55 protein-coding genes (2 of these 55 running past the window's edge) are annotated in these 56,432 nt (G+C 69.7%); 31 read left to right on the top strand and 24 right to left on the bottom strand.

Features of this window, described 5'->3' with window-relative positions:
* The 4 genes in view from AB0L64_RS08565 to AB0L64_RS08550 are tightly spaced (at most 46 nt apart) and all read left to right on the top strand, a layout consistent with a single transcriptional unit that may run on beyond the window.
* Positions 1-492, top strand: partial view of an extracellular solute-binding protein gene (locus AB0L64_RS08565; protein ID WP_363709174.1) — the 3' end only. 1,173 nt of this gene lie to the left of the window's left edge; 492 of the gene's 1,665 nt are visible here — the last part of the coding sequence; its start codon lies beyond the left edge, outside the window; its stop codon occupies positions 490-492.
* Positions 493-538: 46 nt separating this feature from the next.
* Entirely contained in the window at positions 539-1,447 is a 909-nt protein-coding gene (locus AB0L64_RS08560; protein ID WP_363709172.1) for an ABC transporter permease subunit, read from the top strand.
* Entirely contained in the window at positions 1,444-2,349 is a 906-nt protein-coding gene (locus AB0L64_RS08555) for a carbohydrate ABC transporter permease (protein WP_359923331.1), read from the top strand. Before AB0L64_RS08560 ends, AB0L64_RS08555 begins: the two co-directional genes overlap by 4 nt.
* 4 nt (positions 2,350-2,353) lie before the next feature.
* Positions 2,354-4,288, top strand: coding sequence for a beta-galactosidase (locus AB0L64_RS08550; RefSeq protein WP_363709170.1), 1,935 nt, complete (start codon positions 2,354-2,356; stop codon positions 4,286-4,288).
* Here the strand turns inward: AB0L64_RS08550 and AB0L64_RS08545 are convergent.
* Together AB0L64_RS08545 and AB0L64_RS08540 are read right to left on the bottom strand one after the other, a co-directional pair.
* Positions 4,264-5,283, bottom strand: a complete 1,020-nt coding sequence (locus tag AB0L64_RS08545) for a LacI family DNA-binding transcriptional regulator (RefSeq protein ID WP_363709168.1) — start codon at positions 5,281-5,283, stop codon at positions 4,264-4,266. The two genes, AB0L64_RS08550 and AB0L64_RS08545, sit on opposite strands and share 25 nt — an antisense overlap.
* On the bottom strand, positions 5,192-6,193 hold the full coding sequence (locus tag AB0L64_RS08540) for an EamA family transporter (protein ID WP_363709166.1): 1,002 nt from the start codon (positions 6,191-6,193) through the stop codon (positions 5,192-5,194). Before AB0L64_RS08540 ends, AB0L64_RS08545 begins: the two co-directional genes overlap by 92 nt.
* 40 nt (positions 6,194-6,233) lie before the next feature.
* Here AB0L64_RS08540 and AB0L64_RS08535 point away from each other — a divergent pair, with 40 nt between their 5' ends.
* Complete coding sequence (locus AB0L64_RS08535; protein ID WP_363709164.1) at positions 6,234-6,728, top strand: MarR family transcriptional regulator; 495 nt, start codon at positions 6,234-6,236, stop codon at positions 6,726-6,728.
* Between the two features lie 81 nt (positions 6,729-6,809).
* Entirely contained in the window at positions 6,810-8,255 is a 1,446-nt protein-coding gene (locus AB0L64_RS08530; protein ID WP_363709802.1) for a glycosyltransferase 87 family protein, read from the top strand.
* On the opposite strand, the gene AB0L64_RS08525 is transcribed toward AB0L64_RS08530, so the two are convergent.
* Entirely contained in the window at positions 8,252-9,181 is a 930-nt protein-coding gene (locus AB0L64_RS08525) for a threonine/serine dehydratase (protein WP_363709162.1), read from the bottom strand. The genes AB0L64_RS08530 and AB0L64_RS08525 overlap by 4 nt on opposite strands.
* 84 nt (positions 9,182-9,265) lie before the next feature.
* Here AB0L64_RS08525 and AB0L64_RS08520 point away from each other — a divergent pair, with 84 nt between their 5' ends.
* Positions 9,266-9,526, top strand: a complete 261-nt coding sequence (locus AB0L64_RS08520; protein ID WP_329000709.1) for a WhiB family transcriptional regulator — start codon at positions 9,266-9,268, stop codon at positions 9,524-9,526.
* Here the strand turns inward: AB0L64_RS08520 and AB0L64_RS08515 are convergent.
* The 4 genes from AB0L64_RS08515 to AB0L64_RS08500 all read right to left on the bottom strand — a co-directional run bounded on the left by AB0L64_RS08515 (position 9,523) and on the right by AB0L64_RS08500 (position 14,501).
* Positions 9,523-10,371 (bottom strand): hypothetical protein, encoded by an 849-nt coding sequence (locus tag AB0L64_RS08515; RefSeq protein ID WP_363709160.1) that lies wholly within the window; start codon positions 10,369-10,371, stop codon positions 9,523-9,525. The two genes, AB0L64_RS08520 and AB0L64_RS08515, sit on opposite strands and share 4 nt — an antisense overlap.
* On the bottom strand, positions 10,328-11,602 hold the full coding sequence (locus AB0L64_RS08510; protein WP_363709158.1) for a glycosyltransferase 87 family protein: 1,275 nt from the start codon (positions 11,600-11,602) through the stop codon (positions 10,328-10,330). Before AB0L64_RS08510 ends, AB0L64_RS08515 begins: the two co-directional genes overlap by 44 nt.
* 1,001 nt (positions 11,603-12,603) lie before the next feature.
* Complete coding sequence (locus AB0L64_RS08505; protein WP_363709156.1) at positions 12,604-13,854, bottom strand: DUF2064 domain-containing protein; 1,251 nt, start codon at positions 13,852-13,854, stop codon at positions 12,604-12,606.
* Positions 13,851-14,501, bottom strand: a complete 651-nt coding sequence (locus AB0L64_RS08500) for a glycosyltransferase family 2 protein (protein WP_363709154.1) — start codon at positions 14,499-14,501, stop codon at positions 13,851-13,853. Before AB0L64_RS08500 ends, AB0L64_RS08505 begins: the two co-directional genes overlap by 4 nt.
* Before the next feature lie 122 nt (positions 14,502-14,623).
* On the opposite strand from AB0L64_RS08500, the gene AB0L64_RS08495 reads away from it, so the two are divergent.
* Together AB0L64_RS08495 and AB0L64_RS08490 are read left to right on the top strand one after the other, a co-directional pair.
* Positions 14,624-15,322, top strand: a complete 699-nt coding sequence (locus AB0L64_RS08495) for a response regulator transcription factor (protein ID WP_359923355.1) — start codon at positions 14,624-14,626, stop codon at positions 15,320-15,322.
* A gap of 8 nt (positions 15,323-15,330) precedes the next feature.
* A complete protein-coding gene (locus tag AB0L64_RS08490; RefSeq protein WP_363709152.1) occupies positions 15,331-16,485 on the top strand; it encodes a HAMP domain-containing sensor histidine kinase in 1,155 nt (384 codons plus the stop codon).
* Here AB0L64_RS08490 and AB0L64_RS08485 read toward each other — a convergent pair.
* Positions 16,465-17,478 (bottom strand): NAD-dependent epimerase/dehydratase family protein, encoded by a 1,014-nt coding sequence (locus tag AB0L64_RS08485; protein ID WP_363709150.1) that lies wholly within the window; start codon positions 17,476-17,478, stop codon positions 16,465-16,467. The two genes, AB0L64_RS08490 and AB0L64_RS08485, sit on opposite strands and share 21 nt — an antisense overlap.
* On the bottom strand, positions 17,478-18,239 hold the full coding sequence (locus AB0L64_RS08480) for an S-methyl-5'-thioadenosine phosphorylase (protein ID WP_363709148.1): 762 nt from the start codon (positions 18,237-18,239) through the stop codon (positions 17,478-17,480). Before AB0L64_RS08480 ends, AB0L64_RS08485 begins: the two co-directional genes overlap by 1 nt.
* A gap of 116 nt (positions 18,240-18,355) precedes the next feature.
* On the opposite strand from AB0L64_RS08480, the gene AB0L64_RS08475 reads away from it, so the two are divergent.
* The 3 genes from AB0L64_RS08475 to AB0L64_RS08465 are packed head-to-tail and all read left to right on the top strand — an operon-like array spanning position 18,356 to position 20,243.
* Positions 18,356-18,850 (top strand): hypothetical protein, encoded by a 495-nt coding sequence (locus AB0L64_RS08475; protein ID WP_363709146.1) that lies wholly within the window; start codon positions 18,356-18,358, stop codon positions 18,848-18,850.
* On the top strand, positions 18,847-19,773 hold the full coding sequence (locus tag AB0L64_RS08470) for an RNA polymerase subunit sigma-70 (RefSeq protein WP_363709144.1): 927 nt from the start codon (positions 18,847-18,849) through the stop codon (positions 19,771-19,773). Before AB0L64_RS08475 ends, AB0L64_RS08470 begins: the two co-directional genes overlap by 4 nt.
* Positions 19,770-20,243, top strand: a complete 474-nt coding sequence (locus AB0L64_RS08465) for a DUF4265 domain-containing protein (RefSeq protein WP_363709142.1) — start codon at positions 19,770-19,772, stop codon at positions 20,241-20,243. Before AB0L64_RS08470 ends, AB0L64_RS08465 begins: the two co-directional genes overlap by 4 nt.
* On the opposite strand, the gene AB0L64_RS08460 is transcribed toward AB0L64_RS08465, so the two are convergent.
* Positions 20,244-21,899: a bifunctional 3'-5' exonuclease/DNA polymerase gene (locus AB0L64_RS08460; protein WP_363709140.1), complete on the bottom strand. Its 1,656-nt coding sequence runs from the start codon at positions 21,897-21,899 to the stop codon at positions 20,244-20,246.
* 135 nt (positions 21,900-22,034) lie between these two features.
* Here AB0L64_RS08460 and AB0L64_RS08455 point away from each other — a divergent pair, with 135 nt between their 5' ends.
* From AB0L64_RS08455 to AB0L64_RS08435, 5 genes are all read left to right on the top strand, one after another.
* Positions 22,035-23,387, top strand: a complete 1,353-nt coding sequence (locus AB0L64_RS08455; protein ID WP_363709138.1) for a PLP-dependent aminotransferase family protein — start codon at positions 22,035-22,037, stop codon at positions 23,385-23,387.
* Between the two features lie 73 nt (positions 23,388-23,460).
* On the top strand, positions 23,461-24,351 hold the full coding sequence (gene pdxS, locus AB0L64_RS08450; protein ID WP_355691513.1) for a pyridoxal 5'-phosphate synthase lyase subunit PdxS: 891 nt from the start codon (positions 23,461-23,463) through the stop codon (positions 24,349-24,351).
* Positions 24,348-24,929 (top strand): hypothetical protein, encoded by a 582-nt coding sequence (locus AB0L64_RS08445; protein WP_359923383.1) that lies wholly within the window; start codon positions 24,348-24,350, stop codon positions 24,927-24,929. Before pdxS ends, AB0L64_RS08445 begins: the two co-directional genes overlap by 4 nt.
* The gene (gene pdxT, locus AB0L64_RS08440) at positions 24,926-25,519 is read left to right on the top strand and encodes a pyridoxal 5'-phosphate synthase glutaminase subunit PdxT (protein ID WP_363709136.1); all 594 of its coding nucleotides are present in this window, start codon (positions 24,926-24,928) and stop codon (positions 25,517-25,519) included. Before AB0L64_RS08445 ends, pdxT begins: the two co-directional genes overlap by 4 nt.
* A 43-nt stretch (positions 25,520-25,562) precedes the next feature.
* Entirely contained in the window at positions 25,563-26,324 is a 762-nt protein-coding gene (locus tag AB0L64_RS08435; protein ID WP_363709134.1) for a YebC/PmpR family DNA-binding transcriptional regulator, read from the top strand.
* Positions 26,325-26,334: 10 nt separating this feature from the next.
* Here the strand turns inward: AB0L64_RS08435 and AB0L64_RS08430 are convergent, their stop codons facing one another.
* From AB0L64_RS08430 to AB0L64_RS08375, 12 genes are all read right to left on the bottom strand, one after another.
* A complete protein-coding gene (locus tag AB0L64_RS08430; RefSeq protein WP_363709132.1) occupies positions 26,335-27,165 on the bottom strand; it encodes a hypothetical protein in 831 nt (276 codons plus the stop codon).
* 69 nt (positions 27,166-27,234) lie between these two features.
* Positions 27,235-28,230, bottom strand: a complete 996-nt coding sequence (locus AB0L64_RS08425; RefSeq protein WP_363709130.1) for a rhamnogalacturonan acetylesterase — start codon at positions 28,228-28,230, stop codon at positions 27,235-27,237.
* Between the two features lie 13 nt (positions 28,231-28,243).
* On the bottom strand, positions 28,244-30,904 hold the full coding sequence (locus AB0L64_RS08420; protein ID WP_363709128.1) for a Tat pathway signal sequence domain protein: 2,661 nt from the start codon (positions 30,902-30,904) through the stop codon (positions 28,244-28,246).
* A 5-nt stretch (positions 30,905-30,909) separates the two neighbouring features.
* Positions 30,910-33,492 (bottom strand): Tat pathway signal sequence domain protein, encoded by a 2,583-nt coding sequence (locus tag AB0L64_RS08415; RefSeq protein ID WP_363709126.1) that lies wholly within the window; start codon positions 33,490-33,492, stop codon positions 30,910-30,912.
* On the bottom strand, positions 33,489-34,388 hold the full coding sequence (locus AB0L64_RS08410; RefSeq protein ID WP_363709124.1) for a carbohydrate ABC transporter permease: 900 nt from the start codon (positions 34,386-34,388) through the stop codon (positions 33,489-33,491). The genes AB0L64_RS08415 and AB0L64_RS08410 overlap by 4 nt, the downstream gene beginning before the upstream one ends.
* A gap of 13 nt (positions 34,389-34,401) precedes the next feature.
* On the bottom strand, positions 34,402-35,394 hold the full coding sequence (locus AB0L64_RS08405) for an ABC transporter permease subunit (RefSeq protein WP_359923400.1): 993 nt from the start codon (positions 35,392-35,394) through the stop codon (positions 34,402-34,404).
* Positions 35,395-35,397: 3 nt separating this feature from the next.
* Positions 35,398-36,945 carry an extracellular solute-binding protein gene (locus AB0L64_RS08400; protein WP_363709121.1) on the bottom strand — a complete coding sequence of 516 codons (1,548 nt, stop codon included), beginning with the start codon at positions 36,943-36,945 and terminating at the stop codon, positions 35,398-35,400.
* A gap of 10 nt (positions 36,946-36,955) precedes the next feature.
* Positions 36,956-37,573, bottom strand: a complete 618-nt coding sequence (locus AB0L64_RS08395; protein WP_363709119.1) for a DUF624 domain-containing protein — start codon at positions 37,571-37,573, stop codon at positions 36,956-36,958.
* 128 nt (positions 37,574-37,701) lie between these two features.
* Positions 37,702-38,337, bottom strand: coding sequence for a DUF1961 family protein (locus AB0L64_RS08390; RefSeq protein ID WP_363709117.1), 636 nt, complete (start codon positions 38,335-38,337; stop codon positions 37,702-37,704).
* A complete protein-coding gene (locus tag AB0L64_RS08385) occupies positions 38,337-39,353 on the bottom strand; it encodes a LacI family DNA-binding transcriptional regulator (protein WP_363709800.1) in 1,017 nt (338 codons plus the stop codon). Before AB0L64_RS08385 ends, AB0L64_RS08390 begins: the two co-directional genes overlap by 1 nt.
* A gap of 79 nt (positions 39,354-39,432) precedes the next feature.
* The gene (locus AB0L64_RS08380; protein WP_363709115.1) at positions 39,433-40,332 is read right to left on the bottom strand and encodes an alpha/beta hydrolase; all 900 of its coding nucleotides are present in this window, start codon (positions 40,330-40,332) and stop codon (positions 39,433-39,435) included.
* A 175-nt stretch (positions 40,333-40,507) separates the two neighbouring features.
* Positions 40,508-40,894: a VOC family protein gene (locus tag AB0L64_RS08375; RefSeq protein ID WP_363709113.1), complete on the bottom strand. Its 387-nt coding sequence runs from the start codon at positions 40,892-40,894 to the stop codon at positions 40,508-40,510.
* A gap of 140 nt (positions 40,895-41,034) precedes the next feature.
* On the opposite strand from AB0L64_RS08375, the gene AB0L64_RS08370 reads away from it, so the two are divergent.
* From AB0L64_RS08370 to AB0L64_RS08315, 12 genes are all read left to right on the top strand, one after another.
* The gene (locus AB0L64_RS08370; RefSeq protein ID WP_363709111.1) at positions 41,035-41,499 is read left to right on the top strand and encodes a hotdog fold domain-containing protein; all 465 of its coding nucleotides are present in this window, start codon (positions 41,035-41,037) and stop codon (positions 41,497-41,499) included.
* Between the two features lie 9 nt (positions 41,500-41,508).
* A complete protein-coding gene (locus tag AB0L64_RS08365; protein ID WP_363709109.1) occupies positions 41,509-42,669 on the top strand; it encodes a GNAT family N-acetyltransferase in 1,161 nt (386 codons plus the stop codon).
* A 73-nt stretch (positions 42,670-42,742) separates the two neighbouring features.
* Entirely contained in the window at positions 42,743-43,339 is a 597-nt protein-coding gene (gene ruvC, locus AB0L64_RS08360) for a crossover junction endodeoxyribonuclease RuvC (RefSeq protein ID WP_355478490.1), read from the top strand.
* Between the two features lie 41 nt (positions 43,340-43,380).
* Positions 43,381-43,983, top strand: a complete 603-nt coding sequence (ruvA, locus tag AB0L64_RS08355) for a Holliday junction branch migration protein RuvA (RefSeq protein ID WP_363709106.1) — start codon at positions 43,381-43,383, stop codon at positions 43,981-43,983.
* Positions 43,984-43,986: 3 nt separating this feature from the next.
* The gene (ruvB, locus tag AB0L64_RS08350; RefSeq protein WP_363709104.1) at positions 43,987-45,039 is read left to right on the top strand and encodes a Holliday junction branch migration DNA helicase RuvB; all 1,053 of its coding nucleotides are present in this window, start codon (positions 43,987-43,989) and stop codon (positions 45,037-45,039) included.
* Between the two features lie 237 nt (positions 45,040-45,276).
* Positions 45,277-45,759, top strand: a complete 483-nt coding sequence (gene yajC / locus AB0L64_RS08345) for a preprotein translocase subunit YajC (protein ID WP_363709103.1) — start codon at positions 45,277-45,279, stop codon at positions 45,757-45,759.
* A gap of 87 nt (positions 45,760-45,846) precedes the next feature.
* Positions 45,847-47,589 (top strand): protein translocase subunit SecD, encoded by a 1,743-nt coding sequence (gene secD / locus AB0L64_RS08340; protein ID WP_363709101.1) that lies wholly within the window; start codon positions 45,847-45,849, stop codon positions 47,587-47,589.
* A complete protein-coding gene (secF, locus tag AB0L64_RS08335) occupies positions 47,589-48,764 on the top strand; it encodes a protein translocase subunit SecF (RefSeq protein ID WP_363709099.1) in 1,176 nt (391 codons plus the stop codon). The genes secD and secF overlap by 1 nt, the downstream gene beginning before the upstream one ends.
* On the top strand, positions 48,764-49,303 hold the full coding sequence (locus AB0L64_RS08330) for an adenine phosphoribosyltransferase (RefSeq protein ID WP_363709097.1): 540 nt from the start codon (positions 48,764-48,766) through the stop codon (positions 49,301-49,303). Before secF ends, AB0L64_RS08330 begins: the two co-directional genes overlap by 1 nt.
* A 305-nt stretch (positions 49,304-49,608) precedes the next feature.
* Entirely contained in the window at positions 49,609-51,798 is a 2,190-nt protein-coding gene (locus AB0L64_RS08325; RefSeq protein WP_359925111.1) for a bifunctional (p)ppGpp synthetase/guanosine-3',5'-bis(diphosphate) 3'-pyrophosphohydrolase, read from the top strand.
* 3 nt (positions 51,799-51,801) lie between these two features.
* On the top strand, positions 51,802-52,275 hold the full coding sequence (locus AB0L64_RS08320; RefSeq protein ID WP_363709095.1) for a hypothetical protein: 474 nt from the start codon (positions 51,802-51,804) through the stop codon (positions 52,273-52,275).
* A gap of 19 nt (positions 52,276-52,294) precedes the next feature.
* Entirely contained in the window at positions 52,295-53,254 is a 960-nt protein-coding gene (locus tag AB0L64_RS08315; RefSeq protein WP_363709093.1) for a hypothetical protein, read from the top strand.
* Positions 53,255-53,333: 79 nt separating this feature from the next.
* Here the strand turns inward: AB0L64_RS08315 and AB0L64_RS08310 are convergent, their stop codons facing one another.
* Positions 53,334-54,233, bottom strand: coding sequence for a hypothetical protein (locus AB0L64_RS08310; protein WP_363709091.1), 900 nt, complete (start codon positions 54,231-54,233; stop codon positions 53,334-53,336).
* Positions 54,234-54,418: 185 nt separating this feature from the next.
* On the opposite strand from AB0L64_RS08310, the gene AB0L64_RS08305 reads away from it, so the two are divergent.
* Together AB0L64_RS08305 and AB0L64_RS08300 are read left to right on the top strand one after the other, a co-directional pair.
* Positions 54,419-55,000: a papain-like cysteine protease family protein gene (locus AB0L64_RS08305; RefSeq protein ID WP_355691573.1), complete on the top strand. Its 582-nt coding sequence runs from the start codon at positions 54,419-54,421 to the stop codon at positions 54,998-55,000.
* Position 55,001: 1 nt separating this feature from the next.
* On the top strand, positions 55,002-55,760 hold the full coding sequence (locus AB0L64_RS08300) for a hypothetical protein (RefSeq protein ID WP_363709089.1): 759 nt from the start codon (positions 55,002-55,004) through the stop codon (positions 55,758-55,760).
* A 136-nt stretch (positions 55,761-55,896) separates the two neighbouring features.
* On the opposite strand, the gene AB0L64_RS08295 is transcribed toward AB0L64_RS08300, so the two are convergent.
* Positions 55,897-56,432: the final stretch of a hypothetical protein gene (locus AB0L64_RS08295; protein WP_363709087.1), read on the bottom strand. The gene runs 625 nt beyond the window's last position; 536 of the gene's 1,161 nt are visible here — the last part of the coding sequence; its start codon lies off the right edge, out of view; its stop codon occupies positions 55,897-55,899.

Raw genomic sequence — 56,432 nt, 5'->3', positions numbered from 1 at the left:
AAGAAGGGCGTCGGCGAGGAGCGGGTGAAGGAACTGCTGGGCGTGCTGAACTACACCTCCGCGCCGTTCGGGACCGAGGAGTACCAGCTGTACACCTACGGGGTCGAGGGCAAGCACTACACCAAGCAACCGTCCGGCGCGCCGAAGCTGACCCCGCTCGGACAGAAGGAGGTCTCGCAGACGTACGTCTTCCTCGGCGGGCGGCCGACGGCCATCACCCAGAGCGAGTATCCGGGCTACGTCCAGTCGATGAGCGCCTGGCAGAACGCGGCGGCCAAGGTCCGGGAGAAGAACCTGTTCGACGGGATCCGGGTCGAGCAGCCGGCCAAGATGGCGGCCCTCGCGCAGCCGTTCGACGACGCGTTGCAGGACATCTTCCGCGGCCGCCGGCCGGTCAGCGAGCTGAAGACCGCCGTCAAGCAGTGGCAGGACAACGGCGGCAACGAAGGCCGCGACTTCTACGCCAAGGTCCTCAGTGACAACGGTCGGTAGGGTCCGCGTCCGGGGCGCCAGGGTGCGGGCGGTTCCGGCGCGGGGGATGGGGTTCCGGCATCGGTTGCGACGGGACTGGCCGTTGCTGGTGATGGTGCTGCCGGTTGTCGTGCTGCTGGGAGTGTTCCACTACTTCCCGACGCTCGGGAACGTGATCGCCTTCCAGGACTACTCGCCGTACGCCGGGATCCGCGGCAGCGACTTCGTCGGGTTCGCGAACTTCGGGCGGATGTTCTCCGAGCCCGCGTTCTGGAAGGCGGTCGCGAACACGCTGTCGATCACCGCGGTCCAGCTCGCGTTCTTCTTCCCGATCCCGATCGCCCTGGCCTTGCTGCTCAACAGCGTCCTGTCGGCGAAGCTCCGCAACGTCATCCAGGGCATCGTCTACCTGCCGCACTTCTTCTCCTGGGTGCTCGTCGTCTCGCTGTTCCAGCAGATGATCGGCGGCGCCGGCCTGCTCGCCCAGACGCTGCGCGACAACGGCCACCAGGCGATCGACCTGATGACGAAACCGGACACGTTCATCCTCCTCGTCACCGCGCAGGCGGTCTGGAAGGACGCCGGCTGGGGCATGATCGTGTTCCTCGCCGCACTGTCGACCATCAACCCCGCGCTCTACGAGGCCGCCGCCGCCGACGGCGCGAACCGCTGGCGCCGGCTCTGGCACATCACGCTGCCGGGGCTGCGTCCGGTGATCGTCCTGCTGCTGATCCTGCGCCTCGGCGACGCGCTGACGGTCGGGTTCGAGCAGTTCATCCTGCAGCGCAGCGCCGTCGGCGGGGGCGCCGCCGAGGTGCTCGACACCTACGTCTACTACCAGGGCCTGCTCGTCGGCGACTTCGGCTACGGCGCCGCCGCCGGCCTGTTCAAGGGTGTGGTCGGCCTGGTCCTCGTCCTGGTGGCCAACCGCTTCGCGCACATGGTGGGCGAACAGGGGGTGTACTCCCGATCATGAGTGAAAGAGCTGTCTGGGAAGAAGAACCGACACTCCTCGACCGGTTGGGCAAGCCGCTCGTGCTGGTCCTGATCGCGCTGGCGGTCGCGTTCCCGCTGTACGTCGTGGTGGTGACCAGTCTGTCCTCGACCGAGGCCGTGACGCGGGCCGGTGGACTGGTCGTCGTACCACGGGAGCTGACCGTGGCGGCGTACGTGCAGCTGCTGTCGGGTGGCGTCGTCACGCGTGCGCTGCTGATCAGTGTGGTGATCACCGCGATCGGTACGGCGTTCAGCCTCGGGATCACCGTGCTCGCGGCGTACGGGCTGTCGCGTCCGGGGTCGTTGTTCCATCGGCCGCTGCTGTTCGTCGTGCTGCTGACGTTCCTGTTCGGCCCCGGGATCATCCCGAGCTACCTCGTGGTGAACGCGCTCGGGCTCATCGACCACTACGCGTCGCTGATCCTCCCGGCCGCGATCTCCGCTTTCAACCTGATCGTGATGCGGTCGTTCTTCATGGGGATCCCGAGCGAGCTGATCGACAGCGCCCGGATCGACGGCGCGGGCGAGTTCGCGATCCTCCGCCGGATCGTGCTGCCGCTGTCGAAGGCCGTGGTCGCGGTCGTCGGCCTGTTCTACGCCGTGGGCTACTGGAACGCGTTCTTCAATGCCCTGCTCTACATCAACGACAACACGAAGTGGCCGCTGCAGATGGTGCTGCGGACGTACATCGTCCAGCAGCAGCCGCTCCCGACCGGTGCCGGCGGAGTGGCGACCGGGGTCGGCCTGGGACTGCAGCCCGCGCCGGGGCTTGCGATCAAGATGGCGATCGTGGTGATCGCGATCGTGCCGGTCCTGCTGGTCTACCCGTTCATCCAGCGGCACTTCCAGAAGGGCGTCATCATCGGCGCGGTGAAAGGCTAGGCCCATGAGTCTTTGGTACGGCGGCGACTACAACCCAGAGCAGTGGGACCCCGCGGTCTGGAAAGAGGACGTCGACCTGATGCGTCAGGCCGGTGTGAACCTGGTGACCGTGGGTGTCTTCTCGTGGTCGAGCCTGGAGCCCGCGCCCGGCGAGTACGACTTCGCGTGGCTCGATCAGGTGCTGGACCTTCTCCACGACGGCGGGGTGAAGGTCGACCTGGCCACGCCGACCGCCTCACCCCCGCCGTGGTTCAGCCGGCTGCACCCCGAGGCGTTGCCGGTGACGGCTGACGGCGTACGGCTGACGCACGGCAGCCGCGACACGTACTGCGTCTGCGCACCCGCGTACCGTGACGCGGCCCGCGGGATCGCTCGGGCGCTGGCCGAGAGGTACGACGATCATCCGGCGCTCGCGATGTGGCATGTGCACAACGAGTACGGGACCACCTGCTACTGCACGTTCGCGGCGGAGCGGTTCCGCGGGTGGCTGCGGGAGCGGTACGGATCGCTCGATCGGCTGAACGAGGCGTGGACGACCGCGTTCTGGAGCCAGCGGTACGCCGAGTGGGCGGACATCGAGCCGCCGCGCGCGACGCAGTACCTCGTGAATCCGACGCAGTACCTGGACTACCGCCGGTTCTGGTCCGACGAGTTGCTGGCCGCGTACCTGGACCAGAAGGCGGTGCTTCGCGAACACTCGGCGGCACCGATCACGACCAACTTCGTCTTCGGCGGCTGGGTTCCGGTGAACCATGCGCGGTGGGCGGCCGAGGTCGATGTCGTTGCCATCGACCACTATCCGGACCACGCCGGCATCGGCGCGGAGGAGCAGACCGCGTTCGGCGCGGACCTGGCCAGGGCCTGGGCCGGCGGGAAACCGTGGCTGTTGATGGAGCAGGCGGCAGGCGGCCTGAACACCGGTGAGCGGTGGCATACGAAGGAGCCCGGCCGGATGGCGCGGCACAGTCTGTCGCATGTCGCCCGCGGGTCGCGCGGTGCGCTGTTCTTCCAGTGGCGGGCGTCCCGGGGCGGTGCGGAGATGTACCACTCGGCGATGGTTCCGCATGCGGGTGCGGACAGCGCGAGGTTCCGGGAGGTCGCGCAGCTCGGATCCGTGCTGCCGCGGCTGGCCGAGGTGGCCGGGAGCACCGTGGTCGCGGAGGTCGCGATCCTGTGGGACGCCGAGTGCTGGTGGGCGATGCAGGGCACGCATCTGCCGTCGTCGTCGCTGGACTACCTCGCCGCCGTACGATCCGCGCATCGGCATTTCTGGCATGCGGACGTGACGGTGGACTTCGCGGCTCCGGACGCCGACCTGTCGTCGTACCGCGTCGTGGTGGTGCCGTCGTTGTATCTCGTCTCCGACGAGACGGCCGAGAACCTCGCCGCGTATGTCGAGAGCGGCGGGCAACTGGTGGTCGGGTACTTCAGCGGGATCGTGGATCCGGATGTCCGGGTGCGGTTGGGTGGGTATCCCGGCGCGTTCGCGGAGCTGCTCGGGGTGCGGGTCGAGGAGTTCCATCCCCTGTCGGGCGAGGTTGCGTTGGCCTCTGGTGGTCGCGGGCGGGTGTGGAGCGAGGACGTCGAGGCGGTCTCGGCCGAGGTCGTCGACCGGTACGCCGGGGGAGTGCTGGACGGGAAGCCCGCCGTCACCCGCCGCCAGGTCGGCACCGGGACAGCGTGGTACGTCTCGACAGAACTCGACGACGACACCGCCGCCGATCTCGTTAGCCGCTTGGCGGGCGCGGGGCGGTCTGCGGGCGGGTTGGTGGAGACCGTGCGGCGGCGGGACGGTGGGGTGACCTGGGTGTTCTTCATCAACCACGGCGACGCCGACGCCGTCGTACCGGCCGTGGGCACCGAGTTGGTCGCCGGGGCGGCTGTGAACGGTGAGTTGGTGGTGCCCGCCGGCGGCTACGCGGTGGTGCGCGAGGCGTGAGGTCCGCTGCTGCCGCGCGCCGTGAGGGTGGGCGGCAGCAGCGTCAGCTCCGGAACGCTGCCGCCTTCGAGTTTGGCGATCAGGGCTTCGACGGCCTGTTCGCCGATCTGTTCGGCCGGGATGGTGACCGAGGACAGCTGCGGGACCTGCCGTTCGGCGACGTCGTCCGCGCAGATCGCGACGAGCGACATGTCCTCGGGCACCCGGCGGCCGAGCCGGCGCAGGACGTCGAGGAGCGGGCCGATGATCGGCTCGTTCTGCACGACCAGTCCGGTGATGTCCGGGTGCTCGGCCAGCAGTTGCTCGACCGTGTGCAGGATCGCGTCGAACGTGTGCTCACACGGCGTTTCGACACCGAGCACCCCACGGCGCCCGGCAGCCTCGGCGAACCCGGTCAGCGTGTGTTGCGCGAACCCGGTCTGCCGCTCGTACACGGCCGACGGCGTACCGAGCAGGGCGAGCGAGCGGTGGCCGAGGTCAGCCAGGTGATCCACACATCGAGCGCCCGCCGCAACGAAGTCGAGGTCGATACAGGTCAGTCCGGCGGCGTCCTCCGGGTACCCGATCAGGACCGACGGCATCGGCAACTCACGCAGCATCGGGACCCGCTCGTCGTGCAGCTCCACGTCCATCACCACCAGCGCGTCGACCAGCGAGCTCTGTGCGACCCGCTCGAGTCCCTCCGGACCCTCGTCCGCGGTCAGCAACAGGACGTCGTGGTCGAACCGGCGGGCCGTGGTCACGACCGCGGTCGCGAATTGCATCATCACCGGGACGTGCATGCCGGTGCGCAGCGGGATCACCAGCGCCAGCACGTTGGACCGCTGGCTGGCCAGCGCCCGCGCGCTCGCGTTCGGCCGGTAGCCGAGAGCGCGGACGCTGCGCTGCACCCGCTCGCGGGTGTCAAGCGAGATCGTCCGCTTGCCGCTGAGCACATAGGACACCGTGCTGGTCGCCACCCCGGCATGCCGGGCGACGTCCGCGATCGTGACCATGGTGCTTCCCCTCTTCCGTCGGCACCCCAGTTCTACCCCAGTCGAAGCGCTTCGACACGCCAATTGATCGTACTTGGCTCAGCGTGATGCCGGCGAACACCAGCGCCAGGCCGAGGAGCTGCCGCGCGGTCAGGACATCGCCGGACCACAGCACGCCGAGGAGTACGCCGGTGACCGGGTTCAGCAGCCCGATGAGGCCGACGGTCGCGGCGGGCAGCCGGCGCAGCCCAGCGAACCAGGCCGTGAACGCGAGCGCGGTCGCGACGAGTCCGACGTACACGAAGCCGGCGACCGCGGGTCCGTCGAGGTGTGGCGGACTGCCTTCGACGACGACCGCGAACGGCACCAGGACGATGCCGCCCGCGACCAGTTGCCATGCGGTCGTGGCGAGCGGCCCCTCGTCGGCGCGGCCCCACTTCTTGGCCAGGACGTAGCCGCACGACGACATCGTCAGCGCGGCGGCCGACGCCGCGACGCCACGGAGATCGACGGCGGCCGATCCCGCGCCGAGGAGCAGGACGACGCCCGCGAGCCCGGCGGTCGCGCCGGTGAGGACCTGGACGGTCGGCCGTTCCGCGAGCAGGCCCCAGGCGAAGAGCGCCATTGTGAACGGCGCCGCGGACATGATCGTCGAGGCCAGGCTGACGGGGAGCAGCTGGGACGCGAGGTAGATCAGCGCGAAGAAGGCGCCCATGTTGCAGATCCCCAGCACCACCGATCGCCACCACCAGGCGCCACGGGGGAGGCGGCGGGCCAGGGCGAGCAGGAGGAGCCCCGCGGGCAGTGCGCGCAGAACCGCGCCGTACAAGGGATGCCCGGCCGGCAGGTACTCGTGGGTGACGAAGTAGTTCGTGCCCCACGCGATCGGCGCGACCGCGGTCACCAGGGTCCAGCGGAAAGTGTCTTCCATGGAAAATATTATATCTTCCCGGGAAGATATAGTGGAAGCCGTGGACCACGTGGCAAGGATCCAGGCGGAGTGGCGGACCGAGCGGCCGGACGTCGACACCGCTCCGCAAGGGGTGATCGGTCGGCTGCACCGGATCGCGAACCAGCTGACCGGTGAGTTGACGTTGCTCTACGCGCAGTACGGGCTGACCGAGGGGGAGTTCGACGTCCTCGCGGCCCTGCGGCGCGCAGGAGCGCCGTACGAGCGCGCGCCGGGGGAGATCGCGCTGCACACGATGGTCACCACGGGCGCGGTCACCAAGCGGGTCGACCGCCTGGAGGAGGCCGGGCTGGTCGATCGCCGCCGCAGCGACGAGGACGGGCGCGGCCGGGTGGTCCGCCTGACGCCGGCCGGGCAGCGGCTGATCGACAAGGCCTTCACCGCCCACATGGCGAATGAGAAACGTCTCCTCGAGGCCCTCACGCCGGTCGAGGCCAAGCAGCTCGAGAAGCTTCTCACCACGTGGCTCGCGCGCCTCGAGCACCCGACCGGATAGCGGCGCGCGGGAACCACCTGCGCCCCGCGTAAGGCACAGGTGGGTAACCTCTCCTGGTCGCCGGGTGGCCGATAGGAGATGATGCCGACCGTGACCGGACCACAGCGCGAGCTAGCGCAGACGCCGTCGGAGGCTGATCCGGCGCTCGCCGGCCTGACTGTCGGGCTCGGTGGGCCGTCGGGGCGGTTCGCCCGGCTCAGCTCGTCGTGGTGGACGCCGCTGCGGATCGCGCTCGCGGTCTGCACGATCACCTTCGGGCTCGGCGTGCTGCAGAAGGCGCCCTGTATGGAGGCCGGCTGGGACCGGCAGAGCTGGCGGCCGTTCAAGGCGCTCTGCTACTCCGACATCGGGTTCCTGTACCAGGAGCGCGGTTTCGCGGAGGGCAACCGGCCGTTCCTCGACACCGGCAACTACCCGGTGCTGGAGTACCCGGTGTTGACCGGCGGTTTCATGGAGGTCGCGGCGCAGATCACCTGGCTGATCACCGGCGACCCGAAGAAGGACCTGACCGTCGAGCAGAAGCGCGACACCGCCGGTGTGTTCTTCCTGGTGAACACCGTGCTGCTGTTCCTCTGCGCACTGCTGATCGTCGGCCTGACGGTAGCGACCGCTCGGGGCGTCGAGTCCAGACCCGGCGCGGCCCGCGGGCAGCCGCTGGACGCCCTGTACGTCGCCGCGGCGCCGGTGCTCGCGCTGACGTCCACGATCAACTGGGACCTGTTCGCGGTGGCGCTGACGGCCGGGGCGATGTTCGCGTGGTCACGCGGGAAACCCATCTGGTTCGGCGTCCTGCTGGGGCTGGGAACGGCGGCGAAGTTCTACCCGTTCCTGCTGCTCGGCCCGCTGCTGATCGTCTGTATCCGCGGGCGGAAGCTGTGGCCGTGGGTCCAGGCGACGCTGGCGGCCGCGATCGCGTGGGGACTCGTGAACGCGCCGATCTACCTGCTCGCGAAGAACGAGTGGTTGTCGTTCTGGCAGTTCAACGACGAGCGAGAGAGCGACTACGGCTCGATCTGGTACGTCCTGAAGCTCGCCAAGCACGAGGTCGCGGACGTCAACCAGCTGAACATCGTGATCTTCGCCGGGCTGTGCCTGTCGATCGCGATCCTCGGGCTGATGGCGCCACGACCGCCGCGGTTCGCACAGCTCGCGTTCTTGGTGGTGGCCGCGTTCCTGCTGATCAACAAGGTCTACTCACCGCAGTACGTGCTGTGGCTGCTGCCGCTGGTGGCGCTGGCCCGTCCGCGGCTGCGCGACTGGCTGATCTGGCAGGCCTGCGAATGCTTCTACTGGATGCTGGTCTGGATGCATCTGGCGCAGTTCCTGGCGCCTGGTGATCCGCAGATCCCGGACCGGATCTACTGGTTGTCGGTGATCCTGCGGATGGCGGGCACGCTGTGGCTGATGCTGGTGGTCGCGCGCGACATCCTGCTCCCGGAGAACGATCCCGTCCGCCGGGGCGACGCGGTGGACGACCCGTCCGACGGCGTCCGCTCCCGCGCGCAGGGACGGCTCGCGACCGCCTAGAGCGCCAGCTTCGACACGTCGAGGTTGCCGCCGCTCACCACAGCGGCGGTGACGCCGGTGAGTTGCACGCTGCCTTCGAGCAGCGCGGCGAACGGAGCGGCCGCCGCGGGCTCGAGGGCGAGCTTCGTGCGCGACATGACCAGACGCGTCGCCTCCAGCAGGGCTTCCTCGCCGACCCGGACGACCTCGTCGACGTACAGCTGGATCAGCGGGAGGTTGCGGGTGCCGCAGACGGGCGCGGCGAGACCGTCCGCGATCGAGCGTGCGGTGAGGAGCCGCTGCGGCTCGCCCGCTGCCAGGCTGCGACTGACCACATCGGCGTGCTCCGGCTCGATCCCGATCACGCGGATGTCCGGCTTCAGGAGCTTGACCGCGGCGGCGACCCCCGAGATCAGCCCGCCGCCGCCCACCGGAACCAGCACCGCGGCGAGATCGGGGCGATCCGCCAGCAGTTCGAGGCCGAGGCTGCCGTGGCCGGTGATCACGTCCTCGTCGTCGAACGGGTGCACCCCGGTCAGTCCGCGCTCGTCCCGAATCCGCTCGTAGGCGGCCATCAGGTCGCCCTCGACGAGCTCGACGGTGGCGCCGTATCCGCGGGCCGCGGCGACCTTCGCCGGGACGGCGGTCGTCGTCATCACCACGGTCGCCGGGACGCCGGCGTCCCGCGCGGCCCAGGCGAGCGCTCCGGCGGCGTTCCCGGCCGAGACGGTGACCACCCCGCGCTCCCGCTCGGCGGCACTCAGCCGGAGCAGCTTGGTCAGCAGGCCGCGGACCTTGAAGCTGCCGGTCTTCTGGAACAGCTCCGCCTTGAGCACCAAATCGGCGGCGAAGTGGTCGTTCAGTGCGGACGAGGTCAGCATCGGTGTGCGGTGGATGCGTCCGTCGAGGTCGCGGGCGGCCTGGCGGATGGCGTCGAGCGTCGGCATACCCCAGACTGTAAAAGTCTAGTAAGTAGGTCATATTGCGAGACAAAGAGTCGGCGACGTCGCCGGGGACTTACCGTCGGAGTCATGAGGCCGACGCTGACCGTGATCGTGGATCCCGCCGACCGCTGGATGAGCCGGGCCGCGTGTATCGGTCAGGCGCCGGCGTACGACGAGAGCGCGTCGCGCTGGGAGCAGCGCAAGGCGCGGGAGCTGTGCCTGACGTCGTGCCCGGTGCTGGCCGAGTGCCGGGAGTGGGCGCGGCGGACGAAGTACACCGGGACGGCCGCCGGCGAGACCCTGCTGTACGGGCGTCGCCGGGGCCACCCGGAGTCGGCTGCGAGTTAGATCCGGCCCGCGACGGCAGCGGCGAGTTTGCCGGCTGCGTCCGGGGACTGCGGGAGGAAGAGGTACGGCTCGATGAGCTCGATCTCCATCAGCAGGAAGCGGTCGTTGACCACGACGCCGTCGACCCGAGCGTACGTCGGCGTCGGGCCGGAGGCGGCCAGCGCGGCGCGGGCGGCATCGAGGACCGCCGCGGGCGGATCGGCCGGCGTCGTCCGGCCGCCGTGCGATTCCTGGACCCGGTAGTCGCCGGTCGCGGGCTGCTTGATCACCGCGTGGCTGAACTCGCCGTCGAAGAACAGTAGCGACCACTCGCCGTCGGACTGGATCTCCGGCACGAACGGCTGCACGAGGTACACCACGTCGGGCAGCTCGTCGAGCGCCTGCTCGAGCTCGGGAGTCCCCGCGACGCCGCGGACGGTGTGCAGGGCATTGCCGCTCACGGTCGGCTTGATCACGATCTGCTCACCGGCCAGCCCGGCGACGACCTCGCGCAGGCACGGGCCCGCCGCGACCTGGGACGGGACGATCGCCACGCCGCGTTCGCGCAGTTCGAGCAGGTACTGCTTGTCGCTGTTCCAGCGGACCTGGTCCGTGGAGTTCAGCACCGGTACGCCGGCCTTGTCGAGCTGGGCGAGCCACTCGGTGAACACGTCGTACAGCCGGAAGTAATCCCAGACCGTGCGCAGCAGGACCGCGTCGTACGCGGACCAGTCGACCGACGGGTCGGTCCAGACCTCGACCACCGGGTCGAGGTCCGCGGCGCGGAGCGCGTCGAGGAGCGGGCGTTCGTGCGGGTGCAACTCAGCGTAGTCGGCCGAGGTCGCGAGGGCGATGCGTTTCGTCACGCCCGCCAGTGTTGGCGGCGAGAGGCGCTGCGGTCAAACCTGATTCCGCAGCGACCCGGCCACGGAGCGTGAATGCGATGACAACGATGACGGCGGCGGCCAGCTGGATCAGGCCCTGCCGGGTGTCGTGCCCGAAGCTGCCGTAGGCGAGGTACGACGCGACCGGTACGGCGATCCACTCGGGGCGGCCGGCCAGCGCGGCGAGGGCGATCAGCGGGAGGCCGTACCACGGGTACGTCGGCGTGGCGACCAGCAGCGCCGCGCCGTACAGCCAGCAGCAGGTCAGCGCGAGCGGGTCGCGGCGTGCACGGTGGAAGGCGAGGATCGCGAGGCCGAGCGCGAGGGCGGCGGCGACGACCTGACGGGCCTCAGGAGGCAGCAGGAGCGCGAGAATCGCCGACCGCGAGCTGCCGTCCTCGAAGCCTTCCTGGTTGAGGTAGCCGGGCAGGAATCCCAGCACCAGGATGCCGACGGCAAGGACATGCGGGACGTAGGTCGCGACGAAGGTGCCCAGGGCAACGTGTGGCTTGCGGCGGCGGAACGCGGGGAGCAGCAGCAGCGGCAGGAGCTTCACGCTGCCGGCCGCGCCGAGGAGGATCGCGGCCAGTCGTGGCCGGCGGGCGGCTGTGACCACGGCGGCCGTGACGAGGAGCGCGGCGAGGACGTCGACGTGGGCGGCGTTGCTTGCTTCGAGGGCGACGATCGGTGACCAACCCCACAAGGCCGCCCACCGTGGATTCTGTACGGCGAGTAGCCAGGTGAGTGCGATCGCGAGCAAAGCGGCTGCCAGTTGCAGGCCGAGCGTGCCGACGGACCACGGCGTGACGAGCGCGACCACGGTGAAGTACGCCTCGGCCACGGGCGGGTAGATGGTCGGCACGCCCGGTCGGTTGATCCGCGTCCGGGCGTCGTCCACCGGCAGACTCGCCGGGTCCTCCGGGATGCTCGTCACGCCCGACCGCTGGTCCGGCAACAACCCCGGGAACAGCACCGGGTCCCGCAGCTGCGCCAACCGATCGTCCAGCGGTACGTAGCCGTACGGCGAATGTCCCGACAACTGCACACGCCCGTCCCACACGTACCGGTAGGCGTCCGTGCTCGTGATCGGTGCGTGCAGCACCCCCGGCACCTGGCACAGCCCCGCCACGACCACCACCGCGCCGACACTCAACCCACGCCCGAACCGCCACACCAGAAGCCCGACCAACCCGCACCCCACCGCCAGCACCACATTCGGCCACCACTGCCGCTCCGCCGCCCACCCGCCCGCCACCCCAACCCCAACCGCCCCCACACCCGCCAACCATCCCCACCCCGCCCACCCCGCCGCCCCCGCCGACCCCGCCCCCGCCGACCTCGGCCCCGCCGACTCCGCCCCCGCCGACCTCGGCCCCGCCGACCCCGGCCCCGCCGACCCCGGCCCCGCCGACCCCGGCCCCGCCGACCCCGGCTCCGCCGACCTCGCTGGCCCCGGCTCAGCCGGCCCCGGCGACTCCGCCGACCTCACCGGCTCCGGCGACTCCGCTGACCTCACCGACTCCGCTGACCTCACCGACTCCGCCGACCTCACCGGCTCCGGCGACTCCGCCGACCTCACCGGCTCCGGCGACTCCGCCGACCTGACCGGCTCCGGCGAATCCGCCGACTCCGCCAGCTCGGCTAGCCCCGCCGAATCCGTCGACTCCGCCAGCTCGGCTAGCCCCGCCGAATCCGTCGACTCCGCCAGCTCGGCTAGCCCCGCCGAATCCGCCGACCCCGCGCGGACGGCCCACCCGCGCGCCCGCCGGGATGCCGCCGGTCCGCCTGCCCGGTCGGATGCCGTTTCAGTGGTTGACCCCGGAGATTGCCGCTTCGCACGTCGCATGAAGGAGGGTGAACCGGCCATCTCAGGGGCTGACCCCTCAGATGGCCCGAGCCCGAGCCCGAGCCCACGCCCGCGCCCGAGCCCACGCCCGCGCCCGAGCCCACGCCCGCGCCCGAGCCCACGCCCGCGCCCGAGCCCACGCCCGCGCCCGAGCCCACGCCCGAGCCCGAGCCCACGCCCGAGCCCGAGCCCACGCCCGAGCCCGAGCCCGCGCCCGAGCCCGCGCCCCAGCGCGAGCCCACGCACGAGCCTGCGCCCGAGGCCGAGCCTGCGCCCGAGCCCGAGCCCGAGCCCATGCACGAGGCCGAGCCCATGCCTGAGCCCGGGCCGGTGGCGGGGGCGGATGGGGTGGTCGGGTGGGGTGGGCATCAGGCGGTCCGGCGGAGGGTGAGGAAGGCTCGGTGGGGGGTGCGCCAGTCCTCGGTGGGGTGCAGGCAGGTGGCGCGGGCGTGCCGGATCAGGGCGCGCGTGCCGATCCTTGCCCAGGGCAACGGGGTGGAACGGCGTCCGGTGGAGCTGCGCAGCACGATCGGCGTGGTGTCGTCGAGCTCGTCGTCCGGGTCGACCTCGACGAGCACGAGACCGTCGGGCCGGACGAGCTCGGCGCAGCGCCGCAGCAGGTCCGCCGGATCACCGCCGATCCCGATGTTGCCGTCCATCAGCACCACGCTGCCCCAGCGTCCTTCGCCGGGCAGCCGGTCCTGCACCGGTCGATGCAGCGCCGCCGCACCGCGCGACGTGGTGAGCGACACCGCACGCGGCGACACGTCGACGCCGAGCGCTGGGATGCCGCGTTCTGCCAGCGCGGTGACGATCCGCCCCGGCCCGCACCCGATGTCCAGCACCGGCCCTTCGCAGCGGCTCAACGCCAGTCGATCCACCTCGTCCGCGGGTGCCGTCCAGCGGTCCAGCTCGGACAGCGACGGCACGGTCCGCCCGTCGGGGCCCGTGGCAACGACCTGCGTCGTACCGCCGAGCGCCTGGTCGAACAGGAGCCCTGGATGCGCTGCGTGCTGCAGCCGCCGATACAGGCGCGATACCCGCAACGACGGATACTCGGCCGCGAGATAGGCCGCGTCCCGTGGCGTGTCCATGTCCCGCAACGTCGGCAGCATTCGCACCCGCAATCCCAGCGAGAGCAGCCGCCGGAGCTGGTCCCGTCCGGTGTGGTCGGTCGACATCGGTACGCCGACCAGCGCGCGCCGATCCGGCTGCCGGAGCCCGAGGCACCAGTACCCGCCGTCCTCGGTCAGCCCGAGCACCGCGTCGTACCTGGACCAGTGGAATCCGAGGACCTCGGGTCGTAGCTGCGGCGTGTCCATCCCGACGAGCAGCATCGGCGTACAGTCGTACGCGTCCTCGAACGCCGCCGCGAGCCGCTCGTCGAGTCCGCCGCCGCGCTGCTCCACGACCTCGAACCCGGGCGGCAGCCACGGCCCCGGATCGCCCTCGAGCACGACCACCCGCCGCGTCGCGGGCGCGGCCTGGACCGCATTCAGTGTGTCGACGAGCGACGCCCGCGCGAGCGCCGCGGCCTCCCGCGGGGTGAACTCGGTCTGCAGCCGCGTCTTCACCCGCCCGGGTACGGGTGCCTTCGCGATCACGATCAGGGTGTTCACCGGGCGAGCACCTTGGACATGTCGCGGACCGCGCGGGCGGCGCCCAGCGGCGTACCGGTGACTTTCGAGCGGCCCGAGCGCGGGAGGTAGTCGACGTCGACCTCCGCGATCCGCCACCCGGCGTCGGCGGCGCGGACGACCGTCTCGAGCGGGTATCCGGAGCGCCGATCCGTCAGCCCGAGACCCAGCAGTGCGGTACGCCGGGCCGCGCGCATCGGGCCGAGGTCGTGCAAGGCCACGCCCGTACGTCGCCGGATCCGCCGGGAGAGCTCCGCGTTGGCCAGCCGGAGGTGCCACGGCCAGACCCGCCGCGACACCGGGCGCCGGCGGCCGACGATCAGGTCCGCGCGGCCGGCGACGACCGGCGCGACGACCCGGACCAGCTGCCGCGGATCGAGTGAGGCGTCCGCGTCCATCACCGCGACGACGTCCGCGTCGGCCGCCTCCAGACCGGCGTGACACGCGGCGCCGTACCCCTTCGGTTCGCACCGTACGACGGTCGCGCCGAACCCGGCGGCGACCGCGGCCGAGTCGTCCGTGGAGCCGTTGTCGACGACGATGGCGCGGACACCGGGTGGGATCCGTTCGAGGACCCAGGGCAGCGCGGCCGCCTCGTTCAGGCACGGCAGGACGAGATCGACCGACATGCTTCGACGGTAAGGACGGATCCGCGCCCGCGGCGGCCGAACACGACTACGGGTCGCTTACGGCGCACTGCGTAGCGGTGCTGGTGCGGCGGCTGGACGAGCGGAGGATCTACGCTCGGAGCGTGGCTACTCGTGTGCTTGTGGTGGACGACGACCCGACCGTGTCGAACGTCGTCTCGGCCTATCTGACGAAGGCCGGGTACGACGCCCGCGTGGTCGCGGACGGCGCGTCCGCGGTCGAGGTCTGGCAGCAGTGGAAGCCGTCCGTCGTCGTCCTGGACGTGATGCTTCCCGGGCTGTCCGGGCTCGAGGTGCTGCGCCGGATGCGCGCGGCCGACGACGGCGCCGCGGTGATCATGCTGTCCGCGCGCGGCGAGGAGGAGGACCGGCTGGTCGGGCTCGAGGTCGGTGCCGACGACTACGTGGTCAAGCCGTTCAGCCCGCGGGAGCTCACGTTGCGGGTGCAGGCGATGGTACGGCGCGAGGAGCGGCTGGCCGGGCTCGATCTGACACCGACGAAGCTGAGCGCGGGGCCGGTGATGGTCGACACCGCGGCCCGGCGGGCGTATCTCGACGGGACCGAGCTGTCGCTGACGCACCGCGAGTTCGACCTGCTGGCCTATCTGGTGTCGCACGCCGGCAAGGCGTACACGAAGGCCGAGTTGCTGCGCCGTGTCTGGGGCTGGGACTTCGGCGACTCGTCCACCGTCACCGTGCACGTCCGGCGGCTCCGGGAGAAGATCGAGACGGACCCGTCCGACCCGAAGCTTGTGCTGACCGTGCCGCGCACCGGCTACCTGTTCGCGGGTGACGCCGAGTGAACAGGGACATGGCGACCATCCTGGCGCTGACCACCTTGTGGACGCTGGTGGTGGCAGCGGTCGGGGCGGTCGTGTTGTGGCGTTTCCGGCGGCGGTCGTTGCGGATCACGATGATCGTGGCGGCCCTGGCCCCGATGGCCGGCGCACTGGCCGCGGTGCTGCAGAGCGTCCGGGCGATGTTCATCTCCGAGCACGACTCGTGGGTGGTGTTGTGGACGCTCGCCTTCGCGGCGCTGCTCGGGCTGGCGATGTCGGTGCTGCTCGGGCACTGGATCAGCGTCGGGTCGCGGGACGTCGGGCGGCGGTTGCGGCATCTCGGCACGTCGTACGAACCGACCGAGGCCGCCGGCGGGGCGGTGCCGGCCGAGCTGGCCGCGTTGACCGACGAGCTGGAGATGACCCGGAAGAAGCTGGCGGCGTCGCATCAGCGGGAGCGGGCGCTGGAGACCAGCCGGCGGGAACTGGTCGCGTTCATGTCCCACGATCTGCGGACGCCGCTGGCCGGGTTGCGGGCGGTGTCCGAAGGTCTCGAGGACGGCGTCATCGACGACGTACCGGGGGCGTTGCGGCAGATGCGGGCGACGGTCGACCGGATGACCGGGCTCGTGGACGACCTGTTCGAGCTGTCCCGGTTGTCGGCCGCTCCGCCGCCGCGCCGGCGCTCCGCGGTCAGCCTGCGGGAGCTGGCCGAGGACGTCGCGGGCGAGAACAACGAGCACGCCCGGGCCGAAGGCGTCCAGCTGGCGGTGTCCACGCCGGACGACGACGATCGGCTCGCCGTACAAGGCGATCCGGACGAGCTGACGCGCGCGGTCACCAACCTGGTCGGCAACGCGATCCGGCACACCGCGCGCGGCGGGATCGTGACACTGGCGGTGGACCGGGAGACCGACGGACGGGTGCGGCTCGCGGTGACCGACGGCTGCGGCGGGATCCCGGACGACGACCTGGACCGGGTCTTCGACGTCGGCTGGCGCGGCGACGAGCAGCGCACGCCCGAGTCCGTCGAGGGCCGGTCGGGCGGCGGCGGTCTGGGACTGGCGATCGCGCGCGGCGTGGTCGAGTCTCACGACGGAAAGATTGCCGTCAGCAACGTCGACGGCGGCTGCGCGTTCCGGATCGACCTGCCGCCGGTGCCGGTGCTAACCGGCCGAGCGGAGTAGGTCCTCCAGACCGGTCTGCAGGTCGTACGCCGGCTTCCAGCCCAGCTCGTCCTTCAGGCGGTCGGACGAGGCGGTGATGTGCCGGACGTCGCCGAGGCGGTACTCGCCGGTGACGATCGGCGCCGGCCCGCCGTACGCGCGGGCCAGTTCGGTGGCGACCTCACCGATGGTGGTGACGGTGCCGCTGCCGACGTTGTACGCCCGGAACGCGGGCTGCTGGGGGAGGGCAGCAGCCGACAGCGTCACCGCGGCCGCGACGTCGCGGACGTGGACGAAGTCGCGGCGCTGACCGCCGTCCTCGAAGACGCGCGGCTTCTCGCCGCGTTCGAGCATCGACCGGAAGATCGCGGCGACCCCGGCGTACGGCGTGTTCCGCGGCATGCCGGGTCCGTACACGTTGTGGAAGCGCAGCGCGGTGACCCGGCCGCAGGTCTCGCGGGCCCAGGCGGCGGCGAGATGCTCGCCGTTGAGCTTGCTGGCCGCATAGGCGTTGCGCGGATCCGGTACCGCGTCCTCGGTGACGAGCCCCGGGCGAAGCGGCGCTCCGCACAGCGGGCAGGGCGGTTCGAAGCGGCCGGCGTCCAGGTCCTCGGTACGCCGCGGGCCCGGGGCGACCTGTCCGTGCTCGTCGCAGTCGTAGCGGCCCTCGCCGTACACGACCATCGAGCTCGCGTAGACGAGGTTGCGGACGGTGCCGAGGGACTTCAGCAGCACCGCCGTACCGAGGCTGTTGGAGGAGACGTAGTCATCGATGTCGTTGAGGTGTACGCCGAGCCCGACCTTGGCGGCCAGGTGGATGACGGTGTCGATGCCCTCGAAGGTGCGCGGGTCGCGGACGTCGCCGACGATCAGGCCGGGCCGTGGCTCCGGACGGTAGGCGTGGACATCCGGACGGAACGAGTCGAGGACGGTGACCTCGTGGCCCTCGGCACGAAGCTGGTCGTGGACGTGGCGGCCGATGAAGCCGGCTCCGCCGGTCAGCAGGACTCTCATCAGGCGTCCAGCGAGTGGCGGCAGCTGCAGTCCGCGTCCGGTTTCGGGAGCTGGCCGATGACGTCCTTCAGCAGCTGTTGCAGCCGCTCGATGCTGCGCTTGAAGGCCTCGAAGACCTCTGCCTGGGTGACGCCCGTGCCGGTCTCCACGCCGGCGTCGTGGTCGGTGACGACGGCGATCGACGTGTAGCAGAGCGCGAGCTCGCGGGCGATCGCTGCCTCCGGCGCACCCGTCATGCCGACGACGGACCAGCCCTGTGCGGCGTGCCACCGCGACTCGGCGCGGGTCGAGAACCGCGGTCCGTTGACGACGACCATCGTGCCGTCCGGTACGACGTTGCCTGCGGCAATCACCGTGGCGCGGCCGACGGGGCAGTACGGGTCGGCGGCCGACGTGTGGACGACCGGCGCCTCGTCGTACACGGTGTGCTCCCGGCCCCACGTCCGGTCGACATACTGGTCGGGCACCACGAACGTGCCGGGCGTCAGCTCGGGTCTGAGCGAGCCGACCGCACACGGGCCGAGGACCTGGCGGACACCGAGCTCGCGCAGCGCCCACAGGTTCGCGCGGTAGTTGACGCGGTGCGGGGGGAACCGGTGATCGGCGCCGTGCCGCGGGATGAACGCGACCTCCCGCCCGTCGAGGTCACCGACCACCGGCGGCTCGCTCGGAGCGCCGTACGGGGTGTCGATCTCGATGGTCTCCGCAGCGGTCAGGAACGAGTAGAACCCGGACCCGCCGATCACGCCGATATCAGCCATGCTGCCGACGCTAGTGCCGCGAAGCGTCGTGACTACCGAGTCCGGACGGACCGTCAGCACTCCGTAATCGGCGGGGTCGTGTGGGGACGGGCGGAGCGGTGAGGTTGGCTTGGGGCGTGGAGATCTCGTGGGTGCTGCTCGCGGTGGGGGTGGTGCTGCTGGTGATCGGCGCCTACGCGAGCTGGACCGCGGGGCGGCTCGACAGGCTGCACCGGCGGGTGGAGCTGGCCCGTGCCGCGCTGGAGACCGAGTTGGCGCGACGGTCCGCCCTGGTCGCGGAGCTGGCCGGCAGCGACATCCTCGACCCGGCCTCCGCGCTGCTCCTCCTCGACGCCGCGCACCGCGCCCGCGCTGCCTCGCTGCAGTCACTCGAGGTCCGCGAACAGGCCGAGTCCGCCCTCACCCGCGCGATCCACGCCACCGGCACCGAGGTCGAACCGTGGGCGGGCGAGCTGGCCCTGGCCGTGCGCCGCGTCCAGCTGGCCCGCCGCTTCCACAACGACGTCGTCGTCTCGACCCGCGAACTGAGGCGGCGGCGCCTGGTCACGTGGTTTCGTCTCGCCGGTCGTGCACCGATGCCGACCACGATCGAGCTGGAGGACGGACGATGAGCAGCTTCGAGGAGGACCTGGAGCGGTACCGGCACGAGTTGCGGGTGCACTGTTACCGGATGCTCGGGTCGTACGACGAAGCCGAGGATCTGGTGCAGGAGACGTTCTTGCGGGCATGGCGGGCGCGCGGGGAGTTCGAGGGGCGGTCGTCGGTGCGGGCGTGGCTGTACCGGATCGCGACGAACGCGTGTATCGACGTACGGCGGCCGCGGCGGGTGTTGCCGTACCAGTTGGAGCCGGCCTCGTTCCCCGCGACGGCGTTGCCGGCGCGGGACGACGTGGCCTGGCTGCAGCCGTTTCCCGACGTACTGCTCGATCGGGCCGAGGAACCGGACGCGGTCGCGATCCGCCGGGAGACGATCGAGCTGGCGTTCCTGATCGCGATCCAGCACCTGCCCGCGCGGCAACGCGCCGTACTGATCTTCCGCGACGTCCTCGGCTGGTCCGCGCGGGAGACCGCGGCCGCCGTGTCGTTGTCCGTGGCTGCGGTCAACTCGGCGCTCCAGCGCGCCCGCCCGGTGCTTCGCGAACACCTGCCGTCGCATCGCTCGGAGTGGTCGGCACGCGACTCGTCCGAGGACGAACGCAAATTGCTGCAGCGCTACCTGACCGCCTGGGACAACGCCGACCCCGCCGCACTCGCCGCGCTCATGCACGAGGACATCCGCATCACGATGCCGCCGTACCCGTTCTGGTTCTCAGGCATCGACGACGCGATCCGCTCCCTGACCCCCAACCTCACCCCGGCCCGCTGGCGCTTCCTCCCCACCACCGTCAACCACCAGCCGACCCTCGCCGCCTACCTCGAACACCGCCTCTTCGCCCTCGACATCTTCCGCGTCGAAGAAGGCCGCATCGCCGAAATCACCGCCTTCGAAACCACCGACCACCGACGCTTCGGCCTTCCGGAGGAACTGCGATGAGATTCATCGTCCACGACGACCCGGTGCTCCGTGCCGACAGCAACTACATCGCGCAGATCGCTCTCGCGCCGTTCGGCTTCGACGACCAGGTCGAGCAGGTCTGGCTCCGCCGAACAGCCGACGGCTCGGCGACGCTGTGCTGCATTCCGTTCCGCGCGTACGGCGTCGCGCTCGGCGACTCAGTGCGCCTCTCGGACGACTCCATCGTCACCAAGGTGCTCGCCCGCTCCGGGCGCCGCGTGCTGCGCGCGCTGCTCGTCGATGAGCCGGACCCGACGAGGGCCGTCACCGAGCTTCAGCAACGCATCACCGACACGGGCCTGCGATCCGAATGGAGCGGCGACCGGCACGTGGCGATCGATGTCCCACCGGGTCTCGAGCCCTCGGCTCTGCTCGACCACCTTGATGTCGGCGAAGCGGACGGCACCCTGCACTGGGAGTGGGCCGACGTGGAGCCGTTTGCCGTGTGACTACTTCGCGTCGGCGTAGTTCTTCACGGTGGCTGCGGTGAAGGCGAAGTTGGTGGGGGTGGGGCCGAAGGTGAGGGTGCCGGCGAGGTTGCCGGCGGTCTGGATGGCGGTCGTGACCTGGTCGGCTTCTTCGGCGGGGCAGTGCACGATGACCTCGTCGTGCTGGAAGAAGACGAGCTCGGCCTTCAGCGGCGCCAAGGACTGACGGAGGGCGGCGAGGAGCAGCAGGGCCCAGTCCGCCGCGCTGCCTTGGACGACGAAGTTCCTGGTGAAGCGACCGCGGGCGCGCGCATGGCGGGGGTCGGTGGCGGGGATGTCGGCGGGCGGTCCTTCCAGCATGGCCTCGTCCAGTGGATGACCGCTCGGCGGGCAGGTGCGCCCCAGGTACGTCCGCACGAGCCGCCCCTCCTCACCCGCGCGCGCCGCGTCGTCGACGTACGCCACCGCCTGCGGGAACCGTTTGCGCAGCATGGCGAGATTCTTGAGCCCGTCGCCCGACGTCTGCCCGTAGATCGCGCCCAGCACGGCGATCTTCGCCTGCGCACGGTCGCCGGAGAACGCCTGGTCCGACACGGCCTTGTAGAGGTCCCCGGGGTCCGCGGCGACCTCCATCAGGGCCCGGTCGCGGGAGATGGCGGCGAGCACCCGCGGCTCGAGCTGGGACGCGTCGGCGACCACGAGCCGCCAGCCGGGGTCGGCGACCACCGCGCGGCGGATCACCTTCGGGATCTGCAGCCCGCCGCCGCCGTTGGTCACCCAGCGACCCGAAACCGTGCCGCCGGGCAGGAACCCGGGCCGGAACCGCCCGTCGTGCACCCAGTCGCTCAGCCAGGTCCACCCGTTCGCCGTGTAGATCCGGTAGAGCTTCTTGTACTCCAGCAGCGGCGCGACCGCGGGATGGTCCAGATGCTCGAGCTCCCACTTCCGCGTCGACTTCACCTGGTATCCAGCCTGCTTGAACGCTTTCAGTACGTCGGCCGGCAGCTCGGGCCGCACGCGGTGCCCGAACGCCGCGGAGATCTCGTCGGCGAGCTCGGTCAGCCGTCGCGGCTCGCCCGAACCGGCGAACCGCTCGCCGAGCAGCTCGCCCAGCACCTCCCGGTGCGCGTCCGCGCTCCACGGCAACCCGGCCAGATCCATCTCGGCGGCGACCAGCATCGCCGACGACTCCGATGCCGTGAGCAACCGCATCCGGTCGGGGTGCTCGGCCAGGGCGTGCCGCCGGAGCTGGTCGGCGTACACCCGCAGGAGCGCCTCGAACGGCACTGGCTCGACGGCGATCTCGAACAGCGACGACTGCTCACCCGGTACGACGGCGCGCAGCGGTGGATCCGGCGGGACCGGGCGACCGCTGAGCCGGGCCCAGGCCGCGGCCGCGGACCGTGGCTCGCCGAGCCGGCCCTCGTGGCCGAGCAGGAGACCCTCCGAGTTCTCGATGTCGTAGCACCGCTCGACCCGCACACCGGCGGCGAGCAGCCGCGGGTAGACCTCCGCCGACGAACGCCACACCCACCGCGTGACCTGCGGCCGCGAGGCGACCGACGCGACCAGATCCGGCTCACGCAGGATCTCCCCAGCCGGCTGCCCGTCCGGATGCAGCGCAACGAGCATCGCCCCGCCGCCCTCCTCCGGAGCGATCAACCACCGTTCATCCACACCCCGAATCCTCACACCCGCGACCGACACTTCCGCACCAGCACCTTGAGCCTCTACCGATCACTTCGGGCGTGCGAGATTGGTTGGCGGGTGCTCAAAGTCGGACCATGAGGCCAGTTGTGGGAGACTGGACTTATGTGGCGGGCGGGGGATCTGGACGCGGCCGACGGGACCAAGACCGAGCAGGTCGAGGGACTGGTGCTGCGGCGGATCGAGCGCGGCGACCTGTCGATCGGGTCGCGGCTGCCGTCGGAGCGGGTCCTGGCGGAGCGGCTCGAGGTGAGCCGGGTGACCGTCGTCCGCGCGCTGGAGAACCTGCGCCGCGACGGCGTACTGGAGACCAAGCGCGGCTCCGGGACAGTGGTGCGGCCGCTGGATCGGCTGCTGGACCCCGTGGCGCCGGCGTCGACGGTGACAGCGGGGGACAGGCCGGTGCTGGACCTACGGTTCGCCACCACGGCCGCGCCGCATGACGTGGCCGAGGCGGCGGCACAGATCGTGCAGGACGGACTGCCGCAGGCCATGGGAGGCGACGGGCCACCGCCGGGCGGCTCACAGGAGCTCCGCACCGCATTGGCCGAGCGACTCACAGCTGAGGGTGTCCCGACCGAGCCGGAACAGCTGACGCTCACAGTCGGCGCAGCAGCCGGTTTGAACGCCGCCCTGGCCGGACTGGACCTCGGACCGGGTGTAGCGATCACGGAGACCCCGACGTACCCGGCTGCCTTCGACCTGCTGCGAAAACACCGCCTGGACGTGGCGGGCTGGCCTGCCGGGGTCTGGGACACCGATCAGCTCGCGCACCTGTGCCGACGGCATCGGCCGAAGGTCATCTACCTACAGGCCGACAACCACAACCCCACAGGTCTCAGCCTGCCTGCGGACCGGCGGCAGGCGGTTGTGGAGATCGCACGCCGGTACGGCGCTGCGCTGATCAGTGACGAGACCATGCGCCCGTTGTGGCTGGCGGCCGGGGACCAGGCCGACCCTCTGAGCCGATATCCCAGGACCGTGAGTGTGGGGTCGCTGTCCAAGACGGTCTGGGGTGGGCTGCGGGTCGGGTGGGTGCGGACGGGCAAGCAGTTGCGCCGGCGGATCAACACGGCGGCTCAGCTCAGCGTGGCTTCGCCCAGCGCGCTGGACGATCTGCTGGCCCGGGCCATCGTGCCGAAGCTCGACAAGGTGATCGGCCGGCGGCGGACCAGGCTGCGGGCCAACCTGAACGCGCTGGAGACCGGACTCCGGACACTCGACGGTGTGGCGTGGCCCACTCCGACAGGCGGTATGACGCTGTGGCTGGAGCTGACCGAGACGCGGGCGCGCCGCGTCCTGGAGGCGGCCCGGGAGCAGGGGCTGCTGCTCGGCGCGGGCGATCTGTTCACGCCGGACGCCACCGACCGGCGGCACATCCGGATCCCATTCACCGCCCCGCCGGCCACGCTCCGGCTCGTGGTGGCCCGGCTGGCGGAGGCGCTTCAGTCCACTTGATCCACGGTGGACTGAAGTTCGGTGCCCGGTACCTCCTAACCTGGACAGCGAGCCCCACGATCAGGAGGAAGAAGTGACCGAGAACCAGACCGGTACCGCCAAGGTGAAGCGCGGCATGGCCGAGATGCTCAAGGGCGGCGTGATCATGGACGTCGTGACCGCCGAGCAGGCCAAGATCGCCGAGGACGCCGGTGCGGTCGCGGTAATGGCGCTGGAGCGGGTCCCGGCCGACATCCGCGCCCAGGGCGGCGTCTCCCGGATGAGCGACCCGGACATGATCGACGGCATCATCAACGCCGTCTCGATCCCGGTGATGGCCAAGGCCCGGATCGGCCACTTCGTCGAGGCGCAGGTGCTGCAGAGCCTCGGTGTCGACTACATCGACGAGTCCGAGGTGCTCACCCCGGCCGACTACGCCAACCACATCGACAAGTGGCAGTTCACGGTGCCGTTCGTCTGCGGCGCGACCAACCTGGGCGAGGCGCTGCGCCGGATCACCGAGGGCGCGGCGATGATCCGCTCCAAGGGCGAGGCCGGCACCGGCGACGTCTCCAACGCGACCACCCACATGCGCCAGATCCGCCAGGAGATCCGCAAGCTGCAGAGCCTTCCGGAGGACGAGCTGTACGTCGCGGCGAAGGAGCTGCAGGCGCCGTACGAGCTGGTCAAGGAGGTCGCCGCGCTGGGCAAGCTGCCGGTCGTGCTGTTCACCGCCGGTGGGATCGCCACCCCGGCCGACGCCGCGATGATGATGCAGCTCGGCGCCGAGGGCGTGTTCGTCGGCTCCGGCATCTTCAAGTCCGGCAACCCGGCGCAGCGTGCCGAGGCGATCGTCAAGGCCACCACCTTCCACGACGACCCCGACGTGATCGCCAAGGTCTCGCGCGGTCTGGGCGAGGCGATGGTCGGCATCAACGTCGATGAGATCCCGCAGCCGCACCGTCTCGCCGAGCGCGGCTGGTGACGTCGGCCAAGAGCCCGGGTGGCCTGCCGTCGGTGGACGAGCGGACCGCCCGGGAGCTGCGCGGCCTGGCCCGCGTCCTTGTCCGGTCCGGGTACGCCGACCACGCCGCGATCACGGCTGCGCTGACCGAGGCGGTGTCGGAGGACGCGCCGTCGATGGACGCGGCCGCGCTGGTGCCGCTGCTGATCGGTGAGGCGGTGATGGACCTCAACGAGGACGCCTCCGCCTGGCCGGCGACGACGGACACGGACCGGCTGGACGCCGTGCTGGCCGAGCTGGAGTCGCTCGGCCTGGTCGTGGTCCGGTACACGTCGGATCACCACGCGGCCCGGCAGGCGCTGGAGTCCGCCGAGCAACCGCAGGGCCTGGTGTTCTTCACCGACACCGACGTCTGGCACGCGGTCGACTTCGGGATGCTGGAGCTGAAGCTCTGGCACCCGGACACGGCCAACGTCGCCCCCGGCGAGCCGCTGCTCGAGGACGTGCTCGCGCTGCTCCGGCACAACGACCTGCCGGCGACGTTCGACGAAGGCCGCATCGAGGTCACCCTCAACTGGCAACGGAGAGTGAATCTATGACCGTGATCGGTGTGTTCGCCCTGCAGGGAAACGTGCGGGAGCACGTCGCGATGCTGCGTGAGGTCGGCGTCGAGGCGGTTCCGGTCCGGCGGCCCGCGGAGCTGGCCGCTGTCGACGCGATGGTGCTGCCGGGCGGCGAGTCGACCACGATGGACAAGCTGGCCCGGGCGTTCGAGCTGTTCGAGCCGCTGCAGAAGCGGATCGCGGACGGGATGCCGGTGTTCGGCACCTGCGCCGGGATGATCATGCTCGCGAACGAGATCACCGGTGGGATCGAGGGCCAGGAGACGCTCGGCGGGCTCGACGTCACGGTCCGGCGGAACGCCTTCGGGCGGCAGGTGGACTCGTTCGAGGCCGACCTGGAGTTCGCCGCCTTCGACACGCCGTACCACGCGGTATTCATCCGGGCACCGTGGGTGGAGCGCGTCGGCCGGGACGTGGAGGTACTCTCGACAGTGAGGACGGGCCCCGCCGCGGGTAGGATCGTCGCGGTTCGCCACGACCGGCTGCTGGCCACGTCGTTCCATCCGGAGATGACCGGGGACGCCAGGCTGCACGGCTACTTCGCCGAGTTGGTCCGCGGCCTCTGAGTCATCTGCAGTCGGTAGCAGCGGTAGAAGGGTTGGGTTTGCCATGTCAGGCCACTCCAAGTGGGCCACCACGAAGCACAAGAAGGCCGTCATCGACGCGAAGCGCGGCAAGCTCTTCGCGAAGCTGATCAAGAACATCGAGGTGGCCGCCCGGATGGGCGGTGGCGACCCTGGCGGGAACCCGACCCTGTACGACGCCATCCAGAAGGCGAAGAAGTCGTCGGTCCCGAACGACAACATCGACCGCGCGGTCAAGCGCGGCTCCGGTGCCGAGGCGGGCGGCGCGGAGTACCAGACCATCATGTACGAGGGCTACGGCCCGAACGGCGTGGCGATGCTGGTCGAGTGCCTGACCGACAACCGGAACCGGGCCGCCGCGGACGTCCGGACGGCGATGTCGCGCAACGGCGGCTCGCTCGCCGACCCGAACTCGGTCGCGTATCTGTTCAACCGCAAGGGCGTGATCGTCGTCGCCAAGGACCAGGACGGCAAGTCGCTGTCCGAGGACGACGTGATGGAGGCCGTGCTCGAGGCCGGCGCCGACGAGGTCAACGACCTGGGCGAGTCCTGGGAGGTCGTCACCGAGGCCACCGACCTGGTCGCGGCCCGGACGGCGCTGCAGGAGGCGGGTATCGACTACGACTCCGCCGACGTCCAGTTCGTCCCGTCGATGACGGTCGAGCTGGACGCCGACGGCGCCGGTAAGATCTTCCGCCTGATCGACGCCCTCGAGGACAGCGACGACGTCCAGAACGTCTACGCGAACTTCGACGTGTCGGACGAGATCATGGAAAACGTCGGCTGATCCCTGAGGGTCACATCCCGAGGGCCTTGCCGTCGATCACCTGAGCGGCCGGCGGGGCCTTCGGCGTGGTGACCTGGTCGTACTCGCTGAACGTCAGCGCGTCCTTGCTCGACGACTCCAGCCGGACCGGGCGTGCGGTCGCGGTGTCGACCCAGAGGGTGCCGTCGGTGTCGCGCAGTCCGATCGCGGTGACATCGCCGATCGTCCGGGGTGCGGTCTTGCGCAGCGTGCCGGTCGGCTCGAACAGCGTGTCGAAGAACTTCGGCTTGCTCGCGAACGCGGCGAGCTCGCCGAGGTCCTTGTCGGTCAGTGACGTCTTGATCCAGCGTCCGCCGACCAGGGCGATCACGGCGTCCGCGTCGGCCTTCGACTCGGTCTGCGCGCGCCAGAACTTGTCGCTGATCTTCAGGTAGGCGGTCTTGCCGAGCACGATCAGCGAGAACGAAGCCCCGTTGATGCTCATGGTGCCCTGACCGCCGGTCTTCGCGAGCCGGATGTCCAGCACGATCCGGTCCCCGCCGTCGGACAGCGCACCCTTCATCCGCACGCTGGTCGCCGCCTTCGCGGCGGCCTGCGTCTTGTCCAGGATCTTGCTCGCGGACAGTCCGGCGATGTCGCTCGTCGGCGTACCGGCCGGTGTCGCCGGCGGCGCCGGCGGCGCCGTCGAGGACGGCGCGGCCGACGTCGCTGTCGAGGACGGCGCGGCCGACGTCGCTGTCGATGTGGGCGTCGGCGTGGCTCCCACCGCGTCGCTGGTTGCGGGGTCGGATCCCTTGCAACCAGCGAGAAGTACGACCAGCACGCCCACCATCGCGCCGGCCGCCGTACGACGTGTCAGCATCTTGCTCCCCCTCCCGCACTCCCCGTGCAGATATTCAGGGAGATGCCGGGAGGGGGCGAAAAGTTGCGATCAGTTCCAGAAGCGGTCCTCCACCAGCTCCAGCCGGGCGAGCTCGTCCGCGACCAGGCCGGCGTAGACAGTGGCGCCGTACTCCGACGTGTGGGTGTCGTCGCGCTTCTCCCGGGTCAGGTACAGCGCCTTGGCGTCCTCAGGGCCGAGTGCCTCGACGACGGCCTGGGTCCGGGCGGTGAGGTCGATGAGGCCGACCTGCTCGGCCACCGCGATCGAGCGCATCTCGGCAGGCAGGTCGACGCCCAGGCCGTTGACGATCAGGCCGGTCGAGTTGAGCTTCGTCCCGGTGAACCACCGGCGCACGATCGGCGTCACCAGGACCGGTGTCGCGCCGGCCGAGCGGATGCCGGCGACGATCTCGGTCAGGTTGGCCCGGTACTGCTCGGTGGTCGTCTGCTTGTCGTTGTGGCCGAACTGCACGAGTACGACGTCCCGCGGCCGGAGCTGCGGTCGCAGTGCCCCCCACATCGCCGGCTCGGCGAGGAACGACACTGTGCTCTCACCCGATCCCGAGTGGTTCACCACCGACAGCCCCTGCCCGAAGCGGCTGGGCAGTCGTTGACCCCAGCCCGTGTACGGCGCTGTCTCCTGGTCGGTGACCGTGGAGTCGCCGGCCAGGAACACCCGCCTGGTGCTGACCGGCGCCCGGGTCACGACCACATTCACCGGAATTGCCCCGGAGACCCGCAGGGTGAGGCCAGGCGTGCCCGGCCCGCCGAAACTGTTCTGCTGCCCCTCCGGATCCCGCACGTTGACCGTGAACCGCAGCACCGGCTCCGAGCTCGCCGACACCACCAGCCGCCGGGCCTCGGCGACTACGTCGACCGGTTCGTGCTCGCGACCGAACACCACCTTCACGTCGTAGTCGCCGGGCGGTACGTCGTACGTACAGACCACCGGAGCTGAGTCGGTGCACTCCGGCGGGACCGCTGCCGCGGCCGTCATCGGTTGTGCCCCGAGCGCCAGTACGACGCCCGCCGCGAGCAAACGCACCAGGGCACCCACCTCACGGGTTCACGATCTGGTCGCCGACAAGTGCGAGCGTCTGGATGGCGGCGAGGCCGTAGAGCGCTGTGGTGTTCGTCGAGACCCACTTCGCGGCCTTGGTCGGGTTGAGGGTGGTGGACACGTCCTCCGCGGTCCACGGCAGGTTCGGTGCGTAGCCGTCGCCGGTGTAGAAGTCCTTCCACGCCCGGGCGGCCAAGTCGTCCCGGTCCAGCCGCACGGCGGCGTACGCCGTCAAGCGGGCATGGCCCTGCCGCAAGATCAGGTTGCCGAAGTACGCACCGCACTCCGCCGTCTGCTCGGCGCGAGTCGCGTTGAACAGCCGGCAGTACTGCAGCCACGCGGACTCGAACGCGGGCATGTCGACCAGGTCGATCAGCTCGGCGCAGATCTCCACCTGGCCGAACATCGCGCTCAGGTGCGACACACTGACGATCTTCTCGGTCACCGGCGCGAACCGGCCGGTGTCCAGGTCGTAGAGCCCGCTGCCGGTGACGAACCCGTTCGGCATCGCACCGATCGTCTCCATCGTCCCGAGCAGCTTGGCCTTCGCCACGGCCGCCTTCGGCCCTTGACGTTCCCACTCGGTCAGCCAGGCTGCCGCCAGACCGCTCCAGTCCGTGCCGAGCCCGATGGACAACGCATGCGGGTCAGGCGTGTACGGCTCGGTCCGGATCTTCCGCACCGGATCCAGCACCAGGAACGTCTTGTCCGAGTCGACCAGCTCCGACAGCAGGTCGCCCGTACGCTCGTCAGCCGTCAGGTAGTAGTAGAACCGCCGGTACACCGCCGTACTGATCCGCTGCTGCTTAGCGCTGTCCGCCCAGTGCTGTACGCCGTGCCGCGTGCCCAGACCGGCCCACTGACCCAGGTGGTAGACGTCGACCTCACCAGTGTGCCGAGTCATCGCCTCCGCGAACCGGAAGATGTCGGCGCGCCCGGAGCGCAGGAACGCGTACCAGAGCCAGAGGTCCGGTGACAGCTCCGAGTTGTCCCACGCGTACCCGCCCACGTCGTACCGCCACACCAGCCGGTCCTCGTCGAACGTGTGCATGATGTCGCCGTAGTCCCAGAACCCGTACCAGTGCCGGGACTCGACCTGTCCGCGGTAGTAGTCGAACAGGAAGTCCAGGTGGTCCTCGATGGCCTTCTTCGCCGGTACGGACCGGTCCACCGGGGTGAACAGCCCGCCGAACACCCGAGTGCTCACCAGTTGATCCACCGGGTTGATCAGCTGCGGGGGAGTCCGGACCTGGTCGGCCAGGTCACCCAGCCGGGCGGCCGACGGCGTTGCCTCCAGCGCCCAGAACGTCAGCTCCGACGTCCGGGCGATCCCGTACGGCGTACCGAACGCGGGCTCGTAGTCCTCGTAGGTGATGTTGAGTCCCTCGAGCTGCTCCGGGTACGTGTCCTGGCCCATGCCGTCGTGGTAGAACCGCGTGTCCATCGCACCGGCCGCCGGCGACCACAGCCACACGGTCACCTCGGCTTCCTCGGTCGCGGCGTTCCGGATGTCGAGCTGGGTGGGATGCCGTTGCCAGAAATCCCTGAGTCCAAAGGCGAATCCGCCGCTGACCCCACCGACGTACCCGAGTCCGGAGGCGCGCTTGCCCTGGTCGACGGAGATCCAGCCGTAGCCCTTCTTCGTGCGTTTGCGGACCGTGAACCCGTCCGCGGTCAACTGGCTCAGCGAGTAGTCGCCCCACTCGGGGATGTACTGCAGCCGCGTCGTCACCCGCTGGTCCCAGGTGGCCGGATCGGGCAGCTTGGTCCCGGCGATCTGCGCGGCGCGGACGGCGGCGCCCGGGTCGCGTCGTAGCCCGGTGATGCCCTTCACGGCCTCGGACACCGCCCCGTGTCCCTCACCGACGAACCGGACGTGCCGGTCGTACGCCGCGTCGCGCATCGGTACCGAGAACCGCACGCCGAGCCCGGCGATGTAGTCCTTCTGCCCATCGCGGTCGTAGACGAACGTGTGCACCATCCGCACGTTCTCCGCACCCGCCACGAAGTACAGCCGGACCGAGAACGGCAACCAGGTCTGGCCTCTGCGCGACTTGTGCCGGCCCTCGACCTTTACCACCGCGCGCACCGGACCGGCCTGCTCGACGGTGACCTTCTGGATGTCGCTCTCGTACTGCTCCCGGACGGCGCCGCCGACCTCGTCCTCGGCGATCTTGTCCTGCTTCAGGTTGACGAGCACACCCTTGTGGGCGATCAGCACGTCACCACGCCAGATCTGGCTGACCACCTCAGAGCCGCCCTTGCGGATGCGGGTGCGGATCACTCCGGTGTCGACGTCGACGTACAGCTTCTCGTTCTTGACGGTGACGGGCCGCGCGGGCGCGGTCGCCGTACCGGGGCCGAGTGTGTACGACTCGGCGGGTGCGTCCACCGCGATGGCGTGTGCGCTCCACTTGAGCGAGCCGTCCGGCCAGTAGGCGGTCGGCCAGCTCTGCAGTGGTACGTCGGCGCCGTCCGCGGACTTGAGCGCGAAGGACTGGTTCGCCGGGACGACGCCCTTCGGCCACGGCGTACCCCAGGTGGTGACAGCCGCTGTGGTGGGCTTGCCTTCGAGCCAACTGAGTTCGACCTCAGAGGCTTCGGCAGCCGCGGCCGGCTGGATGTTGTCGAGCAGGGACACCGCAGGTACTGCGGCCATACCCGCTAGGACCGTACGTCGGGAGACCTCCATGCTGCTCCACCTCTGTCAGGTCTGTGTTCAGGGATGAGGGACAGGTTCTGGATCGCTGCCAGCGCGTACTGCGACGCGCCGTTGGTGCTGATGAACGCGGCCTCGTCGACCGGCATGAGGGCGCCGTCGACCGGGGTGGTCCGCCACTCGGCCTCGCGTTGCAGGGCGTTGCGGTTGAGCTGATCGCCCTCGTCGACGAAGAACTTGCGCCAGGCCAGCTGGGCCAGCTCTGTGTCACCGGTGCGCGCGGCGGCGTACGCGGCGAGCCGGCTGTGGGCCTGGACGAGTGAGATGCCTTGTAGCGGTTGGCCGACGGCCGCCGCCTGCTCCTCGGGCGAGAGCAGGTACAGCCGGCAGTAGTCGAGCCATGCCTTCTCGAACCCGGGTACGTCGAGGTCCAGGTCGATCAGCTCGGAACAGATCTCCGGCAACCCGAAGAGCGAGGACAGGTGCGAAACGGCAATGCCTCGGCGGCTGGTGTCGAACCGGCCGGTGGTGAGGTCCAGCCGTGCGTTGCCGGTCAGGAAACCGAAGTGCAGTGCGGCGATGTCGCTCATCGTTCCGACCAGGCGGGCACGGGCGCGCTCGTCCCCGTGCCGCTCCCAGCGCGTCAGCCATGCGGCGGCCAGCGCACCCCAGTCGACGCCTAGCTCGATGGACAGTGCACGCGGGTCGGGGGAGTAGACGTCCGGCCGTACCTTGCGCTGCGGGTCGACAGCCAGGAACGCGTCCTCGATGGACACCAGTTCGTCCATCAGGTCGCCGGTCCGCTCGTCTGCGGTCAGGTAGTAGTAGAAGCGCCGGTAGATCGCACTGGAGATCCGCACCTGCTTGCAGCTACAGCCCCAGTGCTGCACGTTGTGCCGCGACCCCAGGCCCTTCCAGCGACCCAGGTGATGCACGTCGACCTCGCCGGTGTGCCGCGTCATCGCCTCGGCGAAGCGGAACACGTCAGCGCGGCCGGTCCGGAGGTACTGGTACCAGAGCCACAGGTCGGGGGAGAGCTCGGAGTTGTCCCAGGCGTATCCACCCACGTCGTACCGCCACGTGTGCCGGTCGCGGTCGTAGGTGTGCATGACGTCGCCGTAGTCCCAGAACCCGTACCAGCGGCGCTGCTCGCGCTGACCGACGTAGTACTGGAAGAGGAAGTTCAGGCGGGCCTCGATGTCCTGATGGTCCGCTGTGGGCAGACTCCAGGTGCCGAACACACCTGCCTGCAACAGACGCGCCGGGGCGACGGTGAGCAGTCCTGGGGAATTGAGCAGCTCTACGTGCTCTGACAGCTCCTCGGCCGACGGTGTGGTGTTGTGGACGCGCAGGGTCAGCTCATGCGTGCGCGCGATGCCGTGCGCGTTGCCGAAGCCTGGCTCGTAGTCCTCGTAGGTGATCTCGAGCCCTTCGAGCTGCTCCGGGTACGTGTCCTGGTCCATGCCGTCGTGCCAGTAGCGCACGTCCATGGCCGGCGCGCTGGGCGACCACATCCACACGGTGGCCGTCGCCGTCGCCGTGGCCGCGTTGCGGATGTCGAGACGAGTCGGGTGCAGTTTCCAGAAGTCACGCAGTCCGAAGCCCAGCCCGCCGCTGACGCCACCGACGTACCCGTAGCCGGGAGCTCTGGTGCCGGACGGGATGGTGACCCAGGCGTGTCCTTCGCCGGTGCGCTTCCTGAGGGTGAAGCCGTCCGCGCTGGTCTGGTCGAGTGTGTAGTCGTTCCACTGCGGGACGAGGTGCAGGCGGTCGGCCACCTCCGGATTCGAGATCGCTTCGACGGCGCGGCCGGCGACCTGCGTACGGCGTACCTCCTCGCCCGGATCGCGGCGCAGACCGGTCAGGCCGCGCACCGCCTCGGTGAGGAAACCCGACGGACCGGCGAGCCGGATGTGGCGGTTGTGGGGCTCGTCGCGCATCACCACGTCCGCGCTGAGTCCCAGGCCGGCGAGGAAGTCGCGATCCGGATCGCCGTCCCAGACGAAGCTGTGCACGACCCGTACGTCGCTCGCGCCGGCGTAGAAGTACAGGCGGACCGAGAACGGCAGCCAGTCGCCGTGCTTGCCCTCGAGCCGGACGACGGCGCGCACCGGGCCGTCCTGCTCGACAATGAGATTGTCGACAATCGCTGTCGTCTGCTGCCTGGTCCGGCTCGCGTCGTCGTCCGGCGCGTCCTGCCGCAGGCTGACCAGCCGGACGTCGCGGACGATCTCCCGATCATTGTCGACAATCGACGCGATCAGGCCGGGTTTGCGCAACGTCCAGGTGATCGCACCGGTCGTCACCCGCACCTCGTCACCGACCCGCTCGACGTGCACGGGCGCCGGGGGCTCGGCCGGGTCGCCGACGACGAGCTCGTACGACGACTCCGGGCGCTCGGACGGCCCGATCGCGTGCGCGGACCATTTGACCGAGCCGTCCGGCCACGTCGCAGTCGTCCAGCTCTGCACCGGCGTACCGTCGGCCAGCGCGAACCGGGTGCCGTCGGCAACCGTTCCGCGCGGCCAGGGAACGCCCCACGTGACGCCTTGTCTACAGGGAGTTTCGAGCCATTGCAGTGTCGTCATTCCTTCACCGATCCGATCAGCACACCCTTCGCGAAGTGCTTCTGCAGGAACGGGTAGAAGAAGAGGATCGGCAGTGTCGCGACCACGACCACGGCGAACTTCAGGCCCTGCTCCGGGAACGTGACCGTCTCCAGCTGCTGCAACACGTTCGCGGAGTCCGCGTTCGCCGCGGTCAGCTGCCGGACGATCATCTGCAGCGTCCACTTCTTGCTGTCGTCGATGTAGAGAAGCGGCGACATGTAGTCGTTCCAGATCCCGACCGCGTAGAACAGCGAGAACGTCGCGATGATCGGCTTCGACAACGGCAGCACGATCCGCAGGAACACGTTCAGCTCGTTGCAGCCGTCGATCCGGGCCGCCTCCTCGAGCGCCTCCGGCAGTTCCTGGAAGAAGCTCTTCACCACGATCAGGTAGAACGGGTTGATCGCCAGCGGCAGGATCAGCGCCCAGTAGCTGTCCAGCAGCCCGAGATCCCGCACCACGAGGTACGTCGGGATCATGCCGCCGCTGAAGACCAGCGTGAAGATCACCAGGTTCAGCACCAGCGCGCGCCCCGGCAGGAACCGCTTCGCGAGCGGGTAGGCCATGGTCAGCGTCAGCAGCAGCTGGATCACCGTGCCGACCGCGGTCACGGCGACCGTGGTCAGCAACGCCCGGACGAACGTGTCGGTCGAGAAGATGTAGTGGTAGGTGTCGGTGACGAACTTGTGCGGCCACAGGAAGAACGGCCGCGAGCTGATCTCGGACTCGGTCGCGAACGACCCGGCCAGCACGTACAGCAGCGGCAGCACCGTCACCAGGCCCAGTGCGGTCAGCACCACGACGTTCAGGACGTCGAACACGCGACTGCCGACCGAGTCGTAGTACCGGACTCGCTGCTTCATGACGGATTTCATCGTGGTCCTCCTCTCAGAACAGACCGCGCTGGCCCATGCGCTTGGCCAGCAGGTTGGAGCCGAAGATCAGCACGACGCCGACCACGCCCTTGAACAGGCCGACGGCCGTCGCGTAGCTGAACGAGCCCTGGGTGATGCCGATGTAGTAGACGAACGTGTCGAACACGTCCGCGACGTCGCGGTTCAGCGACGTGGTCATCAGCCAGATCTGCTCGAACCCGGAGTCCATCAGGTGCCCGGACGTCAGGATCGCCATCACCACGATCGTCGGCCGGATCGCCGGCAGCGTGATGTGCCAGAACTGCCGCCACCGGCCGGCGCCGTCCACCCGGGCGGCCTCGTACAGCTGTGAGTCCACGCCGGCCAGCGCGGCCAGGTAGATGATCGTTCCCCAGCCGGTCTGTTTCCACAGCAGCTGCAGCACGATCAGCGGCCGGAACCAGTCTGCCTGCGCGACGTAGTCGGTCTTCTGCCCGCCGACGATCCCGTGGATCCAGTTCGCGATCACGCCGAAGTCCACCGAGAACAACAGGTAGGTGAGTGAGGCGACGATTGTCCACGACAGGAAGTGCGGAATGTAGACAAGCGACTGCACGGACCGCTTCAGGACGTTGACCCGCAGCTCGTTCAGCAGCAGGGCGACCACGATCGGCGCCGGGAAGACGAAGACGATTGTCAACAATGCGAGCAGCAGAGTGTTGAACAGCAGCCGGCCGAAGTCCGGTCCGGTGAACAGTTCCTGGAAGTGCTTGAGCCCGACCCACTCGCTGCCTGAGTAGCCGAGGAACGGCACGTAGTCCTTGAACGCGATGGTCAGCCCGTACATCGGCAGGTACTTGAACACCACGAAGTACACGAGACCGGGCAGCAGCAACAGGTACAGCCAGCGGTAGCGGAACAGGTCCCGGGGAAGGTTCCGGGCGCGGCGGGTGCGCTTGGCGGCGGGCGCCGGCCGCGAAGAATCCGCGGCCGGCTGCACCACCTCGGGGACGAGGTCGGTCGCCATCCGTCAGCCGCCGGCCTTGGCGGACAGGTCGTTGACCTCCTTGACGATGTCCGTGCCGCCGCTGTCGTACCAGCGCTTGATCTGCGCCTTCAGCTGCTCCTCGGTGATCGCTCCGGACAGGTACTTGATTCGCGCGTCCGGGATGATCGTGTCCAGCGTCTGGCCCTTCGCCACCGCGGTCGGCGCGATGATGCTGAGCGCCGGGTTGAACACCGCGGTCTTCAGGTCCTCGTTCATCAGCACGTCGAACTTCTCCCGCATCTTCCGGCTGGCCTCGTCGTTCGGCCGCAGTGCGTACGCGCCGAGCCCGACCGACGCCCGGGTCCCGAGCTGGATGAAGGCCTTGTCGACGTCGTTCTGGATCGCCTTCACCTTCGGGTCGTCCTGGTTGAGCGGTACGGCGTACTGCCCGTCGACCTTGAAGTTGCGGCCCTCGATCCCGTTCGTCAGCAGGATCGAGCCGTCCTTCGACTCCAGCTTGTCGAGCGTCTGCAGGACCTGGTCGAGCTGCTCCTCCGTGCGCACGTGCTGCTTGGAGATCGCCATCACCATGTTGTAACCGGTGAACGGATACGAGTGCTTCTCGCCGTCCGGGCCCTTCAGGTTGCCGACCAGGGTGACCTTGTCGAAGTCTTTCGGGTTCTTCTCCTTGAACAGGTCGAGCAGCTGGGTGGCCCGCACGTTCACGTCGATGATCATGCCGCCCTTGCCCTGCACGAACGGGTCGTTCCAGTTCGCGCTGTCGAGCGTCGCGAAGTCCGGGTTCACCAGGCCTTCCTGCACCCAGCCGCGCAGCCACTCGTTGGCCTTCAGGAACTCGGGGGTGTCGAAGCCCGGGACCAGCTTGCCGTCCCGCTCACCCCACCCGTTCGGCGCGCCGAACCAGGTCTCCACCACGTCGTACGGGCTGGCGCTCGCGTAGTTGCCGGGCCACTTCGGGATGATCAGGCCGTAGGTGTCCTTCTTGCCGTTGCCGTCCGGGTCCTTCTCGGCGAACGCCTTCGCGATGGTGTAGAGGTCGGTCGTGGTCTGCGGCTCCTTCAGGCCGAGCTTGGCCAGCCAGTCCTTGCGGATCACGATGCCGGAGCGCAGCAGCGGTCGGACCCGGTAGATGCCGTACGTCTTGCCGTTGGTCTGCGAGTTCTTCGCGGTCTGCTCGTTCGACGGCTTCAGGTTCGGGTACTTGTCGAGCTTGCCGGTCAGGTCCCAGAACGCGCCGGCCTCGGCCGCCTTGACGAACGACGGGCTCTTCTCGTTCACCACCATCACGTCCGGGATCTTGTCCGACGCGAGCGTGACGTTCGACTTGTCGCCGTACTCCGCGTTCGGCACCCAGGTGACCTTGAGCTTCTTGCCGATCAGTTTCTCGACCGCCTGCTGCAGTTCGCCGTTCGGATCCGGTGCGGTGCCGAACAGCGGCGCCATCACGGTCAGCTCGTTACTGGCGGCCTCGCCGCCCTTGTCGTCGCCGCCGCCGGAGCAGGCGGAGGCGGCGAGCAGTGCCGTCGTGACGGCGGCGACGGCGATCCGCCGTCGGGAGAAGATGGTCATCGGTTCCCTTTCAGTTACCACTCGGGTGCAGGCGCGCGTCGTTCTCGGCGAAGAAGCGCAGGCAGAGCCAGATGTCGAGCTGGATCCAGGCGCCGCCGGCCAGCACGAACCCGAACACCGGGAACTTCACCGACACGAAGGCGACGGACGCCGCGACGAACAGCAGGACCAGGGACGACGCCGGCCGCGCGAGCGCGACGAGCGATGCCTTGGGCAACAACATGCGGATCCCGAGGTCGTAGTGCACGGCCATCGGGAGCGCGTAGGCGGCGATCAGCCCGAGCGCGACGAGTGCCGCGAGGCTGGCCAGGCGGGGGAGTGCGGCCCCGAGCGCGGCGAAGTACAGGTAGTTGCCGACCAGGACGACGGCGACCGCGATCAGGGGCAGTACCACGAGCGTGCCGCGCCGGAACTCCCGGCGGAACGCGGTACGAAAGGCGGGAAAGGCGTGAAACGATTCATCGGATGACCTGCGTCTGGCGAGCGAATATGCCGCAAGCGTGGCCGGTCCGATACCCAGAGCAACGCCGCCGGCCAGCGTGAAAAGGATCCACAGGGCGTTCAGCTTGATCACCCAAAGGACCTCGTCCGCAGCGCCGTACAGCCTCACGGCCCAGCCTGTGTCCATGCCGGTTCCTGCCTTGTTTCGGGGCGAAAAGTGATGTGACCGTATGGTTGAATCGTCTCAATGTCAACACCTCGGAAAGCGTTTGTCAGAGACTGGTCATGCGGCCCTGGGCCTTGGCCGGGAGCGGGCTAGAGCTGGGAAACGCGGAGGTTGGCGTACTCGCCGATCAGCGGCGCCATCTGCCGGAAGCCGAGCTTGCCGCCGGGCAGCGGGTGCTCGTCGTGCCAGCCGAAGCTGACCAGGTCGTTGATCGCGAACGTGATCTCGCCCTGTCGCACGGTGAGACGCAGCCGGTACGGGCCGTCGGCGTCGGCGACGTCCGGGATCGGGTCGGCGCCCTGCGCGACGAGATGGAAGCCGTAGCTCTTGCGCAGATTGCAGGTGTGGAAGGCGCGCTCGGCCGGCCAGCGCCGGCGGAAGTACGAGACGTGGTACGTGTCGAGGTCGCCGTGGTGGTACTGCTCGTACGGCCCGGTCCGCGGCCGCAGCTCGAACAGGTCCTCGCCGTGGCGACCCTTCGCGTGGAAGAACAGGATGCACAGACCGGGCTCGCGGATCGGCCGGAAGTCCCACTCGACGGCGATGTCCGGCGGGAACTCCTCCGGGCACCACAGCACGACGTTCGCGTCCTGGCCGTCGTCCGCGGGCCGTACGCTCTCCAGCCGCAGCCGCCCGAGCGGGTACGACGTCGCGCCGTCGCCCTCGAGCCGGAAACCTTCGAGATCGACCGGCGAGGCGAGCGGGTTCTCGTACAGGACCGTCATCAGCGGCGGCGCTTGAAGTCGCTGGATTCGCGCACGATGAGGTCCGGCTGGAAGATCACTTGGCGATGCCGGTGCTGCTCGGCCGACTCGACCTCCTCCTGCAGCAGCTCCATCGCGGACCGCCCGAGCAGCTCGGCGGGCTGCCGCACCGACGACAGCGGTACGGCGGCGGCGCGGGCGAAGTCGATGTCGTCGTACCCGACGATCGCCATGTCGCGCGGGACCCGCAGACCGGCCACCGCCATACCCTGCAGGAACCCCAGCGCCAGCAGGTCGTTGGCGAGGAACGCCGCGGTCGGACGGGACCGCGCCGGGAGCGCGGCGATCTGCTCACCGATCGCTCGACCTTCGACGACACCCATCACGTCGACCTCGTGGTACTGCAGCTCGACGTCGTCGGCTTCCGCCACGACGGCCGTGATGCCGTCCTTGCGATCGGCAACTTGTTGCATCGTGAACGGCCCGCCGATGAAGGCGATCCGGCGATGGCCGGCCTCGATCAGGTGGTTCCCCGCGAGGCGTCCGCCGAGCTGGTCGTCGACCGAGACCGAGCACAGGCCGCGGTCCGCCGTACGGTCGACGAGCACCACCGGCGTACCGCGGTCGACCAGCGCGGTGAGCCGCGGATCGGTGCTGTCGAACGGCGTGATCAGGATGCCCATCACGCGTTGCTGCTCGAGCTGGTCGAGGTGATGACCTTCGCGCACCGGGTCGGTCTTGCTGTTGCACAACATCACCACGGTGTCGTGCTCGTACGCCAGCGCCTCGGCGCCCTCGGCGAGATCAGTGAAGAACGGGTTGGTCACGTCGAGCACCACCAGCCCGACCGTCCGGCTCTTCCCCGCCCGCAGATGCCGCGCCGCCTCGTTCCGCACGAAGCCGAGCGCGTCGATACTCTCCTGCACACGTTTGCGCGTAGCCGGTGCGACAATTGCGGGCCGGTTCAAGAAGTTGCTCACGGTCCCCACCGAAACCCCGGCCCGCCGCGCAACCTCTTTGATGCTGGGCGTACCCATCATCCCCCGTCCAGCAGCCGTCACCATCCGCCGCAGTCTACCCCGAATTGAATCGTCAAAATCCAACCACCCCTGGGCTTTACGTGTCGGCGGTCGTCGCGACGTCCAGGACTGCTCGGGCGAAGGATCCAGGATCTTCCTGGGGTGGATTGTGGCCGATGCCGGGGAGCTCGCGCCGGTCGAAGCCGCCGGTGAACAGCGGCGCCTCGAGGGTCGAGTCGTCGGGCCCCAGACCGTCGGCGAGGGCGTCGAGCACGACGGCCGGCACGGTGATCTCGGGTGTGGTCGCCAGCAGTTCCTCGAGTTGGTCGTAGCGCGGGTCACCGGGTGCCATGCCGCGACGGTGCCGATAGGAATGAATGACGGTCGCGACGAAGTCCGGATTGTGCAGGCTGGGTGAGCTGGCCGTGAAGGCAGTGGCTGCGCCCGCCCAGGTCGGCGACCACTGCCGCCACAGCAGCCCGCAGAGCTCGTCCGTGTAGCGCTCCAGCCCGGCACGCCCGCGATCGGTGAGGAAGTAGTGGGTGTACCAGGCGGCACTCTCGGCTTCGGGAGGTGCGGGCTCGGCAGATCGGGCAATGTCCTGGATGTTGTACCCGCCGACAGTCACCAGGCCGACGACCCGCTCGGGCGCGACGGCGGCGGCGATGCAGGCGGCCCGGCCACCCCAGTCGAAGCCGCCCACGACGGCGCGTTCGATCTCGAGCGCGTCGAGGAGATCCAGCAGGTCTTGGCCGAGGGCGCCTTGCTGCCCGGAGCGCATGACGTCATCGCTGCGGTACCGGGTCGGCCCGTACCCGCGCAGATACGGCACCACAACCCGCATCCCCGCCTCGACGAGCACGGGCACCACGTTGTCGTAGCAACGAGCGTCGTACGGGAAGCCATGCAGCAGTACGGCGGTTGGCCCGCCACCCGAACCAGCCGCCTCATAGGCGATGTTCAGCACCGCTGTCGACGCAGTCCTCGACTGATTCATCAAGCTCTCCTCGCTTGCATGCCCGGCCCGCCGAACGATGGGGTGCGCAGTGTCGTTGTGGTCGATGACGATGCTCGCGGACCCGGTCGACCAGGTGCGTCAGCAACTCTTGTCGGGTCACCCTGGTGACCCTAGGCACTCCAAGCGGCAAAACAACAGAGAGAGCAGGGCCGGCTCAGGCTGTTGGTGGAGTGCCGTCGGCTGCGTAGAGGCCCCTCGAGAGGTCGACGAGTACCAAGGCGTTGCCGAACGGGTCCTGTACGACGGCGACGCGGCCGACCGGGATGTCTGCCGGGGGACTCGTGACGGTACCGCCGGCTGCCGTGAAGGTGGCGACCGCCGCCGGAACATCTTCGACCAGCCAATTGGGTTCGTACGAGAGCCGCTCGGTCAGTACCAGCTCACTGTTCCCGTCGGGCAACTCGAGCCCCGCCTGCCCAACCGGGTCGTTGCGCCACTTCACCCGATGCCCCAGCCCGTCGACAGAGAACCGAATTCCCTCGTCAAGGCTCGGCACAGGCACCTGCACGGCGTCCACGCGCTGCAGAAGTCCGTTCGTCATCCTTCAGCCTCCCAGTCCACTCTCGCGGCTGCTGTCTGTTGGCGGTGGGCGTATCGCAGCTCGAAACTGACCGGCGCATCGATCAGGGCGAAGTCTCCCTGATCTTCACAGGTTATGTGACTCGTGAGTAACATGCGGTTATGAGTCAGGTGTTGGGGTTGTGGGAGCGGTTGCGTGGGGTGCCTGGTGGGGAGCGGGTGTTTTCTTGGGGGTTTGCGTGGAAGGCGCCGTACTTTCGGTCGGTGCGGCCTCGGTTCGTGCAGGTGAGTCCCAACTACGCGGCGTTGACGTTGCCCAAGCGGCGGGCGGTGCTGAACCACATCGGGACTGTGCATGCGATTGCCGTGTGCAACGGTCTGGAGGCGGCGATGGGGGCGTTGGCCGAGGCGACCGTGCCGGCGGGGAAGCGGTGGCTGCCGAAGGGGATGGAGGTCGCGTATCTCGCCAAGTCGACGTCGGATCTGACCTGCTCGGCGGAGACGGATCCGGAGACCTGGGCCGCGGGGCCGGACGTACCGGTGCGGGTCAAGGCGACTCGTGACGACGGGACGGTGGTCGTCGAGGGGACGATTTATCTCTGGGTGACGGACAAGAAATCGACGTAGGGTCGCCCCGTGACTGAGCTGCGGGTGGTGGAGGTTGCCGAGGAGTACCTGGACTCGGTGTTCGAGGTGCGGACGCGGTCGTTCGGGCCGGGCGGTGACAAGGACGAGTGGAAGAAGTCGGCGCGGCAGTTCATCGCGGACGGGCGTTATCTCGGAGTCGTCGACGGTGACGAGTTGGTCGCGGCGGCGCGGATCTGGCCGCTGGAGCAGTGGTGGGGCGGGCGGCGGGTGGCCAACGGCGGTGTGGCCGGTGTGGTCGTCGCGCCGGAGTACCGCGGGCGCGGCGTCGGCAGTCTGTTGATGCGCGCCGTGCTCGATCGCTGCGCCGAGAAGGGCTATCCGCTGACCTCGCTGTATCCGGCGACCACGGTGCTGTACCGGCGCCTGGGGTACGAGTTCGCGGGCAGCCGGCACCTGTACACCTTCCAGGCGGCCGATCTGCGGACCCTGGGCGGCAACGGTACGGCGGTGCGCAAGGCGGGTCGTGACGACGCCGACCTGTTCCTCGAGCTGGCCGGGAAGGTGCACGAGGCGCGGCGTTCGAACGGTCCGCTGGTCTGGCCGCGCGCGCAGGTCGAGTCCTGGCTGGAGGACGACAACAGCTTCGCGTACGTCGCCGAGGACGGCTTCGTGGTCTACAAGTGGTCCGACCGCGAGCTCGCCGTCGAGGAGCTCATCGCCGGATCGGAGGAGACCGCTCGCGCGCTCTGGGCGACCGTCGGCTCGGGTGCGTCGATCGCGAAGACCGTGGAGGCCTGCTGCCCGCCCTTCGACGCGATCCATCTGATGGCCGAGCACGAGGCCACCGGCAAGTCCTGGCAGAACCGCTGGATGCTCCGGCTCGTCGACGCTCCGGCGGCCCTCGCGGGACGAGGATTCCCGGACGGCGTCGTACTCGAGGCGGACCTGCGGATCGACGACCCCGAACTGCCCGCCAACACCGGCGACTGGCACCTCTCGGTCGGCAACGGATCGGCCCGGCTCACCGCCGCCGAGCCGTCTAGCGACGCGCTGCGACTCGGCCCGCGGGGGCTGGCCGCGCTGTACGCCGGTATGCCGCTGGCGACGCTCCGCGGAGCCGGCCTGGCTGCCGGGGGAGCGGCGCCCGCCGACGCGGCGTTCGACGCGGCTTTCGGCGGACCCGCGCCGTACATGCTCGACGACTTCTGAGCCTCGGCGCGCCGATTTCCAAAGGCCCGTCGCCTCCGTCTAGGGTTGTCGAACAAACGTTCGGAGGTGGTCCATGCGGGTGCTCGGCGTCGACCCGGGACTGACCCGGTGCGGCCTCGGCGTCGTCGAAGGGACGCCGGGGAAGCCGCCGGCGCTGGTCGCCGTCGGGGTGATCCGGACGCCGGCCGACCTGGACGTGGCCAAGCGGCTCGTGCGGATCGAGGAGGAGCTCGACGAGTGGATCGCCCGGCACCAGCCGGACGCGGTCGCAGTCGAGCGCGTGTTCGCCCAGCACAACGTCCGGACGGTGATGGGGACGGCGCAGGCGTCGGGGATCGCGATGGTGGTCGCGGCGCGCCGCGGTCTGCCGGTCGCGCTGCACACGCCGAGCGAGGTGAAGGCCGCGGTCACCGGATCCGGCCGCGCGGACAAGGAGCAGGTGACCACGATGGTCACCCGGATCCTCAAGCTCAGCGAGCGTCCGACGCCCGCGGACGCCGCCGACGCGCTCGCGCTGGCGATCTGCCAGGTGTGGCGCGGCGGCGTGGCGAGCAAGTTGCAGCAGGCGGCCGCGAGCCGGGTCAACCTCGAGGCCGCGGCGCAGGCGCAGTCGCGGCTGCAGGTGGCGCGGCTGCGGGCCGCGGTGGCCGCCCAGCAGGGCAAGCGGTGATCAAGCAGTGAGCGCGACGTGAGCAGGCTTGGAGGCTGGCGATGATCGCCTTTGTACGGGGCCCGGTGGCGGCCATCGGAGTGGACAGTGCCGTCGTCGAGGTCGGGGGAGTGGGCCTGCTCGTGTACTGCGACCCGGGCACGCTGGCCGGGTTGCGACCGGGGCAGGAAGCGCGGATCTCCACGTCGATGGTGGTCCGTGAGGACTCGCTGACGCTGTTCGGGTTCGCGGACGACGATGCGAAGACCACCTTCGAGCTGCTGCAGACCGCGTCCGGAGTCGGGCCGAAGCTCGCCCAGGCCGCGCTCGCGGTGCTGAGCCCCGACCAGCTGCGCCAAGCGGTCGCGACCGAGGACCTCGCCGTCCTGGTGAAGGTTCCGGGCATCGGCAAGAAAGGCGCCCAGCGGATCGTGCTGGAGCTGAAGGACAAGATCGGCGCGCCGTCCAAGACGGTCACCGGCCGGCCGCTGCAGGCGCAGGAGGCGTGGCGCGACCAGGTGCACGCCGGCCTGGTCGGTCTCGGCTGGTCCGCCCGCGACGCCGAGGACGCTGTCACCGCCGTGTCGCCGCTCGCCGCCGACAACCCGAACCCGTCCGTTCCCGACCTGCTGCGTGCCGCGTTGCGCGTGCTCTCCAAGGCTTAAGAGATGGAAGACAACGTCCGGCCTCTGGTCTCCGCGGACGCGGTGGATCTCGAGGAGCGCAAGATCGAGTCCGCGCTCCGTCCGCGCACGCTCGCCGAGTTCGGCGGGCAACGGAGGGTCAGCGAGCAGCTAGAGCTGGTGCTGCACGCGGCCCGCGGCCGCAACCGCGCGCCGGACCACGTGCTGCTGTCCGGTCCGCCCGGGCTGGGCAAGACCACGCTGGCGATGATCATCGCCAGCGAGATGTCCGCGCCACTGCGGGTGACGAGCGGTCCGGCGATCCAGCACGCGGGCGACCTGGCCGCGATCCTGTCCGGGCTGAGCGAGGGCGAAGTCCTGTTCCTGGACGAGATCCACCGGATGTCCCGGCCCGCCGAAGAGCTGCTCTACATGGCGATGGAGGACTTCCGGGTCGACGTGATCGTCGGCAAGGGCCCGGGCGCCACCGCGATCCCGCTCGAGATCCCGCCGTTCACCCTCGTCGGCGCGACCACCCGGGCCGGTCTGCTGCCGGGACCGCTGCGTGACCGGTTCGGGTTCACCGGTCACCTGGAGTTCTACGAGGCGGCCGAGCTGGAGAAGATCGTGAACCGGTCGGCCGCGCTGCTGGAGGTCGACATCACGCCCGAGGGCGCGACCGAGATCGCGTCCCGGTCCCGGGGGACGCCCCGGATCGCGAACCGGCTGCTCCGCCGGGTCCGCGACTTCGCCGAGGTCCGGGCGGACGGCATCATCACGCTCGCGCTGTCCAAGGCGGCCCTGGATCTGTACGAGGTGGACAAGATGGGCCTGGACCGGCTGGACCGCTCGGTTCTGGACGCGTTGTGCCGCCGGTTCGGCGGCGGGCCGGTGGGTCTTTCCACGCTCGCGGTTGCGGTCGGCGAGGAACGTGAGACCGTGGAGGAAGTAGCGGAACCTTTTCTGGTCCGGTCGGGCTATCTGGCCCGTACGCCGCGCGGTCGCGTCGCCACGCCCGCGGCCTGGCGGCACATCGGGCTGAAGGTACCGAAGGGCGCGACGTTCGCGGACACGCTCTTCGACACCGACGAGGACTGAGGAGTTCGGCTCCAACTGAACAAGAGCGGAGTCCGGGGAACACCGACCGGCGCCGGAACGTAGACACTGCGTGACGTGGACGTGGTGAGTAACTCAAACGTGACCCGGTGTCATGAGGTAGTTGTTGACGCTCAGGGTTAGACTCCCCGGTGGCCTGACCTCCAGGCCGTCCGCTCCGACCTGCGCGTTCGTGCAGGGCACTCCGACAACCGACCCGACGAAGGATTCTGAGACCCGATGCAACTCCTCGCCGTACCGATGGCCTCCTCCGGGGGCGGTGGCATCACGCTGCTGCTGCCGCTGATCCTGATCGTCGGAATGATCTGGTTCATGAGCCGGTCGCAGAAGAAACAGCGTCAGCGCCAGGCCGACACGGTCGCCGCGCTCTCGCCCGGCACCAAGGTGATCACCACCAGCGGCCTGGTCGGCATCGTCGAGGAGACGGACGACGACTACGTGACGCTGGAGATCTCCGAAGGCGTGCTGGTCCAGGTGGTCAAGGCCGCGATCGGCCGGGTGATCCCGGACGAGGACGCCGCCGCCGACGAGGTCGAGGCGCCTGTCGCCGCCGACGAGGCCCCGGCCGTGACGACGGTCGTCACCGACGAGGCCGACGACGCTGCGAAGGTCGACGTACCGGACGCGGGCAAGGCCGGTGAGAAGGCCGACGGCAAGGTGCAGGACGCGCCGAAGTTGCCGCCGACGCACACCGAGAACTGATCTCCTTCCCCACAACGGCCTGCGGCGCGGCGTTCGGCGTCCACCAGACGGTGCGGCGCGCCCAGAAGTACAAAGGTTGAAACTGACGTGGCAACGACTTCGACATCCCGCCCCGGGCGGAGCCTGATCGGCTTGCTGGTGGTCGTGGTTCTGCTGTTCGGGATCATGGCGCTGACCAAGACCTGGAAGCCCAAGCTCGGGCTGGACCTCCGGGGCGGCACCACCATCACGCTGACCGCCAGCACGATCGACGGCAGCGGCAAGGTGACCGCCGAGCAGCTGAACGAGGCGAAGAACATCATCGGCCAGCGGGTCAACGGTGCGGGTGTCGCCGAAGCCGACATCACCACCTCCGGGGCGAACCACATCAACGTGGCCGTCCCGGGCGCCACGAAGGAATCCCTGGTGTCGCAGGTCGGCCAGACCGCCCTGCTGTACTTCCGGATGGTGTACGACGCGCAGGCCGCGGCGCCGCAGCCGACGCCGTCGACCACCCCGTCGACGACGCCGAAGCCGACCACCACGCCGAAGGCGACCACGACGCCGAAGCCCAGCGCCACGATCAAGCCGAGCACCACGCCCAGCTCGCCGAAGGGCCGGGCCTGGAGCAGCGCACTCGGTGAGGCCACGCCGACGCCGACCCCCAAGGCCGGCGCGACCCCGACCGCCAAGCCGAGCGCGACGCCGTCGACGCCGGCCGCCGGCGGCGACCCGCTGAACTACACGCCGGACGCGGCCACGCAGGCGGCGTTCGCGACGTTCAAGTGCGGCGACAAGCAGGTCGACGACCCGAACAAGCCGATCTTCTCCTGTGACCGCCAGGGCACCTACAAGTACCTGCTCGGCCCGGCGATCATGAAGGGCACCGACCTGTCGGACGCCTCCGCCGGGATCCCGCAGAACGGCCTGCAGTGGCAGGTGAACCTGAAGTTCACCGGCGAGGGCGGCGACAAGTTCCTGAAGGCGACCACCGCGATCTCGAAGCGCGGCCAGGGCCAGAACCTGTTCGCGATCGTGCTCGACGGCGAGACCATCTCGACGCCGAGCGTGGAGAACCCGATCCCGGGCGGCCAGGCGCAGATCACCGGTACCTTCACCGAGGCCGAGGCCCGCGACCTGGCGAACGTGCTGAAGTACGGCGCGCTGCCGGTGAAGTTCGACATCTCCTCGGTCGAGACGGTGTCGCCGCAGCTCGGCGGCGACCAGCTCTCCGCGGGTATCTGGGCCGGTCTCGCCGGTCTCGCGCTCGTCGTCGTGTTCTGCTTCCTGTACTACCGCGGCCTCGGCATCGTCGTGGTCCTGTCGCTCGCCGCCGCCGCCGTCCTCACCGGAACGCTGGTGATCCTGCTCGGCAAGGCGATCGGGTTCACGCTGACGCTGGCCGGTATCGCCGGTCTGATCGTGGCCGTCGGTATCACCGCGGACTCGTTCATCATCTACTTCGAACGACTCCGCGACGAGGTCCGTGAGGGCCGCAGCCTGCGGTCGTCGGTGGAGACCGGCTGGGCCCGCGCCAAGCACACGATCATCGCGGCCGACTCGATCTCGCTGCTCGCCGCGCTGGTGCTCTACGTGCTGGCGATCGGCAGCGTCCGCGGCTTCGCGTTCACACTCGGCCTGACCACGTTGATCGACCTGGTCGTGGTCTTCCTGTTCACCAAGCCGGTGGTCACGCTGCTCGCCCGGACCGACTTCTTCGGCCACGGGCACAAGCTGTCCGGACTCGATCCGGAACATCTGGGCGTCGAACGACTGCCCGGACAGACGAAACCGACGGCCCGGCCGCGGAAGACGCCGTCGACGCGCAAGCCGGTCGGAGGGGAGGTCTGATGTCGAAGCTCGGACAGATCGGTGCCAAGCTGCACCGCGGCGAGGTCTCCTACGACTTCGTCGGTCACCGCAAGTTCTGGTTCAGCCTCTCGGCGGTGCTGGTCATCATCTCGCTGGCCGGCCTGTTCGCCCGCGGCCTGGCGCTCGGGATCGAGTTCAAGGGCGGCGTCGAGTACGAGGCGAAGGTCAAGGTCACCGACAGCACGGTGCAGGACTTCAGCGACGCCGTGAAGGCGACCAACGCCAAGGACCTCGGTGACCCGGTCGTCACCACGATCAACAACGAGAAGGTCCGGGTCCAGACCAAGCCGCTGGCCCAGAACGACATCGGCGTCGTCCGCGCGGCGATCGCCAAGGAGGCCGGCATCCCGGCCGACCAGGTCACCTCGCAGCAGATCGGCGCCTCCTGGGGCAAGCAGATCGCCGACAAGGCGATCCTGGCGCTGGCGGTGTTCCTCGGCCTGGTCTTCTTCGTGATCTGGGTGTACTTCCGCGAACCCAAGGCGTCGCTGGCCGCGATCATCGCGCTGGTGCACGACGTCACGATCACCGTCGGGCTGTACGCGCTGATCGGTTTCGACGTCACGCCGGCGACCGTGATCGGCGTTCTGACCATCCTCGGTTACTCGCTGTACGACACGGTCGTGGTGTTCGACAAGGTCCGCGAGAACACCCGCGGTATCACCGGGTCGAACCGCTACACCTACTCGGACGCGACCAACCTCGCCGTCAACCAGACCGTGGTCCGCTCGATCAACACCACGGTCACCGCGCTGTTGCCGGTGGGCGCGATCCTGGTCGTCGGTACGTGGGTGCTCGGCACCGGCCCGCTCAAGGACCTGTCGCTGGCGCTGTTCGTCGGTATCGCCGTCGGTGCGTACTCGTCGATCTTCATCGCGCCGTCGCTGCTCGCGGTCTTCAAGGAGCGTGAGCCGGGGATGCAGGCGCTGCGGAAGCGCGTCACCGCGAAGAAGGCGCAGACCGCTGCCGCCGCGGCCGCTCCGGTGGCCGTACCGGCAGGTGCCGGGGCTACTCGTTCCGCCGTCCGGGACACGCCGCGGAAAGCAGACCGGGCGACCGGCGCGGCGCCGACGCCGTCGTCGCGGCCGATGAAGGCGGCTGCGGCGGGCCGGCCGCAGCCGACGCGCAAGCCGCGGTCGAAGCGCGGTAAGTGATGCGGTCGCTCGAGCAGGTTCTCACCGACGGCATTCGCGACATCCCGGACTACCCGCAGGCGGGGGTGGTGTTCAAGGACATCACCCCGCTGCTGGCCGACCACACCGGCTTCACCCAGGTGGTGGAGGCGCTGGCGGCGGCCGGCAAGGACGACGACGGCGCGCCGGTGGTCGACAAGGTGGTCGGGATCGAGGCCCGCGGCTTCATCCTGGCCGCTCCGGTCGCGCTCGCGCTCGGCGCCGGGTTCGTGCCGGTGCGGAAGAAGGGCAAGTTGCCGGCGGCGACGTACGAGGAGTCGTACGCGCTGGAGTACGGCGAGGCGACGATCGAGGTGCACCAGGACGCGTTCGCTCCTGGTGACCGCGTGCTCGTCATCGACGACGTCCTGGCCACCGGCGGCACCGTCGAGGCCTGTCTGCGGCTGATCCGGCGCTGCGGCGCCGAGGTCCTCGGGACGACGGTCCTGCTCGAACTCTCCTTCCTCCCGGGCCGCGAACGCCTCGAGGGGGAGACCGTCAGCTCCCTCGTCACGGTCTGAATTCGGGCAAACTCTCCGTCGCCGCCAGCTGACTCGGCGTGTTGTCCACAGGCGGTTCGGCCTGGTTGGACGCGGGCCTCTAGACTGGTGCTCTGTCGGCGGAGGGACACAACGTGGGCGAAGACCCGGCGATGACATCTGCGGTACCGAACGCAGGACCGCAGGAGCCTCCGCGCGCGCCGTCACCGGTGCGCCCGGCGCCGGTGCCCCAGCCGCCCGCGACCCAGCCGCCGCGGATCGCGCCGGCCCGGGTCCGTGCCCGGCTCGCCCGCCTCGGCGGCACCCGGCACCCGAACCGGGCGCCGATGCTCGAGCCGCTGTTCCGGGTGGTCCGCGCGACCCACCCGAAGGCCGATCTCGGCATGATCGAGCGCGCGTACCGGACCGCGGAGAAGTACCACACCGGTCAGATGCGCAAGAGCGGCGACGCCTACATCACGCATCCGCTCGCCGTCGCCACCATCCTCGCCGAGCTCGGCATGACCGCGACCACGCTGTGCGCCGCGCTGCTGCACGACACCGTCGAGGACACGCCGTACACGGTGGAGGACCTGACCCGCGACTTCGGCGAAGAGATCGCCATGCTCGTCGACGGCGTCACCAAGCTGGACAAGGTGCGCTACGGCGAGTCGGCGCAGGCCGAGACCATCCGCAAGATGGTCGTCGCGATGTCCAAGGACATCCGGGTGCTGGTGATCAAGCTGTCCGACCGGCTGCACAACATGCGCACGCTCGGCTCGCTGCGGCAGGAGAAGCAGGAGCGGATCGCCCGCGAGACGCTGGAGATCTACGCCCCGCTGGCCCACCGGCTCGGTATGAACACGATCAAGTGGGAGCTCGAGGACCTGGCGTTCTCGACCCTGCACCCGAAGGTGTACGACGAGATCGTCCGCCTGGTCGCCGAGCGCGCACCGTCCCGCGACGAGTACCTGGCGACCGTGATCGACCAGGTGCACGAGGACCTGCGCTCGGCGAAGGTGAAGGCCACCGTCACGGGCCGCCCGAAGCACTACTACTCGATCTACCAGAAGATGATCGTCCGCGGCCGCGAGTTCGGCGACATCTACGACCTGGTCGGCATCCGGGTCCTGGTCGAGTCGGTCCGCGACTGCTACGCGGCGCTCGGCATCATGCACGCGCGGTGGAACCCGGTCCCCGGCCGGTTCAAGGACTACATCGCGATGCCGAAGTTCAACATGTACCAGTCGCTGCACACCACCGTGATCGGCCCGCAGGGCAAGCCGGTGGAGCTGCAGATCCGTTCGTTCGCGATGCACCGCCGCGCGGAGTACGGCATCGCCGCGCACTGGAAGTACAAGGAGGACCCGACCTCCGTCGCGCCGGCCGCGCCGAGCACCGACATCGGCGGGCCGAACGACATGCCCTGGGTGCGGCAGTTGGTCGACTGGCAGCGGGAGACCTCCGACCCGTCGGAGTTCCTGGACTCGCTGCGGTTCGAGATCAACAACGCCGAGGTCTACGTCTTCACCCCGCGCGGTGACGTGATGTCGCTGCCGACCGGGTCCTCCCCGGTCGACTTCGCCTATGCCGTGCACACCGAAGTGGGGCACCGCTGCATCGGCGCCCGCGTCAACGGGCGGCTGGTGCCGCTGGAGAGCACCCTGGAGAACGGCGACGTCGTCGAGGTGTTCACCTCGAAGGCGCAGGGCGCGGGGCCGTCGCGCGACTGGCTGACGTTCGTCAAGAGCCCGCGCGCGCGGAACAAGATCAAGCATTGGTTCTCCAAGGAGCGCCGCGACGAGGCGATCGAGCACGGCAAGGACGCGATCGCGAAGCAGCTCCGCAAGGAGGGTCTGCCGCTGCAGCGCCTGCTGTCGCACGAGACCCTGACCGCGGTCGCGAACTCGCTGCGCTACCCGGACGTGACAGGGCTGTACGCCGCCGTCGGCGAGCAGCACGTGAGCGCTCAGGCCGTCGTACGGCGCCTCATCGAGACGTACGGCGGTGAGGAGGGCGCGGCCGAGGACCTGGCCGAGGGCCTGCGGCTGCCGCAGTCCCGCGAGCGCCGGAAGCGGACCGCGCGCGGCGACGCCGGTGTCATCGTCAAGGGCGCGACCGACGTGCTGTCGAAGCTGGCCCGGTGCTGTACGCCGGTGCCCGGCGACGAGATCATCGGCTGGATCACCCGCGGCGCGGGCGTCTCGGTGCACCGCGCCGACTGCGCGAACGTGGAGAACCTGAAGACCCAGCCCGAGCGGATCGTCGAGGTCGAGTGGGCGCCGACCGCCCAGTCGGTCTTCCTGGTCGCGATCCAGGTCGAGGCGCTGGACCGGGCGCGGCTGCTGTCGGACATCACCCGGGTGCTGTCGGACTACCACGTGAACATCCTGTCCGCGGCGCTGACCACCACCCGCGACCGGATCGCCAAGTCCCGCTTCACCTTCGAGATGGGCGACCCGACCCACCTGGGCCACGTCCTGAAGGCCGTCCGCTCCGTCGAGGGCGTCTTCGACGTCTACCGCGTCACGCAGTAGGCCGTGGGGGACTGGTTCGGCGGTTCGGCCGGCGGACCGGGGCTGAGGCTGTCGAACGGCGCGGCCGCGGTCTTCCTGGACGTGCTCGCGCCGGCCGCGTGCGAGCTCGCCAGGACCGGGTTCGAGCGCGGGTTCGCGTTGCTGGTGTGCAATTCGCGGATCGGGTCGGGCAACGACGGCTTCGACCTGGACGAGCTGCCGTGGTCGGCCGAGTGGGCGGACGAGCGGGCGTTCCTGCTCCAAGTGATCGAGTTGGCGCGGGCGCGGTTCGGGTGGGAGCTGCTGTCGTACGAGCCGCCGTTCGTGGACGTGTATCTGGTGGAGTACGAGCGGCTCGTGCGGGACTACCGGCCGCCGGTGGGGCCGGTCGAGCCGGCGCGGATGTGGGATCCGGCTCCGGAGGATGCGGCGTTCGTGCGGTGCCCCCGCCACGGGTTGTTCCTGGGTGATTACACGGATTGCCGGCTCTGTTTGTGAGGGCGGGCAGACTGCGGGTATGAGCGGTTTCGGGCGGCGTGGGTTGTTGCTTGCCGGCGTGGGGGTGTTGGCCGGCTGCAGTGCGTCGTCCGGCGGGCAGGCAAGTGGTACGTCGGTTCCGTCAGGCAGCGGCTCGTCGGCGGGCACGCCCAGCGCCCCAACACCGAGCAACCCGACGCCCAGCGGCCCGTCGTCCAGCGCCCCGTCGAGCGCCCCGTCGAGCGCTCCGGCGTCAGGGACGCCGCGTGAGATCGTGCTGCCGAGGGTGCGGTCCTGGGCGCCTGGTCCCGGGGAGATCGAGCCTGCGGCGAAGCGGGCGGCGGTGGCGGCGGTGGTGGAGTTGGTGCGGCCGCGGGACACCCGCGGTGTGGTGGAGGTGATCGACGCGCAGTACGGCGGGATCCTGAGAGACACCGCCAGCGTCCTCGTACCCTGCCGCGTCTTCACACTCGCGGACAGCCGGGTGGTGACCGGCGGCACGACCGTCGACGTACGGCTCACCAAGACGCGGGGGACCTGGCGAGTAACCGCGATGCATCCCGCACAGCCGGGAAAGGCGACGACGCAACTGTCGCCGGATGCGCGACAGGTTCTGAACAACGCGCGGATCGCGCTACCACCCGCCTCCGCCGCGGACATCCGCTCCGGTCAGGTCCACCAGAGTGTGCTGGCCGCGATGCTCGAGCTCGCCCAGACGTACCGGATCGGCGTCAGCGTCATCCGCTCCGGCCACCCGATCAACGTGTTCGGCACCGACCGCCCGAGCGACCATCCACGCGGCCGCGCCTTCGACACCTGGCAGATCGACGGCCGCGCGGTCGTCGACCCCGCCACGCCCCGCTCACTCGTCACGGCGTACATGCGCGCCACCGAAGCGCTCGGCTCCTACAACGTCGGCGGCCCGTACCAACTCTCCGGTCCGGCGTACTTCTCCGACCGCACCCACCACGACCACATCCACGCCGGCTTCCGCGCCTGAGCCCGCCGACCTGAGACCGGAACCGGCAACCTGAGCCCTGCAGCAGCAGGTCCCAGCGGACCACTTCCGGTCTCAGGTTCTAGTCCCACTCCCATTCGATGCCGACCGTGCCGGGGTCGGCGGACGCTTCCAGGACGTGGACGCGGCCGTCGGGGGTGAGCATCAACTCGCGGTGAACGAGATTCGGGCCGGAGGTGTGGCAGCGGCGGATCTCGTGGACGCGGACCGGCAGCGCGGCGCGATCGAACTGCACCTCCAGCACGTAGTGCATCCCGCCCCACTCGCTGAAGCGCTGGTACTCGGTCGCCGGCAGCCCGGAGCGGTCCTCGACCTCGTAGTGCACGACGGCCGTCTCACCGACCGCGAGAACCCGGTCGAGGAGCAGCTCGCCCAGCAGCGCGCCGGCCTCGGGGGAGCGCGCGATCCGGCCGGTCCGGCAACCACTCAGCGCCCGGAGCGTCAGTTGCTCGGCATCGCAGCCCGGCTCACCCTGGTGCGCGATGATGAGCCGGTCCACCGGCTGCACGGCGACCACGCTCTGGGTCACGCGCCGCCGGTGCGCGCTTCGATCCGGGCCGAGCCGGACCTCCTCGAGAACGGTGACGTTGCGCAGCCGCCCGTGGGCGTCGCGGCGGAGCCGGTCCAGCAGCCTGGTGAGGGCCTCGGCGTAGTCGACCACGGCGTACGGCTGCAGCGTCGCCGACGGATCGGGCCGGGACGGCGGGATCCGGACGGTGAGCCAGCCGCGCGGCACCTCCAGCAGGTCCTCGAGCGCGGTCACGATCGCCAGCGAGTCCTCGCGCGGCACCCGCCGGCCGCTCTGCCAGGTGCTCAGAGTGGCGACGCCGACGTTCAGCCCGCGGTCGGCGAGATGGGTCCGGATCCGGTTCAGGGCCAGGCCGCGCCGGGCGATCGCGTGCCGCAGCGCGTCCGCGAACGGCGCTTCCGGCGTCACCACCGGGACGGTGGAATCGATCATGTCCACGCTCCTTTGGGGAAGTGTAAACATTCACAGCACGGTCCGGCACTGGCTCGTCACCCGCTGTTCACGCGGAGCTGCCGTTCACACCGCCGTCCGGCCCGCGTCCCGAGTCCTTGCCGCGCGGTGGTGACGTCTCGACGATGGACTCCGCCCACCCCGCAGTACCTCTCGAAGGAGGACTCATGCGCAGGCTCCGCCCCAGCCGCACCTGGTCGTTGCTCCTGGCCACGATCCTCGGCCTGGCGACGCTGGCACCGCTCGCCCCGCCGGCCTCGGCCGCCCCCGGCAGCTACTACCTGAACGTCACCGGCCAGGCCCAGCAGAAGTCGAACTGGTGCTGGGCCGCGAGCGGCAACAGCATCGCCGCGTTCTACGGACGCTCCTACTCGCAGAACCAGTTCTGCAACATGGCCTTCGGGTACGCCGTGAACGCGACCTGCCCGAACAACCAGGCGACGCTCGCGAACGACCAGCGCGCGTTCCGCACGATCGGGATCAGCGCCGGCAGCTACGTCTCGTCCACGCTCAGCTTCAGCACGCTCGTCACCGAGATCGCCGCCGGCCGCCCGGTGATGACGCGGATCGGCTGGACGTCGGGCGGCGGCCACATGATGGACATCATCGGGTACGACGCCTCCGACTCGACGATCGAGTACTACAACCCGTGGCCGGACGACCCGCGGTACAACTACTCGACCTACAACTGGTACCGGTCCAACTCGCAGTTCACCTGGACGCACTCCCTGTACCGGATCGGAGCCTGACATGCGCCGCCCGAAGAACCTCCTGCTCCGCTGCGCCGCCGTCCTCGCGGCCGGTCTCGCGTTCTCGTTCGCGGCCTCCGGCCCGGCCGGCGCGGCGGGTCCGCAGCCGGTGTCGCCGAGCGAGTTGTCCAAGGCAACTGATGCCGCCAGGTCGTCGGACGCGCTGAGCCTGCTCGGCAAGGCCGGTGGTACGGCGAAGGCCGCGACGAGTGTCGCGCGGGACACGCACCCGATCTACGCGCTCAACCCGGCCTTCGTCCGCGACGCGTCGGCGCCCGTGGCAACCTTCTGGTACGCGGCAACCAGCGCCGCACAAGGCGGCCGGACGCTGACCGTCTTCACCGCCCCGGACGACCAGGGCGACTGGCACGCCGTCAACGTGGCCTCCGGCAACACCGAGGCCCGCATGGTGTCGGCCGCAGCCGGTGCCCTCGTGTTCACCGAGCCCCAGATCGGCGCCTGGTACGCCGTTTCCGGAACCCAGGTACGTCCGCTGAACCAGTCGGCCGTCAAGTCGATCGGCGCCAAGCCGATCACGATCACGGCCTACCAAGAACTGGTTGCCCACCGCTACGCCGACAAGCTTCCCGGCACCCAGTACAACGAGTCCGGCATGGCCGGCGGCTACGACGCCACCGCCTCGACCTCCACCTCAACCACTGCCCGGTCCACGAATCACCACGTCGCCGCGATCGCCGCGGCCACCGGCGTCCTCGCCCTGGTTCTCCTCCTGTTGGCCCGCCGCCGGTACAACGACTGACCGTCGGTACCTGGGCCGATCCCGCCGCCCCGGACTGGTCGCCACCCGGTCACCATGTCCCCGCCGGGGCGCGCGGGTTCCACACCACCCGGTTCACCAACCATCGGTGAACCGGGTGGCTGGGAGCACGCGCCGATCAGGAGATGAGGTTCTGCTCCGTCACGAACGAATGCTCGCCGGCCTCGTCCTTCCAGTAGACGAGGGTCGGCGAGGTGGTGCCGTTCGTCGGGCCCGACGTCTCGAGGGCCTTCCGGGTCGTTCGGGCGGACTCGATGAGCGAATGGAACTCGCTCATGATCTGCCGCTCGCTCTCCATCGTCGCCGTGAAAGCGTCCTTGAGCTTCGCGAGCTCTTTCTCGAGCGTGGCGCCCTCGCCGCCCGGGAGGTTACGTGTCGCCCAGTTCATGTCCTGGAGCTTCGCCTCGCGCTGACCGATCTCGTCCTTGAGCCCTCGTGAGCGGTCCTGCAACTGCTGCCAGAACACGATGCCGTCGTCGATGACCGCCTTCAGGTGTTCCATCGACGAGGTGACCGATTTCGGGTTCTCCTGCATGTCGACACAGACCCGGAGGTAGGAGACCCGGAGCTCCACGAACGAGGCGAGCATCGCGCTGTGGGCGTCGTAGTTCGCCTGCTGAACCTCTTTGAGGTCGTCGACGTTCGTCGCACTGC

Origin of the sequence: Kribbella sp. NPDC051936 (genome assembly GCF_040680955.1) — a bacterium.
Lineage (GTDB): Bacteria > Actinomycetota > Actinomycetes > Propionibacteriales > Kribbellaceae > Kribbella.
The sequence above is the reverse complement of the archived record's forward strand: the minus strand, read 5'-3'. Positions and strand labels throughout refer to the sequence as shown.

Coding starts and splice junctions, on each gene's coding strand:
- AB0L64_RS08560 (WP_363709172.1), top strand. CDS start 539: ATGGGGTTCCGGCATCGGTTGCGACGGGACTGGCCGTTGCTGGTGATG.
- AB0L64_RS08555 (WP_359923331.1), top strand. CDS start 1,444: ATGAGTGAAAGAGCTGTCTGGGAAGAAGAACCGACACTCCTCGACCGG.
- AB0L64_RS08550 (WP_363709170.1), top strand. CDS start 2,354: ATGAGTCTTTGGTACGGCGGCGACTACAACCCAGAGCAGTGGGACCCC.
- AB0L64_RS08545 (WP_363709168.1), bottom strand. CDS start 5,283: ATGGTCACGATCGCGGACGTCGCCCGGCATGCCGGGGTGGCGACCAGC.
- AB0L64_RS08540 (WP_363709166.1), bottom strand. CDS start 6,193: ATGGAAGACACTTTCCGCTGGACCCTGGTGACCGCGGTCGCGCCGATC.
- AB0L64_RS08530 (WP_363709802.1), top strand. CDS start 6,810: ATGCCGACCGTGACCGGACCACAGCGCGAGCTAGCGCAGACGCCGTCG.
- AB0L64_RS08525 (WP_363709162.1), bottom strand. CDS start 9,181: ATGCCGACGCTCGACGCCATCCGCCAGGCCGCCCGCGACCTCGACGGA.
- AB0L64_RS08520 (WP_329000709.1), top strand. CDS start 9,266: ATGAGGCCGACGCTGACCGTGATCGTGGATCCCGCCGACCGCTGGATG.
- AB0L64_RS08500 (WP_363709154.1), bottom strand. CDS start 14,501: ATGTCGGTCGATCTCGTCCTGCCGTGCCTGAACGAGGCGGCCGCGCTG.
- AB0L64_RS08490 (WP_363709152.1), top strand. CDS start 15,331: ATGGCGACCATCCTGGCGCTGACCACCTTGTGGACGCTGGTGGTGGCA.
- AB0L64_RS08485 (WP_363709150.1), bottom strand. CDS start 17,478: ATGAGAGTCCTGCTGACCGGCGGAGCCGGCTTCATCGGCCGCCACGTC.
- AB0L64_RS08480 (WP_363709148.1), bottom strand. CDS start 18,239: ATGGCTGATATCGGCGTGATCGGCGGGTCCGGGTTCTACTCGTTCCTG.
- AB0L64_RS08470 (WP_363709144.1), top strand. CDS start 18,847: ATGAGCAGCTTCGAGGAGGACCTGGAGCGGTACCGGCACGAGTTGCGG.
- AB0L64_RS08465 (WP_363709142.1), top strand. CDS start 19,770: ATGAGATTCATCGTCCACGACGACCCGGTGCTCCGTGCCGACAGCAAC.
- AB0L64_RS08455 (WP_363709138.1), top strand. CDS start 22,035: ATGTGGCGGGCGGGGGATCTGGACGCGGCCGACGGGACCAAGACCGAG.
- pdxT (WP_363709136.1), top strand. CDS start 24,926: ATGACCGTGATCGGTGTGTTCGCCCTGCAGGGAAACGTGCGGGAGCAC.
- AB0L64_RS08435 (WP_363709134.1), top strand. CDS start 25,563: ATGTCAGGCCACTCCAAGTGGGCCACCACGAAGCACAAGAAGGCCGTC.
- AB0L64_RS08430 (WP_363709132.1), bottom strand. CDS start 27,165: ATGCTGACACGTCGTACGGCGGCCGGCGCGATGGTGGGCGTGCTGGTC.
- AB0L64_RS08420 (WP_363709128.1), bottom strand. CDS start 30,904: ATGGCCGCAGTACCTGCGGTGTCCCTGCTCGACAACATCCAGCCGGCC.
- AB0L64_RS08415 (WP_363709126.1), bottom strand. CDS start 33,492: ATGACGACACTGCAATGGCTCGAAACTCCCTGTAGACAAGGCGTCACG.
- AB0L64_RS08410 (WP_363709124.1), bottom strand. CDS start 34,388: ATGAAATCCGTCATGAAGCAGCGAGTCCGGTACTACGACTCGGTCGGC.
- AB0L64_RS08405 (WP_359923400.1), bottom strand. CDS start 35,394: ATGGCGACCGACCTCGTCCCCGAGGTGGTGCAGCCGGCCGCGGATTCT.
- AB0L64_RS08400 (WP_363709121.1), bottom strand. CDS start 36,945: ATGACCATCTTCTCCCGACGGCGGATCGCCGTCGCCGCCGTCACGACG.
- AB0L64_RS08395 (WP_363709119.1), bottom strand. CDS start 37,573: ATGGACACAGGCTGGGCCGTGAGGCTGTACGGCGCTGCGGACGAGGTC.
- AB0L64_RS08390 (WP_363709117.1), bottom strand. CDS start 38,337: ATGACGGTCCTGTACGAGAACCCGCTCGCCTCGCCGGTCGATCTCGAA.
- AB0L64_RS08385 (WP_363709800.1), bottom strand. CDS start 39,353: ATGGGTACGCCCAGCATCAAAGAGGTTGCGCGGCGGGCCGGGGTTTCG.
- AB0L64_RS08380 (WP_363709115.1), bottom strand. CDS start 40,332: ATGAATCAGTCGAGGACTGCGTCGACAGCGGTGCTGAACATCGCCTAT.
- AB0L64_RS08375 (WP_363709113.1), bottom strand. CDS start 40,894: ATGACGAACGGACTTCTGCAGCGCGTGGACGCCGTGCAGGTGCCTGTG.
- AB0L64_RS08370 (WP_363709111.1), top strand. CDS start 41,035: ATGAGTCAGGTGTTGGGGTTGTGGGAGCGGTTGCGTGGGGTGCCTGGT.
- ruvC (WP_355478490.1), top strand. CDS start 42,743: ATGCGGGTGCTCGGCGTCGACCCGGGACTGACCCGGTGCGGCCTCGGC.
- ruvA (WP_363709106.1), top strand. CDS start 43,381: ATGATCGCCTTTGTACGGGGCCCGGTGGCGGCCATCGGAGTGGACAGT.
- ruvB (WP_363709104.1), top strand. CDS start 43,987: ATGGAAGACAACGTCCGGCCTCTGGTCTCCGCGGACGCGGTGGATCTC.
- yajC (WP_363709103.1), top strand. CDS start 45,277: ATGCAACTCCTCGCCGTACCGATGGCCTCCTCCGGGGGCGGTGGCATC.
- secF (WP_363709099.1), top strand. CDS start 47,589: ATGTCGAAGCTCGGACAGATCGGTGCCAAGCTGCACCGCGGCGAGGTC.
- AB0L64_RS08330 (WP_363709097.1), top strand. CDS start 48,764: ATGCGGTCGCTCGAGCAGGTTCTCACCGACGGCATTCGCGACATCCCG.
- AB0L64_RS08325 (WP_359925111.1), top strand. CDS start 49,609: ATGCTCGAGCCGCTGTTCCGGGTGGTCCGCGCGACCCACCCGAAGGCC.
- AB0L64_RS08315 (WP_363709093.1), top strand. CDS start 52,295: ATGAGCGGTTTCGGGCGGCGTGGGTTGTTGCTTGCCGGCGTGGGGGTG.
- AB0L64_RS08310 (WP_363709091.1), bottom strand. CDS start 54,233: ATGATCGATTCCACCGTCCCGGTGGTGACGCCGGAAGCGCCGTTCGCG.
- AB0L64_RS08305 (WP_355691573.1), top strand. CDS start 54,419: ATGCGCAGGCTCCGCCCCAGCCGCACCTGGTCGTTGCTCCTGGCCACG.
- AB0L64_RS08300 (WP_363709089.1), top strand. CDS start 55,002: ATGCGCCGCCCGAAGAACCTCCTGCTCCGCTGCGCCGCCGTCCTCGCG.